Below are 57,671 nucleotides of genomic sequence, written 5' to 3' on the forward strand. Positions count from 1 at the left end.
GCCTTGTCATAGGTTACTTTTGTTTCCTTTCTCTTTCATAAATATCTAAAAAACAAATCTAAAGGAGCTTGTCGAAGACCTATAAAAACTTAGTTTTCAATTTCACTTCGACAAGCTCAGTGTGACAAAGAACACAAACCCTCTTAACTTTATAAAGGCTCTTCGAGGTATTAAAAGACAACCTCTTACTAGTTAATTAATCCTTACTACCCCTTACCAAACTACTTCGAAGGGTTACTGAACTATTTCGAAGGATCAAATTAATCCATAAAAGGAGAATTCTTTGGCCCGATACCCCATTTGGGATGGGATAAAAGGCTTTTTGTATAGCAAAAAAAGGTTGAATCATGGCCTGGAAGCACTTTTGTAAGGGCTCACAACCCTAAAATCACCAGCTCGAAGTATTAATTTGATCCTTAAAAGGAGTGCGCTAAGGGGTATGGGGCATACTCGTATGGGGTGTTGGTAAAAAAACAATATTGTATAAGTGGGGAATTTTTAGTTATATTAGGACGTTTAATGAGCGTAAGTTTACTCCGGTATATGTTATAACTGATATAACTGTACTAGTGTATATATAGCTCCGTTAGTTATAAGCTAAAGAAACACTAATTATAAAATTAAACTACATGAAATTAGAGAAAATTTTGGATAAACTCGGTTCAATAGAAAAGAATTCATTTATTAAAATTATCGATAACATAATATCTAAAAGTCCGAAAAACACAAAACAGATTGACAAGATTTTGAGCTCGTCAGACAAAGGACTAAAATCCGTTGATAATCAAAATATTTCAAAAATTTTTTCTCTTACCTCAGAAGAATTTCAAGAACATATAAAATGTGAGTTTCAAGAAATTACATCACAATTAGATATTCTCATTGATATAATAATTCGGGATGGAAATTGTATTATGAAACAAGATTGGTTCTCACGTTTATACGAGACTGAAATTAAACACATAAAGAACAAAATAAAAACCTTAAATGCTGATTTTGAAAATGACAAATCAGAATTAAGTGCTATTAGAAAGAGAGACTACAGAATTTATAAAGCTTGTTTGAATACTGCTTATCATAATGATATTGAAAATAACAGGGATGCTAAAATAACTTCAGACGAATTATCAATAATTCTTACACTATCAAAACAATTAGGTCTATCCCAAGAAGAAATAAAGTTAATTAACTATTCCATTTTACCTATTAAAAAGCTTGATATTCAAGATGTAATCAAAGCTCTCAAAAATATAGGTGTTATTTTTTACTCAAATAAAGAAAATACAATCTATGTAGCAGATGAAATGGTCAGAATTTTACGCAGAGTAAGGCAAAAAGAAGTCGCAGAAAAATTCTACCGTAGAACTTTAAAACTGTTGAGAGAACCAATTATTAACCAAATTAGTCGTGAACATAATATTGATAGAAAGTTATCTTATTCTCAAAAAATAGAGGAAATCATTAAAGAAGGGGTTTCTTTTACAAATTTACTTTCTGAAAATATTTACAAATCAGGAAGTACATTAACCGAAAAGAAAAAAACATTAAACGAATTGTGTGAAAAGGGTTTGAATATTCAAAACCTAAAAGGCAGTGTACTTGAAGATAAGATTAGTAGTTTGATTGAACATTTTGAAAATGTTGAACGAGACGAAAAAGTTGGAATTTCATTAGATGGATTTGATAAACTTCTTACAGAATTAAACCAATCATTGCCCAAACTAAATAAACAGATCAAAGAACAATTTGAACTACAAGAAGAATTTGTGTTAAAAGCAGATTTTTTACTTGATTACAATATCAAACCAAGAGATATCTTAGACTTAATTGTTAAACAAGACTTGACCAAATTCATAAAGGATAATGGTATCAAACAACGTGGCGATGATATTTTGAATATTCTTGAACATTACAAAGATGTTGAAAACCTTTATCTAGAGAATTACGAGAATGTAGCGTTTAGGAATCTGAACTTACTAAAAGAGAATGGAATAACTGTAAAGGAAAGTGAACTAGGTTTAAAATTTGAAGAATTAACTAAAATCATTTTTACTGGATTAGGCTTTAATGTGGATGATACACTTAAAAACAGACTAAATACTAAAAAAGACATGATGGATATTCTTTTGAACTTAGATAACAACGAAATAATTATCGTTGAGTGCAAGACAAGTAAGGAAAGAGGTTATAATAAATTTAGTTCAGTTTCTAGACAGTTAAAATCCTATCAAAATGTAGCATTGAAAAATGATTTGCGAATTGTAAAAATTTTGCTCGTTGCACCAGAATTTAGTGATGATTTTGTTACTGATTGTGAAATGGATACAGAAATGAATTTATCATTGATTACGGCTTCAACTTTATCAAACATCTCTGAGGCTTTTAAAACATCCAAATATCCCAAATTTCCGCACATTCTGTTCCGTGATATTATAATCAACGAAGAACGAATTATTAAAGCCTTAAGCAAATAATGGAAAAGCAATGGCTAACAATGTATAAAAATAATAGCAGTTTAATCGCTAAAAATAAAGTATTTAAATATAAAAAGGCCTGTGTTTAATCAAAAAATTAGCGTTTCAAAAGTCGCTACTATTCTTATATGAAACCATTGACCTCATATTAAAAAAATAGAACATAAATGAAATTTGAATTACGAGATATTAAAGATGCTTATAAGAGACTAAAAACCTATATTTATTATGATAATACAGATATTATTTTAAGACGAAAATTAGTTGAGTTTGAAACAAATTTGACTAAAGATTTTAATTCATTATTCAGAGGAAGTGAAAAACCTTATCAAATAGGAGATGAACTAGATATTTTTAAAAATGATTTTGGTGTACCTCAATCAATTGATAGTAAACTACAAATCTTCACGGATGAATTGAATAACTTTCATAACTCTTCGGATTTCTTTGATTTTTTTCTCAATAAAATCGATGCAAATATTTATCCTAAAAGATATGAGAAAACTGAAATTGCAGATAATTTCATTACAAATCAAAGAGTTCAGAAAGAATATCCTATACATCGACTTACGGCTTTTATAGATGCACCCATCGAAATACACTTATTATCTGTTATTTGGACTATAAATTATGGAGTTCAAATTGACTCTAAACTTGGAGATAATTGTATTGGAAATCGATTATTACTTACTAAAGACAAAAAAAGTATTGTTCACGGATCTGGTTTATTTAAACCTTATTTCAAACAATACCAAAAATGGAGAGACGATTCTGTAAATATTGCTCAGGAATTAATAAAAACTAAAAGAGATGTTCTTTTTCTCAATATAGATATAAAAGATTATTTCCACTCAGTAAGGATATCAAATGATTTAATTTACAGTGATAATAAAACGCATCATAATCTATCTCACAATAATTTAAATAAGTTATTTTTAAAAATTCATCATATATATACCGAGAAAATTTCGGCACACTATGAACAACCTTATAACTTCTACAATGAAATAGAGCGTAACGAAAAAAATGAACTTCGTGAATTTATTTTGCCTATTGGTCTTTTATCATCTTTTGTTCTTGCTAATGACTATCTAAAGGATTTTGATAAAAGAATAGTAGAGAAATACAAACCTGCTTACTATGGAAGATATGTCGATGATATTTTATTGGTCCTAGCTGACCCAAATCCAAATTCTAATAATGAGGAATTAAATGAAGAATTTAAATTTTCATTTAATGATTACAAGAAAAAGATTAAAGAAAAACATAATAAAAAAAATAATATTCATTATAACATAACCTTCGAAGAAGATAATCTTAATGAAATTGAGAAGTATATTATTTCAAATCTTAGTCCATTAATAAACCTAGTTGATTCTCCATTTTCGAAAGATTCTAGTAATTCTAAAGGAAGAGTTTTTAAAATAAATGGCAAGAAATCATTGTTCTGTCAAAGTGAAAAAACACTTCTTTACTATTTTGATTCTGAAGAATCAGATATGGTAATAAACAAATTAAAAAGAGAGTTAGAAGAAAGGACCAGTGAGTTTAGAGATTTGCCAAGTCATGATAATTCTTTAGGAGAATTTGAATCAAGTGCGTATCATTTAGATTACAATGGAACAGAAGGAAAAATTAAGACCTTACAAGATTATAAAGAAAATAGATATGGTTTAACTTTATTTCTTTCCAACCAGATATTCAGTTCTTTAAATCACGAAAGAAGTATTTCTGATAAAGAAAAAAATCAAGTTCTTAAATTTTTCAAAGGCTCTACCTGTCTAGAATTTTATCGTTTATGGGAAAGAATTTTTACCTATTTTTTAGTCAATAAGGAACCTAAATCATACATTGATTTTTATATTCATTGCGCAGAACAAATTGATAAAATTGGAAAAAAGAATATTAATTTTATTGAAAACACTAAAGTTGAATATAAAATTATTCAAAATTCAATGGCTGAATATTTAGATTGTGCTCATGAATTAACTATTTCATTAAATCCTATGTTCTTAAGTCAAAGTAGAGATGTAGAACGTCACTTTGATTTCAAAACAAAAGAACTATCAAATTCTCTTTTAGTTTATTATTTAAATAATACTGAAATCACAAAATCAAATTCATTTTGGAAAAATAGATTTAGAGAAACTAATATGATTAGACATCAATATGTTTCCACTCCATTGTTAAACTACACTAAAAATTCTAAAAGAGGATATAGTAATTTACTAAAACTTCAATTTGATGTTAAATCTTTTGAATTAGATGAAAAACTTATAGAAAATTCTCCGAGACCAATAAAATTTTGGGAATGCTGTTTTGCTTCAACTTTTACGGAATTATTTAAATTCGACAAGTCAGAATGTAAAGAAAAAAATGGATATCCTTTAATAGATATTCTAGGTCCTAAAATAAAAACTAAAAAAGAATTAGGTACAGAAAAAGAAATTAAAGAGGAAGAATATTATTTAGATTATGCTTTTGATATTTATTTAAAAGGGAACTCAAATCATTTACCTCATTACATCTTAAATGATGAAAGTTTAAAATCAAGCTTTTATGATATAGTAAATAGAAACAATAATATAGAAGCCTTAAATCAAATCAAGGAATTTCGCTTTAATTCTAAAGATAAAATCAAGGAACCTAGTATTTCTTTTACTAATACAGAAGTGATAGAAGCGAACATTGTCAAAGGCGTCAGGAATGAACCTAATCTATCTATTGAAAGATACCAACGTTTAGCTTTAATTTTAAATCAAGCTAGAAAAGAAAATTCGGATATTGTCTTATTCCCTGAGTTTTTTATACCAATAAACTTGCTTCCTAGTTTAGCCCGATATTCACAAAAAAATCAAACTCTTTTGATCTCTGGACTAGAACATATAATTTCAAGTAATACTGCCTTCAATTTCGTTACAACTATAATTCCCATTGAAGTAAATGGTATTAAAGATGCAACTATAGTATTTAGATTAAAAAACCATTATGCACCAGTTGAAGAACACTTAATCTCACAAAATCATTTAACTGTACCTAAACCAGCTATTAGTAGGTATGATATTTTCAATTGGAAAAACATTTATTTCTCAGTATTTTATTGTTTCGAATTAGCAGATTTAGAACATAGGAGTTTACTTAGAAGTAAAATTGACTTATTGGTTGCTTTAGAATGGAATAAAGACACTCCTTATTTTTCAAGCATAATTGAGTCGAGCGCGAGAGATTTGCATTGCTATGTTGCACAAGTCAACACAAGTCAGTTCGGAGATACTAGGTTAACACAACCTGCTGAAACTGCAAGAAGAGATTTACTTCGATTAAAAGGTGGTACGAACGATGCAATTCTTGTTTCAAAATTGAATATTCCAAAAATGAGAGAATTTCAACGTAAAAAGTTCTCTGTTTCAAATAAAAATTTCAAACCACTACCTCCAAATTTTTCAATTGAGGAAGTAATGAAAAGAATTAAAAACAAAAACATTACGTGAAAAATACAACATTGTATAAAACAATAACAGCTTAATTGTCTAAACGAAAGCAAATACATAAAAAAGACTTGTATTTAAATAAAACGTTTGTCCATAAAAACCCACTTTTACTCTTCAGCTAACGAAATTAATGATAAGCTCCAAAATTAATGTAAATAGAATAATTAACTAAAATATTATAAACAATCAATTATGAGACCATCAGTACAATACAATGATAGAATTGGTCACGCTGCTGCCGATATTTACAATATTAACTATAATCAAATAGCAGAGCGATGCAATTTAGGAGAGCGATATTCTATTATAGGAATTTCACTTTACGGAACTGAGGAAGTAAGTATTTCGCTTTTATGTAGGGATAATGTGGAAAGCACAAACGAAAATGAGGTATTAGTAGAGGTATATCCGAATGTTGAGCTCTCAATTAGTGATGTTCTAGAACGCCTTAATGTAACTATTAACATTACTAATAATGCAGTCTATGATGATCCAAATCTTGAAACTAGTAGAGAAGTCAGCATTGAGGACATGGGTTAAGGGCCCGGTATAATTAAATAAGATTCAATGTCAGAAGCTAACAATTTAGATTGGAAAACCTACGAATCAATTACTAGATACATCTATGAAACATTGGGAAAACAAATAGGTGTTAAAGTAATAGATCATGGAAATACCTGCCGTGTGACTGGTAAATCAGGTGTCACTCATCAAATTGATGTATTAACTGAACACTCTGATGGAATTCATTCATACAAGACTGCTATCGAATGTAAATACTGGAATAAAAAAGTAAATAAGGACATTGTGATGAAATTATCGGATACTATTGAGGATACTAACATAAACAAGGGTGTAATTGTTTCCAAGAGCGGATTCACAAAAGATGCGTTAGAATACGCAAAATATAGAAATATTGGATTAGTTGAACTACGTGAAATAGGTACAAAAGACTTGCCGAATACTCCTAAAGAAATGGACATTGCAAACTTCGAGATTAACGCAAAAGTATTTGTATCACGAGCTGTAATATTAAAAATTGACATTGGTAACAATCAAGAAATACCAATTACAAATGAATTTGATTTTTATAAATTCTTGATTATAGGACAAAATGAAAAAAAAGTCCCGCTAATTGATTACATCAATAAGTTTCGCAAGGAGGTAAGTCGACAAAATAAAATGAATGAAAAAATCACAAAACGTTTCGCAAATGCGCAAGGCGTTTTATTCAATCGTCAAACAAAGGAAACAACAAAAATAGACGGAATAACTATTACTGCACAGTTAACTAAAATAGATGCTAGTAAAAAACAGCAATTCACTTTAGTTGATAAAGTTTTGCTTATCATGAAATCTATTTTCGACGAACGAACATTTACATTATCAGAAAATGGTTTTATTGTAGAACACAAAGATTGAAAAAATAATACGGATAACCACGGCTAGCGGATGCTAGTCTGTGACAGGTGCCATTTTAATATAAATGGATTCCAATCTATACCTTCAACAAGATTTTGATAGACACGAGGTGTCCGGAATGACAAAATCAGGAGCTAACGCATACCAACAAAATGGTGGTTATGGATTTTGGTAGAAAACTGTATATTAGTATAATAAAGCTGTTGAATCCATATTGAATAATCTTCAAGAAAGCAGAAAAGAACCGCTGTTATGGATGTTTGAACGAGCTGCTAAAAAACAGTCAAACGTTAGCAAATATCAATTTTGGCAGCATCATAATCAACCTGTAGAGTTATGGAGTCCAGATGTCATAAAGCAAAAGATAGATTATATTCATAATAATCCGGTAGAAAGTGGTTTTGTTACCAATCCAATCGATTGGAAATATAGCAGTGCTAGAAACTTTCAAGATGATCATACTGTGTTGGAAATAGACAACACTGGATTTTTATAAATTATTCGGCGTACGTGGCACCCGAAAGGATTCGGTCGCTAGCGTGCTTTAGTGATAAGTTACAGAAACCTACATGATCTAAATAGATTCCGCATCAAGTACGGAATGACAAAATAGTGGGATTCGGGTACTGGCGATGGGATTTTTATAAGGTATTCAGCATGTGTAGCACCCGAAAGGATTCTGGCGCTGGCGATGGGATAGCGATAGACTTTATGTTTAAAAAAAGTACACTTTAAAAAAATTTATACAATGAATAAAAAAAACATCAACCTACTAACAGCTTTTTTCATGCTTACCGGATGCGTCTCACTAAATAGTTGTCTGAATACGAGTAATAGTGCTACTAAAGAAGAAACCTCTGCTCCAACTCAAAAAATCACATACCCAAATGATGTAATTCCTTTTATGGATAAATTTAAAATACTACTTGGAAATGGAAAGCACGTAAAGGACCTGGATAAGTTTGAGGAAAAAGATTTTTTCTATACTGCTATGGATAGCACAGGGCCTTGGGTTGTTTATAAAACGCCCAACTCTGGAGTCACTTCTAAAAACTCTAGTAATACAAGAACGGAGTTACAGGAAAAAAGAGAATGGACACCCGAAGAAGGCGGTAAACTAACAGGAACGTGTAAAGTTATGCATGTTTCTACTTCTGGCGATGCTAGAGTTGCGGCTTCCTATTCTACGGTGATCGGCCAGATTCATAGTGGTGAAGGACATGAAAATGAACCCTTAAAGATATTTTACAAGAAATTTCCAGGTCATACGAAAGGCTCCGTTTTTTGGAATTATGAAATCAACACCGAAGGTGATGACAACTCAGGAAGATGGGATTATTCTAGTGCCGTTTGGGGATATGATATGTCTGTTGTGGGAACAGCAAAAGATGAGTTTCCTGCAGAACCGGAGGATGGTATAGTATTAGGAGAAAAAATTAGTTATGAAGTAAACGTATATAAAGGCATTATGTATCTTACGTTTAAAAGTGATGGCCATACAACCAAAACATTTACTAAAAACCTTATTACGTCTGAATATACAAAACGCTCAGATTTGCCAGAACAGGTTAAAAACATGTTTGTACCTATAGGGCGAGACGGAATAGAACGGGACACGGCCTATAAAGGAGAGTTGGTTTATTTTAAACAAGGCGTTTATAATCAAACCAATGGTAAAGATCCTGAAAAAAATATGCTTTGGCATACCGGTGCAGCAACTTATGGTGGTGATATCGCTAAGCAATATGAAAATGGCAGCTATACGGAAGTATGGTTTTTAGAAGCTAGTATTGGTTCAGGCACGCCTCCAAAATAGAAGATGATCATACTGTTTTAAGGTAGACAAAATAAACGCTACCCCACAAACATAATTACCCTTTTGGACAACTATGTCCGTTATATTTACCGTTGTGGATAATCACCAAATTTGCCCTTTTTACCAATTTTTGGTATTTTTGAAATAAATAATGCTAAAATGAGTAAAAATACATCAATATCACTTGGAAATTATTTTGATCAGTTTATTCAGAGTAGAATTAAGGAAGGACGGTTTAAAAATGTAAGTGAAGTAATTCGTGCAGGACTAAGACTTTTAGAAGAAGAGGAAAGTAAAGCTGTAGCCCTAAAAAATGCAATTCAAGAAGGAATTGACAGTGGAATTGCTCATGATTTTAACCCCAAAGACCATCTTAAATCTCTAAAAGCAAGAAAACAATCGAATGGCTAAATTCAAACTGACCAATAAAGCGGTTGAGGATTTATCAAAAATTTGGGATTATACTTTAGAGGTTTGGTCAGAACAACAAGCCGACAAATATTATGAAATGTTGATTTCCAATTGCCAAGAAATAGCTTATAATCCAGATTTAGGAAAAAACTACCAGGGAATTACTAAAAATCTCTATGGAGCAAAAGCAAATCAATATATTATTTTCTATCGAACTACGGACGAAAATTATGTAGAAATCACAAGGATTTTGCATGAAAGAATGGATTTAAAAAAACGAATACTTGAATAAAACTACTCACAACAATTTCTATAGTTCATCTGTTCTCACGCTAGCGCTCGTCTGTGACGAGTGTCATACACCATACATTACGCAAATAAATTCCGCATCAAGTGCGGAATGACAAAACTGTGATCTAGCGGATTTGTAATACGTGTAAATTACCTCAATGCACTCACACTAGTGCTAATCAGTTACGAATGACATCGGCCTTACATTCTGTAAATGGATTCCGCATCAAGTGCGGAATGACAAAATTATGATCTAGCGGATTTGTAATCCGTGCGAATACCTTTTGACTTTGAAAACTAACTATGTAAAGATGTATACCAAAAAATGGTTGTTACCAATTTTAATAGAAAACAGTATATTCGTCTAAAGAAACCACATCGATGAATTATATTGATATTATTCTTGGCATTTTACTTCTTTGGGGACTTATCAAAGGGTTTAGCAAAGGGCTGTTTGTTTCCTTAGCCTCCTTAGTAGCGCTAGTGGCTGGTATTTATATTTCTGTACACTTTTCTTATTACGTAGGTGATTATCTAGCACAATATGTGGATTGGAGCGATGGAGCACTTAAATTAACCGCCTTTGCGATCACGTTTATTGGTGTTGTCATTCTGATCTCTTTGGCAGGAAAACTACTGACAAAAATTGCTGATTTTGCTTCCTTAGGGATACTTAATAAGTTGTTGGGCGCTGCTTTTGGCGTATTAAAATTTGCTTTTATCGCCAGTGTGGTCATTATCTTTATCGACGCTGCCAACAGATCTTTAAAAATCATCAAGCAGGAAACCTTAGATGCATCGATTTTGTATGCTCCTGTAAAAAGTTTGGCTCCAGCCATTTTACCGAATATCCTAAAAGACAACAACACTACTTCTGAAGAAAGTACACAGGTTTAGGATAATTTTTTAAACCGTATCCTTCACATTATTCTGAATGTATTCTAAACAAGAATCAAAGTCTTCGAATATATAATTTTCAGGAACCAAATCAGGCACAATATCGATATGCTCCATCATATATCTTGGTTGCTTTGCCAAGCCTACAAATAGTACTTTAATTCCTTTTTGCTGGAGTCCTAGAATGATTTCTTCCATTGTATACAAACCAGACTGATCCATATACTGCATTTTGGCCAATCGTGCGATCACTACTTTAGACGTATCTGGAATCTGCGCAGCTAAATTCTGGAAGTCACTGGTAGATCCAAAGAATAATGGTCCTTTTAGATGTTTAATAAATACCTCTTCTTTCAACTTCTCCGGAAAGTTTTTCTCATCACTCCAAGCTTCTTCTTTAAGCGGTTTTACATCCGATCGTTCTGCTGTAAGATCCCCAATTTTTTTCATAAACATCAAACAAGCTATCACCAATCCAATACCTACAGCATACACCAAATTCCAAAAAGTAGATAAGATCAATACCACAAACATGATCAATACTTCAGAACTTACTTTAATAGGTCCTAATTTAATGTCTTTTGGCATACTTGGTACTGCTTTTAGTCCTTTATAATCCATGACACCTATTCCTACAGTAATTAAGATTCCTGCAAGTACAGCAGCAGGTATTTTAGAAGCTACAGGTGCTAATCCCAGCATTACTACAAATAGTACCAATCCTGCGATCATACCAGATAATTTGGTTTTACCACCTGCATTGATATTTACCACAGTTCGTATCGTCGCTCCTGCTCCAGGAATACCTCCAAATAATGATGCTATGGCGTTACCAATACCTTGTCCTACCAATTCTTTATTAGGTTTGTGTCTGGTTTTGGTCATATTATCTGCAATCACACTGGTTAACAAAGAGTCAATCGCTCCTAATAATGCCAATGTAAATGCTGTAAAAATATAGGGTGTAACACTAGCTAGACTAAATCCTGTAAATATTTCCCATCTTGGAATGGGTAAACCGCTTGGAATCTCCTTTATAGGTCGATAATCTAACCCAAAACCATAGGCAATTCCTGACATCACTACCAATGCGACTAATGTACTAGGTATCGCTTTTGTAATTCGTTTAAAACCATAAATGATAAAAATGGTTCCCAGCGCTAATAGTAACTCTAACCAATTAATATTTTGTAAAGCTCTCGGTAGTGCTTTAATAGCTCCTAAAGCACCGGAGGTTTCTTTTCCTGCTAATGTTTGAGATTCTTTTAAGATATCAGCTTCCGAAATTGTTTCGGCTTTGGTAATGGTTTGTTTAAAATCTTCTAGCACTAAAATACCTTTACCTGCTTCTTCTTGTAAAATGTTCTTTAGGATTACCTCTTCTGCCTCTATTTTGAATTTTGAAACAAACTCAACATCTTCTTTCGGATAATATCCGACAGATGGTAATATTTGGGTTAACAAGATAATCACTCCAATCGCAGTCATAAATCCAGAAACTACTGGATATGGAATATATTTAATGTATTTCCCAATTCCGATGGCTCCTAACAAGATTTGTATCAATCCGCATAATAAAAAGATCGTAAGGATGGCTGGTAATGCTTTTTCTACACTACCATCATTAGCTGCAATAATTCCTGCAATCACCACCATACTTACCGCAGTCATTGGTGCTGTAGGACCAGAGATTTGCGTATTGGTTCCTCCGAATAAGGCAGCGAAGAAACTGATAAAAATAGCTCCGTATAATCCCGCTGTTGGTCCTAATCCAGATGATACTCCAAATGCTAAAGCCAGTGGCAATGCTACGATACCAGAAGTTAATCCCCCAAAAGCATCTCCTTTAAAATTGCTAAAAAATCCTTTCATTACACGTATATTATTTCCTAGAAGTTTAAATGTCTAATGTAAAACTATTAAAATAAAACAAAAAACCGGCATTTATTTACGAATGCCGGTTCTATTAGAAGATCTATATCTTATTTAATTTTCGAAAAATGTTACACTTCCATTGCTAATGTCATACATTCCTCCAATAATCATAATCTCACCATTTTCTTCCATTTCCTTAAGCACTTCACTTTGATTTTTTATGTTTTGGATCGTCATATTCACATTTTGCTCTGCAACTTCATTCACAAAATCAATATTTTTAGAAGTTCTTTCTGCTGGATCTGCAGGTTCTGTTACCGCTGCTACCGCTGGTTTAATCTTACTTAACAACGCAGTAAGATTTCCTAGTTTTGCATCATCACAAGCTCCTTTTACCGCTCCGCATGCTGTATGACCAAGTACCAAAACTAATTTAGTACCTGCCAATTTACAAGCAAATTCCATACTTCCTAAAATATCTTCATTTACGAAATTACCTGCTACTCTAGCGCTAAAAATGTCTCCTATTCCCTGATCAAAAATCAACTCAGAAGACACTCTAGAATCTATACAACTAAGAATAGTAGCAAAAGGAAACTGACCTGATTTGGTATCATTTACCTGATCCAAAAGATCTCTATCTGCCATATGCTTTTCCTGAAATCTTTGGTTTCCCTCTTTAAGCAATTGTAATGCTATCTGTGGCGTTATTGCCGCTTGTGTATCTTTAGTATGTGCTTTCATATGTTCTTTTTTTAATATTTTTTATGTTTAAAAGAAATTTCCCTAAAAATAACAATGATCTTATCATTCATCAATAAGGTTATTTCCTACTTTTTTAGTTTATTAATTCAATTTTGGTCTCAACTTAAAAAAGTCAATATAACTTTCTGGATTTTCCTCTATACCTCTTTGGGATATTAACTTTACTGTGATATTTCTGTTTTTTGCTTTTTCTTTAAAATCATCCAATATTTCGATCACATCATGATCTAAATAGGTTGTTTTCGTCACATCTAATTCTAAATGAGAATTTTTTGGTAAAGCATCAAGCTCTTTTAATATCGTTGCTTTATTGAAAAAAGTAACCTCTTCTGCCAAGGTCATTTTAATTTTAGAGGTACCTTCGCTTTCCTCTTTATGAAGGAAGTGAGAGTTTTGGTAACTCTTTATAAGTGTAATTACAATTCCTACCGCAAGTCCAATTCCTATTCCCCATAAAAGGTCTTTAAATACGATAAATACTACTGTAACGATAAAAGGAACAAATTGCTTCCATCCAGCAGTCCACATGTTTTTAAACGTAGAAGGTTTTGCTAATTTATACCCTACTAAAAGTAGAATTGCTGCTAATACAGAAAGTGGAATTTTATTAAGCAAGGTTGGAATCAACATTACTGAAATCAATAAGAAAAACCCATGAATAATGGCAGACATTTTGGATTTACCACCAGACTGAATATTTGCAGAACTACGAACGATTACCTGTGTAATTGGAAGTCCTCCAATTAATCCAGATATTACATTACCTGCTCCTTGCGCAATTAACTCTCTATTAGTTGGTGTTACTCTTTTCTGTGGATCTAACTTATCTGTTGCTTCTACACAAAGCAAGGTTTCTAAACTTGCAACCAGTGCAATAGTAAACGCAGTAACATAAATTTCAGTTTTTGTAATTACTTCCCAATTTGGCATGGTAAACTGTGCTAAAAAAGAATCTGCATCTGCAGGAACTGGAACATTTACTAGGTTTTCTGTACTAATTGCTAAACTTCCTGAATCTCCAAAGACTACATAAAATATGATTCCTAAAACTACAGCTACTAAAGGTCCTTGTACCAATTGAAAGATCTTACCTTTTTTAGATAGTACATTTTGCCATAATAATAAAATACCTAAACCTATTACTGCAATCAGTGTATCACCCATACTGATATTTAGTAATGAGTTGTATATAGGTGCGAATAATCCCTCCCCTTTTTGTGGAATATAGCCGAAGAAATATGGAATCTCTTTAAGAAAAATGATAATACCGATACCTGTTAACATCCCTTTGATCACCGAAGAAGGAAAAAAGTACCCGATAACACCAGCTTTTAAAACTCCGAATAAAATTTGAATAACTCCCGCTAATACAACAGCTACTAAAAAATCTTCGAATCCAAGAGAAACAATAGCTGCAAAAACGATTGCCGCAAGACCAGCCGCTGGTCCACTTACTCCGATTTGAGAACCACTAATAGCTCCTACTACGATACCTCCTACAATTCCGGCAATTAACCCCGAAAATAAAGGAGCACCACTAGCCAAGGCAATACCCAAACATAAGGGTAGCGCCACAAAAAACACGACAATACTAGCTGGTATGTCTGATTTTAAACTTTGAAATAATTTTGAATTACTCATAACATAATAAGTAACGAAGTTAACAATCGTTACATTTTTTTAAAAAATTGAAAAATTGATTTTCTCAGTCAAATAATACGTTTTATTCGACCTAAGTGTGTGGTTTACATTACCCCAATTCTGGTGGTGGAGTTGTATATTCTAGATATACTGATAAATTTTCATATATCAGATCTGGGTAGTATTTTATACTATAATAGGATATACCTGTATGCTTACTATCTGCATACTGAGAAATCTTATCTTTTTCTTTCAGATCTTCTTTCTCAGATCCGTCTTTCTCATTGGATTCAGATTTTTCTTCGGTATCATCAATTGCATAGCTGATAGCAGCGCTATCTCCTCCATAAAAGTCAAACAAATTGCCAACATAATTACAGGTATTCAAAAGAAAACCTGAAATAATCAAAAATTTAGCAATTTTTATTTTTATGAATAGCATAAATAATTTTTATGGATTATAAAAATAATAGTATTACTTTCAAAATCTGTTAAATCCATTGTAAAATTAATTAACAATTTACCTTTAGAGCACAAATTCTCACCAATAAATCCTTGATAATTAATACATTTTAACTTTCTCTACATTGTATAAAAAGTAACAATAGGCTAACTTTATTCCTATTGGAAAATAAGACTTCAAATAGAATAATAGTAATCGATGCTTTACGAGGTTTTGCATTGGCTGGTGTCTGCTTAGTTCATATGAATGAGCAATATATAGCTTCCGCTCCTTCAGAAAGCCTTATGGAAGTAACTAACTCTGTTTTTGATCAAGTTCTAGGAGGAATCATAGGTTTTTTTATTGTTGGAAAATTCTTTGCGTTGTTTTCGATCCTTTTTGGGCTTAGCTTCTTTATCCAGATGAACTCTGCATCGAAGCGCAATGAAAATTTTGGGTTACGCTTTTTATGGAGAGCTTTTTTATTGCTGATCATAGGCTATATCCATCAATTATTTTACAAAGGTGATATTCTAACGATATATGCTTTATTAGCTCCTTTTTTAATTCCATTTTATCGCGTATCCAATAAATGGATTCTACTGGTATCTGGATTGTTTTTAATTAGTATTCCAAGATTTATTGCTTTTGCCATCTTAGGAAATGAAAGCGCCTTCGGATTTCCTTCTATTATGGATGGGAACAGTCCAACTAATTTAGCATATATCGCTACATTGAAAGAAGGAAGTATTACCGAGGTTTTTATAGCTAACGGTACGCAAGGAATGCTTCAAAAAATGGATTTTCAGATCAGTTTATTTGCAAGATTTTATATGACATTTGGTTATTTCCTCATAGGGTTATGGTTGGGTAAAATTGCACTATTTCAGACTATGACAGAGAAAAGACCCTTACTTAGAAAATGGCTGAAACGAGCCTCGATATTTTTCTTTATTGCTCTTGCGCTTACAGCAGGTATATTTGCCATTTCTCCGCAACCCGTAGATTTCAAAAGTTGGCTACACGTCATTGGCATAAATATCTTTGATTGGTCTAATATTGCACTAACCGCTATTATTCTTTGTAGTTTTCTTTTACTCTACCCAAACAAAAAATGGAATCGATTTTTCTCTTTTTTCGAATCTTATGGCAGAATGGCACTTACCAATTATGTGTTACAATCCATAATCGGTACTTTTTTACTTTTTGGATGGGGATTAGGTCTTATCGGTAAGTTACAAACCGTATACCTGGTCATCATAGCTGTAGCTCTTATCATCATACAATCCGTAATCAGCAAATTCTGGTTACAAAAATTCTACTTTGGCCCTTTAGAATGGGCATGGAGAAGCGCAACAAAAGGTAAAATTCAACGATTCCAAAAGTAGTTTTAAAGCTCTTTTAAATCTGTAGCTGGAATCCATCCTATTTTACCATCAGCAAGTTTGATTTTCTTCCAATCATTTACTGTTTCGGTAACTTTTACTTTGGTTCCCTCATGAAGTTCAAAAACCTCTTCACTTCTTAAGTTGGGTTCGCTTTTTACTGTACTTTCTTGTGCAAAAATAATGGCATATTGGTTATTCGTGATGTAGCCATACTGTTTAAAAGCAAAAACCACAGCAAAAACTGCTATGAGTAATGACACCCACGAACCTAAGAAGAAAAGTCTTTTTTTGGAAGATATACGTGCTGTGTAATACAATAAAAACAATACTACAAAAATGACTACGCAAAGAACTGCAATCCAAGCCCAAGAATCAAAACTAAACATATTAGTAAAACCGTTTATAGTTCTCGAAATAACTCCTTCTGGAATTACATCGATTGCATCTATGGTAGCATTGTTGGCAAAAGCCAAGTTATTCTTTATGTCTTCATCATTCGGTTTCAGTTCTAATGCCTTCTCATAATAATAAATGCTTTGCCCTATATTACTCAGTTTATAATTAGCATTCGCTAGATTGTAATATAGTGAAGCTGATTCCTGGCCACTTTCTAAAATGGCAGAATAAGCATCTATAGCCTCCTGATATTTTTCTTGATTATAAAAGGAATTTCCTTTTTCAAATAATTGATCGTTTTGTGCTAAGCCCAAAACACTCACTAGAAAAACAACTATTATAATTAAATTCTTCACTACTATCAATATTTTATAATTGTTTATCAATTGCCGCAATCACTCTAGATGCTTTATCATAATCCTGTTGCATTGCTGAAGTAGAAGATGGTGTATATCTTGCAAATTCACAACTTTCTAATAAAGCAATAAACTCTATTGAGGTAGCGTCCTCTACATCTCTTTCTTTTAATAATCGTTGGATACGATCTTTACTCATCTCGCTAGTTTGTATATTCAGCTTTGCTTTTAGATAGTTATGCAGAGCTCGTTCCATTGCGATATAAAAATCCTTTTGATTTCCTAGGTTCTTTTTCGCTTCAGAAAGATATTTTCTTGCCAATTTATCAGCTTTTCGAACTCTGTTTCCACTAACATCACTCAATCTTTCTTCTCTCTTTTTACCAAAGAACATAAACAATGGAATTGCTAATAAAGGTGCTGTTAGTATTACCCAAAATCCAGTAGACTTAAAGAAATATTCTTTTTGAATTGGTTCCAGATCAGCATCCAACTTTAAAAATCTAAATTGGCTACCTGTTTGCGTTACCAATTTTTTAGTAGTTCCTGAAGATTCAGAGTTGGTTACAATGCTTCCACTATCAGGACCATTTTTTACATTAATTACGATCTCTGGAGAAGTAATTCGCTTATAGGTTTCTGTTTTTAAATCAAAATATGAAAAAGAAACAGGTGGAATTGGATAGGTTCCTTTGAACTGTGGTACTAATGTATATGAGTCTGATATACTACCGGACATTCCTGTAATATTCGTTCTTACTCTCTCATTATGTTCTGGTTCATATTGTTCTAAACCATTAGGTACACTTAACTTCGGTAAATCGAATAATTTAAGATTCCCATTACCAGACACCTGAATTTTGGTTTCCAAAGATTCAGTTGCATCTAATTCTGTTCTATTAGGTGTTATCTTAAAATCAAACGAACCTACAGCTCCAGAAAAATCATCTGGTTTTCCTTCTATCGGAAGTGGCTTTACATTAATAGTTCTGGTTCCTGCAGCCACTGTTTTGTTAACCGTAGAGTATAATTTACCTCCAAAAATATCTCTTCGGTTTGTAGGAACATCAACAGCAATTGATAAGGTAAGAGGTTCTATCTCTAGTTTTCCTGTTTTTTGCGGGTACAACACTGTTTTTCCGCATACTACAAAATTATAGGGCTCTCCTTTATACTCTCCTCGTTCGACTCTTAATTGTCCTATTTTTATAGCCTGACTCCAAAAATCACTATACTTTGGATTATCAATTTCTCTTAAATTACTTATTTGAATTCTTGGACTCACATAAAGCTTATACACTACAGTAATCGCTTCATTTAGATATGGATTTGTTTTAGAAACCTCAGCTACCAGATGTAAATTTTCACTTGCTACGTAATCGGCATTATTACCGTCTTTTGGTTTTTCTACGGCTGCAGTTACCTGAACCTTTACCGGTAGCGTTTTATAAATTTGACCATCTATTTCTATGGTTGCTTGTCCTATGGTAAAGTTTCCTCTTTTAGTTGGTGATAAAAAATAGCTAAATGTCTTTGCATATGATCTCTTCCCATTAATCCAAGAGTTACTGATAGACTGATTTGGTCCTCCTACAACGGTAAACCCCTTGAAACTAGGCTGAGTAAAATTATCTCCATCCTGATTCATTTCGAAATCTACGCGCAATCTCTCATTTATACCCAACTTTTTCTTGCTCACTTTGGCCTCGAACTTCACCTGAGCCACACCTAGCTGGGAAACTGCTAAAAATAATGCTACAAAAATTAATCTTATATTCATCAGTTTACCAATCTTTTTCTGTTTTTGTTTTTGCTCCTTTCGCCTTTTTGGCATTTATCTTATCCTGCACTTTTCTTTCTTCATTATTCATCGCCTCCAAAAGGCTTTTTACCTGCTGAGGAGATAATTGTCCTTGTACTTGCTGAGGTTGTTGCTTCTTTTCTTCAGGTTTTCCTTCGCCTTCTTTATTATCTTTTTTCTTCTCTTTTCCCTCTTCATTAGGATCATCCTGCTTATCTTCTTCATCCTTTCCTTTCTCATCTTTTTTATCTTCTCCTTCATCTCCTTTTTGATCTTTCTCGTCGCCTCCTTCTTTCTTATCTTCTTTATTCTCTCCGTCTTTTTTATCCTTGTTTTCCTGGTCCTTATTCTCGTCTTTATTCTGATCTTTATTATCCTTATCTCCGTCTCCTCCTTTATCCTCGTTCTGCTGCTTTTCTAACATCTTCTTTGCTAATGCAAGGTTATATCGAGTTTCATCATCTTTAGGATTGTTTCTCAATGCATTTTTATAAGCTTCCACAGCTTCCTTATATTTCTTTTGCTCCATAAAGGTATTTCCCTGGTTATGAAACGCCTTATGTTTCTCTTCTTTGGTAGTTGCAGTTTTTGCAGCCTCTACATAACGATTATTTGCTTCATCATATTTTTCGGTATTATAGTAAGCATTAGCCAAATTATATTTGGCAACCGGATCTACAGGATTCTTAGAAATTGCCTTTCTATATTCTCCTTCTGCCTTTGGAAAATTACCATCTTTTTGTAATACTTCATTTCCATTTGCAACATATCTATCCGCCTCAGCGATAATCTCTGCTCTATCTTCTTCCTGAGAAAAAGTAATTCCTATTTGAAAACATAATAATATGATAAGTAAATTTCTCATAGTATTCTAATTTTTTAACTACTCCTCATTAAAAAGGTTTAATCTTTTAACCCATGATGTTTTTCTTTCTAACAAGAAAACATCTAAAAATAATAACAATAATCCAGCTCCCAAAAACCACTGAAATTGATCCTTGAAGTCTGCAAATTGCTTTGCCTCGAACTCCTTCTTATCCATTCCCTGTAACAACTCCGTTACATTTTCTATCACCTCATTGGTATTCGTACCATCGATGTATACTCCGTTTGCCTCTTCCGCAATTTCTTGTAGAATTGTGGTATTCAATTTAGTAATAACGGTTTCTCCTTGGTTATTTTTCTTGTAGGTCTGAACGATTCCATTACGTTTTATCGGAATCGGACCTCCTTTTGTTGTTCCAACACCAATAGTAAATATTTTAATTCCTTCTTTAGCTGCATCTTCGGCGATAGAACCGACATCTCCTTCATGATCTTCTCCATCACTAATGATAAATAAAACCCGATTCGTTTGTTCTTCGTCGTTATAATATGTCTTTGCTAATTCGATAGCTTCATTAATTGCGGTACCCTGAGAAGATAACATATCTGTATTCATAGACTGCAAAAACATCTTTGCAGAACCATAATCGGTTGTAATTGGCAACTGCGGAAACGCACTTGCAGCATATGCAATGATACCTACTCGATCACTTGCTAAATTATTAATGATTTGAGTGACTAATTGCTTTGATTTTTCTATTCGATTTGGAGCAATATCCTCGGCAAGCATACTTTTAGAAACATCTATGGCAAAGACCACATCCACACCTTCTCGTTTTACTGTTTCGAGCTTCGTTCCGATTTTCGGATTTACCAAGGCTACCACAAAACAAGCAAAAGCCAAACTGATTACAACTATTTTCAATATAGACTTAAAAACAGATTGATTTGGACTCAATTTTTTTAATAGTTCCTTATCTGCAAATCGCTTTTGTGTTGTTTTCTTCCATATCAAAACACCGATAAATATTACAATTAGTATCGGGATCACCAATAACAACCAGAAATATATTTTCTCTTCTAATAAGTACATCTTAAATAGTTCTTAGTTTATGGTTTTTGGTTGATTGATTTCTATATCTACAATAATAAAATTACATTTCACTTCTCTTCAACCTGCTTTTATTAACCTTTAATTTTTAATGCAAATGCATTTATTTTTTCTTTTACCTCCGAAGAAAGCTCGTTATTCTTTATCCAAGCATGCACATCTCCTACATATTCCATTCCTAAATAAGCAGCACTTCTCGAAAACGGCATACTAAATTCTTCGACTCGATCATCATCATTACTACAACTAATCATAGCCATTTCTTTTCCTCTAAGCATACGCCCAAAATCTTTCTCTTTATAAAGGTAATCCGAAATTCGATCTAAGAAAACCTTCATAACGCCACTCATCGTGTACCAATATACCGGTGTTGCCAATACAATCGTTTGATAATTCTGAACCATATTTTTAAATATAATTTCAAAATCGTCTTTATTCTGAAACTCATAATCAAAATAGTTGATATCTCTTTGATTAAGGTCTATTACATCAAATCCAGTTACATTCTCCAAATAAGAAACAACAGTATGTGTATCTCCATTACTTCTAGAACTTCCCTGAATTATAATCCCTTTTTTCAAACTTCTAAATTTTATACAAAACTTCTAAATACAGTGAATCTCAAAAGAAATTCGAACAGTAATAAGATTCCCGCTAATAGTACTAAGGGTCTAAACTTTTCTTCGTAATTATAAAACTTAAACTCTTCTACATCTGTCTTTTCTAACTTATCAATCTCTTCATATATCTGCTCCAGTTTCTTATTATCTGTCGCCCTGAAGTATTTTCCTTTTGTAACCTTAGCTATTTCTTTAAGAAGCTCTTCATCTATTTCTACTTTTACGTTTCCGTATTGAAAAGTTCCATTAGGTCTAATCGCTACAGGGGCTAATGCCATACCGTTTGTTCCTAAACCAATCGTATATGTTTTTATCCCATATTCTACCGCTAATTCTGAAGCAATTTTAGGGTCAATAAAACCTGCATTATTAGATCCATCGGTTAGCAGTATGATTACTTTACTCTTCGCTTTGCTATCTTTTAATCGATTGACGGATGTTGCCAATCCCATTCCAATAGCGGTACCATTTTCCAACAAATTGTTGTATTCGATTTCTTTCATCGCACTAAGTACAATAGACTTATCACTAGTAATAGGCGTTTTTGTAAAGCTCTCTGCGGCATACATTACCAATCCAATTCTATCATTAGGTCTTCCCTGAATAAATTCGGCTGCTACATCTTTTAGTGCTTCTAAACGATTAGGTCTTAAATCCCTGGCCAACATACTCGCAGAAACATCAATTGCCATTACAATATCGATTCCTCTCGTAGTTTTTGTTTTGGTCGATACATCAACCGTTCGAGGTCTTGCCAATGCTATGATAATTAATGTCATTGCTATCAATCTTAACAACAACAATAACGGTCTCAATTTTGCAAGTAAGCTACCAGATGCCTTAAATCCTTTTATACTGGATATTTTTAACTCGGCTTGCTGCTTATTCCTTTTCCATATATACCAAGTAATTGCTAGTGGTAGTATTAAAAACAACCAAAAAAACTGTGGATTTTCAAATGTAAAATTTTCAAACATTTTTATTTGGCATTTCTAAGTTCTACTGAGTTTATAATACGTTGAGCCACATCTTTGGCATAACGATCTTCTTTATTAAAAACGACCATTATTTGTTGAAAGCCTCCATTTTCTGCAAAATTGAGCATTAAATAATCGCTTTTTTGCTCTTTTTTAGTCAAGGAATTCAATACCTCCAAACTACCGTATACTTTTATTCCTTTGGCTCCTGCTAGGGTTTCATATTCTTCGTCCTTTACCGTAATATTTTTTGCCCCTTGAGACTCAAAATTGCCTACGACTCCTTCTACCACCTTATTAAGATCCACCTCGGTTTTCTGATTATATTGTATCGTTGAAACAGAAATAAAGAAGTTTCCTATTAAACTTCCGTATACGAAGGTTTCATTTCCTTTTAAAATCTGTTTTTGCTCTTCTGTTAGTTGGAAATTATTTCTGATCAACACTTTTGGCGTAGAAATGGTAACTGGAGGAGCGCCATATGCACTGCTGATCCATTCGGTTTCTGCCAATTCTTTTGTAGGATGACCAAGTAATGAATCCTTTACGACATCATACCCTTTTACGAAGATAAATATCATTAAAGTGATTACAATAACACCAAAACCAGCAATACTTCCGAATATGATTCTCTTTCTTAATCTTTTCTCGGCAGTAGCTTTTCGGTACTCTTCATCGGCTAATAATTCTTCTTCTGTAGGTTCCGGAATCGCATCTTTAGTTTCATTAATAACTCTTTCTATCACATTTCTATCTGCCTTTGCCGTACCGATATCAGGTTTGGATTTAGCAAACTTAGCCATATCTGCCGTTTTAAGAACGGTCTTAAGCTCTTTGATAGTTTGTTTATCTAGATTTAACGACCCTTTTTTGATTTCTTCATCCAGACGAGCAATTAACTCATCGGTAGTACTTTCCATCGCATGATCATAAACTTCTTCGTCTATATATTTACGAGCAGTATCACTTAATTGCGAATAATACTCCTTATGAGAGTCTTGTTCTAAAAGATGGGATTCATCTATTCTTCGTAATGCAAGAATTGCTCTTTCATAAGGTGGTAATTCATCTTCTTGTGCCTCTTTTTTCTTTTTTCTTCGTAGTACAAAAAAGACGACTAAACCTGCTATAATTAATGGGATTAAAATCCACCATATGTATTTTTTCCAATTAAAAAAAGAAGCATCTACCTCTACCAAAGGTTTGATTTCATACATCTTCTGTTTGGTCGTATCTACCAATACATCGCGAACTTGTACTTTTAGGGAATCCGTAAAAAATACCCGATCTCCTATCATTACTTTTTGCCTTGGAATGGTATAAAATCCAGAATCGAATTGGGTTAATGCATATTCTTTAATCAGATTAAACTTTTTGCCATTTTTGGTCGTATCCGTTTTATAAGATTCTATTACTTCTAGCGGAGAGAAGGTCTGCCCTTCTGGAAAAATTACAATTTCCGAAGAATCAGATTCAACCTGCATTTTATATCTTATCTCTTCTCCAATTAAAATAGACGTAGAATCAATGCTAGTAACTACTTGGGCATTGATTTGAAATCCTCCCAAGACCATAAAAAACAGTAGCAATAACGTTTTGGTAGTTTTTCCAAAAAATGGAAAACTGATATTGTTATCTATAATTAGTAATTTATAATTCTTCATTCTTAATTATCGCCTATCCTCTTCGTTTAAAATATCCTAATAATTTTTTTACGTAGCTTTCGTCTACTCTACTACTCAATGATCCAGCACCACTTCTGGTAAAACTGTCTTTAAAATAATCTACACGATCACGATAGTAGTTGGCGTAGTTCATTCGTACTTTTTTAGAACCTGTGTTTACCATCAGTAATTCTCCAGTTTCTTCATCCTCCATTTGAACCATTCCCAGGTTTGGAATTTCTTCTTCTCGTTGATCATATACCCTAATTCCTGTTACATCATGTTTGCCACCAACTATTTTTAACGTTTGCTGGTAACCGTCTGTTATAAAATCGGAGAGTACAAATACTATTGCTTTCTTTTTCATCACATTCGACAAAAACTTTAATGCTTCAGTGATATCCGTTTTTGTACTCTTTGGTTCGTATTCTAATAGCTCTCTAATAATTCGCAGTACATGAGATCTACCTTTCTTTGGTGGAATAAAAAGTTCTATTTCATCGGTAAAAAGAATCAATCCAATTTTATCATTATTCTGAGTAGCAGAAAAGGCTAAGGTAGCCGCTATTTCGGTAATAATTTCTTTTTTGAATTGCTGTTTTGTACCAAATAATTGAGACCCAGAAACATCTACCATCAACATCATGGTCAACTCTCGTTCTTCTTCGAAGACTTTGATGTAAGGCTCATTATATCTTGCAGTTACATTCCAATCAATATTTCGAACGTCATCTCCAAATTGATACTGACGCACTTCGCTAAAAGTCATACCTCGCCCCTTGAAGGTAGAATGGTATTCTCCTCCAAAAATGTGATCGCTCAAGCGTCTTGTCTTGATCTCAATTTTCCGAACTTTTTTTAGTAACTCTTTAGTATCCATTTTTTATTTTGTCATTCCGCACCAAATGCGGAATCTATCAAATCATACTTCTTATCTAATAATTATGAGATTCCTGCCTTCGCAGGAATGACAATCCTATGGTACTTCGATCTCGTTTACAATTTTATTGATAATATCTTCCGAAGTAACATTTTCTGCTTCTGCTTCGTAAGTTATTCCAATACGATGACGTAATACATCGTGTACTACCGCTCTAACATCTTCAGGAATTACATATCCTCTTCTTTTTATAAAAGCGAAACATTTTGCAGCCGTTGCTAAATTGATACTTCCCCTTGGAGAAGCTCCAAAGTTGATAAGAGGCTTTAGATCTTCTAAACCATATTTTTCAGGATAACGAGTAGCAAAAATAATATCGAGTATATATTTTTCTATTTTTTCATCCATATAAACTTCTCTTACTGCTTTCTGCGCACTAAGAATTTGATCTATGGACACCACAGGATTTACTTTTTCGAAACTACCTTTTAGATTGGCCCTAACTATTAATTGCTCTTCTTCTAACTTAGGATAATCAATAACTGTTTTTAGCATAAAACGGTCTACCTGTGCTTCTGGTAATGGATAAGTACCCTCTTGTTCTACAGGGTTTTGTGTTGCCATTACTAAAAATGGTTTATCCAGTACAAAGGTTTCATCTCCGATTGTAACCTGTTTCTCCTGCATCGCTTCTAGCAGCGCACTTTGAACTTTTGCTGGAGCACGGTTGATCTCATCTGCCAAAACAAAATTTGCAAAAATAGGTCCTTTCTTTATAGAGAAATCATTCTCTTTCATATTATAAATAAGGGTTCCTACCACATCTGCGGGTAATAAGTCTGGAGTAAACTGTATACGACTAAAGCTTCCTTGTACCGCTTTAGACAAGGTATTAATAGCTAGTGTTTTTGCTAATCCGGGAACCCCTTCTAACAAAATATGTCCTTGTCCTAGTAATCCTATAAGTAATCGTTCCACCATATGTTTTTGACCTACAATTACTTTATTCATTTCTAAAGTAAGTAGATCGACAAAGGCAGATTCTCTTTGTATCTTCTCATTGATTGAAGCAATATCAATAGAACTATTTTCTTCCATCTATTCTTTTTTTTAAAGGCGTGAATTTAACATTCATGTTTCAGCAATGCAAATTGTTAAAATATTTTTCTTGTTCTTGTTAATTATAGGTTAAATGTATCCTCCTAAAATACGCTTACGCCCAAATTTTACAGTATATTTAGATCTTTTACTGAAAAACGGACGTAACAGTTTTCATCGGCTTTCGCGATGATGTTCTAAAAAGACGAAGGAGGAAGATGGATGTTGCAAAAAAAGAAATTAAACAAAATAATTCGATATATGAAAACGGCATTGATAACAGGAGCAACTAGTGGTATAGGAAGATCAACCGCTTTTGAACTTGCTAAACATCAAATAAATTTAATATTATGCGGAAGAAGACAAGAGCGTTTGGATCAGTTAAAAAGTGAATTAGAAACTGTAGTAAAGGTACATACGCTGTGTTTCGATGTAAGAGAAAAAGAAAACGTATTTAAAAACATTTCAGAACTTCCCAAAGAATTTGAATCTATTGATATTTTAATCAATAATGCTGGAAATGCTCATGGACTAGACCCTGTACAAACGGGAGATATAGAAGATTGGGATGCTATGCTAGACATTAATGTAAAAGGATTATTGTATGTTTCTAAAGCAATAATCCCAAAAATGATTGCTAAAAAGTCTGGTCATATCATTAACATTGGATCCATTGCTGGTAAAGAAGTATACCCTAACGGAAATGTATATTGCGCAAGTAAACACGCTGTTGATGCTATCAACAAAGGAATGCTAATCGATCTCAATGTTCACGGAATTAGAGTTGGCGCAATACATCCTGGATTAGTAGAAACAGAATTTAGCAATGTTAGATTTAAAGGAGATGATACCAGAGCAGATGGAGTATATAAAGGTTTTGATCCTCTAAGACCAGAGGATATTGCCGATATTATTGCCTTTGTGGTAACTAGACCTTATCATGTGAATATTTCGGATCTCGTTGTACTCCCAACAGCACAAGCTAATAGTGTTATTGTGAACAAAAATTGATAATTTGTTTATTATCATCCTATTGCAGACCCAATAAAAATAACTAAGTTTAACAGGGAAACGTGTGGACTGTTATTTGTGAATGGAATGATTAATAAACGCCTTCTTATCAAAAACCTACTTGCTCATAATGACGAAAACAGTTTTTATGACAAAAAACGCAAACTTAATATTGGTGAAAAAGAAGGCAAAGCAAAGTTTTTAAAACATATTTGCGCTTTATCCAATTCCAATCCTAAAAACAATTCTTATATCGTTATTGGTGTAGAAGATGAGGATAATGAAATTGAAGGTGTAGATTTCTTTGATGATAGTAAAATCCAAAATTTGGTTAATGCATATTTACAGAACCCTCCCATAGTGTCCTATGAGAATATTCCTTTTCCTCATTTACCATCTGACAAAGTCGTAGGTTTGGTAACCATAAGACCGCAAGGAGGAAAATTATGTGCGCTTCGAAAAAACATATGGAAATACTATGGTGGTAGCGTCTTTTTTAGAGATGGAAGCATTAGTATGCCCAAAGTTTTTGATATCGAAATCAAAGATGTAAACTCTGAAATTGTTAGTGCTATTGAAAGTCATGCTCAAAATAATATCGAACTGACTCTCGACGGTGTTTTTGATTTTATGAACTCCCGTAAAGACTATAGCCCTGCTTATAAAGTTTTTAAAGAGTATTTTGTGGTATGCTGGGCAGCGAAAGAAAAGCGTAAAAATGGTAAAACCTACTATTCTCGAGTAGATATAGAGCTTATTAATGAACATGTAAAACTATTTTATTCAGAATTGGATGAAGTATCTATTACTTTATCAGAAGATCAGTTTAAAATTGTGGAGTATGTATATATGGGACTACAAGATACTTATGAATATTATCCTCTGGAAGAAGTAGTCATTACCTTTAAAGCGAATGGAAGTTACGATATTGATAATAAACTACTCTTTAAACCTCCTCAATTTGACAAAAAAACACTTTATCATCTGTACAACAGTAATAATGCCTTGATTGAAAAATTAAGAAATAAAATACCTCTTAACAAGAATGATAAAGCGGATATGATAAATCTTCCTGCTACCTATCTTATTTGTTATTTAAATAAATTCTCTGAAGCCAAAGACAAATTGGAAGAAGCAAAACCATATCTTAAAGCATACAATTCTGATGTATATTCTATGTACAAAGAAAGTATGCGGATTTTGAGAAAAGTAAGATATAATTAAAACAATGCAATCACCAAGCTGTATTCTTTCGATTTTCGTAAAAACATTCTTATATAAACCTGTTCTTACCTCTCAAAAAAATGTAAAACAGTATCTTGGCTTTTTAAATATTAAACATGAGTAGGACTATTGTTATTGGAGATATTCATGGAGCTTTAAAAGCGCTTCAACAACTAATTGAAAAAGCTAACATCACCAAGGATGACACCATAATTTTTCTAGGAGATTATGTAGATGGATGGAGCGACAGCGCTCAATTAATATCTTTTCTTATGGATTTACAGGAAACTCATAATTGCATTTTTATTAAAGGCAATCATGATGAACTCTGCTATACTTGGTTAACTAAGAACACCCATAATCCAAAATGGATGCAACATGGAGGTCAGGCGACTATTGATTCCTATAGCCAATTACCTAAAGAAGAGAAAACAGCACACCTTAGATTTTATGAAAGACTATTAAATTATCATATTGATAATCACAATCGATTATTTTTGCATGCAGGATTTACAAATTTGCATGGTCCTCATCATGAATATTTTAACAAATTATTTTATTGGGATCGAACGCTTTGGGAAACTGCTCTTGCCATAGATCCTAAACTAAAAAAAACAGATTTAAATTACCCAAAAAGACTGCTGCTTTTTGATGAGATCTATATTGGTCACACACCCGTGACAAGAATAAACAAAACCGTACCTGTAAACGCTACTTGTATTTGGAATATTGATACTGGAGCAGCTTTTAAAGGTCCCTTAACTGCAATGGATATTGATACTAAAGAATATTGGCAAAGCGATCCTGTGTATACATTATACCCTGATGAAAATGGGAGAAATTAATACCTCTTTATAGTAATCTAATACGTAATCATCGCTCTAAGGAGCGATTTTTTTTGCAATATGTTTACCAAATCCTATTACAGCATACTAATGATAAATAAAAGATTAACAAATATATTCCCTACATATGAAAACTTTATCATTCATCATTGCTTTTTTGGCTTTAACAAACTGTATCGCTCAAAACAATTGTAGTCCTTACTATCCTTCAAAAAAAGGAACAGAAATTACTTTGCATCATTTTAATCACAAAGACAAGCTAACTTCTAAAACAAATTATAAAATAGTAGATATAAATTCTACAAGTTCAGGATCAACCATTAGCATTCAAATGTCTATGATCGATGCAAAAAAGAAAAAAACAATAACCGATACTCAATTTTCTATTGAATGTAAAGATGGTGTTACTTCTATTGATCCTGAAACTATTATTTCCCCTCAGCTATACAAACAATATCAGAATATGGATTATACGATTGAAGGAAAAGGTATTGATATTCCTAATTCATTAACTGTTGGTCAACAGCTAGAAGATGGATATGTATCTATGTCGATCGATGCAGGTGTTATGAGTATTGACATGAAAGTGAACTTACTAAATAGAGAAGTGCAATCAAAAGAAATCATTACAACCTCAGCAGGATCCTTTGAATGTTATCTGATTAGCTATACCAACGAAGTTACTATGAGCATGGGAATGAAACAGACATTTATAGTAAAACAATGGATTTCCAAAAATGTTGGTTTGGTGCAACAAGAAACCTCCAAACCTAATGGGAAATTGGTAAGCAAATCTGTTTTAGCAGCCTTAAATTAATGCTGGTATTCTCCAAAAAATATTACATTAAACAGATATAATTTCGCTATCTTGGAGAAGTTCTTCTTGTCGAAGTCGAAGTAATATCTGAGCTACCGCCACAGTATCTTTTTCACAATAAATTAGTATACGATCGATATCATTTTCTTCGTAATACACATTTCTTACCTGACTGCCATCGATATCATCTTTTGGAGAAGGAATACCTAATATATTTGTTAGCAACTTAAGAGAAGTATAATGTTTATAATCACCAAATTTCCATAAATCCATGGTGTCTAAATGAGGAACTTCCCATGGTTTTTTACCAAATAAATTAAGCTTATAAGGCAAACTTATATTATGGATAATCATCCTTCTGGCAATGTATGGAAAATCGAATTCTTTTCCATTATGAGCACATAGTAAATGATGTGGAGTATTAAAGTGAGATTCTATCAAGTTTTTAAAATCAACTAGTAGCTGTTTTTCTTCCCCGTAAAAAGAAGTTGTTCTAAAGGATCTTGTTTCACCTTTAAACTTAAAATACCCGACAGAAATACAAACAATTTTTCCAAACTCTGCCCAAATACCTGCTCGTTCGTAAAACTCTTCTGGAGAGAATTCTTCTTTTCGTTGATATTTTGTTTTATCAGCCCACAGATACTTCATTTCATCTGTCAACTGATCAAAGTTTTTTTGCTCGGGAACTGTTTCTATATCCAGAAACAATATATGTTCTAAATTAATCTTATGAAGCATTTTCTAACATTTGATAAGCTTCTTCTATGTAGATAAAAAAATCTTCACTAAAAGAACCTTCTGGTAATCCACGATGATGACCTAATCTTACAATAATAACATCATCCTCTGGAATAGTAATTACATATTGACCTAAAATACCACGCATTACAAAAATCTCTTTATCTAAATGATCTGACAACCAAAATCCATAACCGTACATATCATCATTTTCAAACCGCTTTTGAGTAGCCAACTTCACAAATTCTTTAGGTAATATTTCCTTACCATCAAAGTTTCCATCATTCTTAAAAAGAACCCCAAAACGCGCAAAATCTCTTGCATTACTTGCAATACAACAATATGATTTTTCCATTCCACTCTCTTCACTATCTACTTGCCAAAGTGCATCTTCTTCCATACCCATAGGTTTCCAAAAACTTTCACTCAGATAATCGGACAGCGTTTTTTGTGTAGCCTTTTCAATGACCATCCCCAATAATTGAGTATTACCGCTTAAATACACAAACTCTTTTCCGGGTTCATCAATAATTTCTAGGCCATTCATAACTTCTCTTAGTTCTGGATCATAATACGCTCTGGCTGTAATTGAGAAAGGACTCGTATAATGCTCTGTCCAATTTAATCCAGAAGACATAGAAGAAAGATCACCAACGGTTACGTTAGCTGCTAATCCTTCTGAAAAAGCAGGCAAAAAATCGCCTATGGGTTGATCTATACTTTTAATATATCCATCCATAATAGCCTTTCCTAAGAGAGCTGTTGTAATACTCTTGGCCATCGAAAATGAATTGGTCTTAGAGGTTGTACCATAACCATCCGCATAGTTTTCGTACCATATTTCATCATTCTTGATGATCATAAAAGCTACGGTCCCCATTTCTTTATTTACTCTATTTAATGTTTCTGTTGGAGTAGCTTTGTTATAATCGGGATGTAATTTCCAGGGAATAGGTGTATCAGATTTTTTTATAACATGGTTATCAAAATAGGTGTAGTCGTCGATATAAGCAGTTGTGTGTCCTGTCATGTACACAACTCTAACTCCTTTAAGAATATAATCATAATCAAATATGTAAAGTAGTATGACGCACAGTAAAATAATTGCAACTAAACCTTTGAATAATATTTTAATAATTTTCATGCAGATCGTTATTTGAATGTCTAAGGTATGAAATAAGCCATTATCAACGTATTGATACTAATTAAAAAGATTCTACAGCTATTTTATTAGGCCCATAAAAACAATAAATATAATCAGATGAAAATAAAGTAGGTATAAAAAAATGCCTGAAAGATATCCAGGCATTTATTTCAACGTTAGTTTAATTCGATTAAGCTATATTGCTGTTACACTTAACTTTGTTAGATACCAGCGTTGAGTTTGTGCAATATATGTAAGCAAAAAGAAACATCAGTTTAATATTTCTATTTATAACAATCTTAAGTTGTAACTTTACTACAAACCGAAAATTGGGGTTTCGGCAGACGTAACCATAGTGTGTTTACAATATTATTCTCATCAAAGCTATATACCGACGTTGTTCTTATCAAAGTTAGAAGATAATTCTCTAATAAAAATCGATACTTTTTTTTTGGTAGTTCTGAGTGTATAAAGTGTATGTTTGAATGTATAAGTTGCACATGGACTACCAAAAATATTATGCATTCATAACATTTATTGTGGGAAAAAAGCTATAATTCTACTTATCAAATTAAGGAAAAAGAGATTGTCTAACACTAAATTAAATCACATTTAGCCTTTGATAAAGTTCTTTTTTGGAGTCTCTTGCTATAGGTAATGATTTTTCATCCGACATTACTACATATCCGCCCTGATCCTTAACCAAAGTATTAACCTGATCTAAATTGATCAAATAGGATCTATGAATTCTAAAAAAACCAAAAGGTTCTAGCTTGGATTCTATGTATTTTAAATTTTTAGAAATAACAATTTCTTTTTCGTTCTTTCGGATCAAGGTTGTATAGTTCCCGTTACTTATACAGTATAAAACGCTGGGAATCTTAATTACATGCGTTCCTCTCGAATCGGTAATAGAGATTTTTGGAACTTCATGAATTTTAGAATATAATTCTTTAAAATTGGCAATTACTTCTTCCTTACTCTCTACTTTTTCCTGTAACTGAATTGTCTTATTAATGTTTTCTACTAAAAGTCTTGGTTCTATAGGTTTTAGCAAATATCCTATAGCATTATACTTATACCCTTCTACGGCGTATTGATTATAGGCAGACACAAAAATAATTTTGAAATCAATAGTTTCCAGCTCTTCCAAAATATCAAAAATGGTAATCGACCCTAATTGCACATCGAGGAATACCAAATCTGGATTTTCATTCGATAGTCCTTCAATAATAGAAATTTTATCCCAAGCTTCGCCTATTATTTCTACTTGTGGACAATAGTTTTTTAGTAGTAGACTTATATTTTCTCTATCCTTTTTTTCATCATCAATTATAAAACATTTCAAAACATTTTCCATCTGCTAACTTTCTTTAATAATTGGCAACGTAATAATCACTTCGGTTCCTGCTGGCAACCCTTCATCATTTTTCAGATCATTTATGATTATATTCGCTTTGGCAGCTACTATTTCGTTTAAGATTTCAAGCCTCTCATAAGTATTCTCGGTAGCAATTGACAAATGAGACGTTTCATTTTTTTTATTTTTCAGCTTTTCTGAGGCTTCTCTACCAATACCATTATCTCTAACGTTACATACTACCGTATTGTTTTCCTTTTTAAGTTTTATATTTAATTTCCCTTTAAAAGGAGAATGAGAAAACCCATGAATAATTGCATTTTCTATATATGGCTGGATCACCATTGAAGGAATTTTAGGATCCTGATCTTCTAAAATAGGATCCACATCAAATACTGCATCAAAACCTTCTTGAAATCGACCTCGTTGCAAACTAACATATGACCTAATTACCTCAACTTCTTTATTAAAATTAATATAGACACTATCTGAGCTGTTTAGTACATTTCTAATCAATCCAGAAAGCTCCGTCATATATTCATTCGCCTTTAGATTGTCTTTTTTCAAAATATAATTTTGTAGTGTACTAAAGGTATTAAACAAGAAATGCGGATTCATAGAAGATCTCAACGAAGTAAGTCTTGTTAATGCTAATTTTTCATTGATCTGATAATACTTTATTTTACTTCGGTATGCCCTAAACATAAAGACCAAAACAGTGATGCATAACAATATTCCTAATAAATAACTCAACCATTTTGATTTACTTACTTCTTTTTCAATCTCAGAGTTTTTCTCCTCTAAACCTGAAATAACCTCTTCTTTTTCGAGAAGTAAATTCTTGCTTTCATTTTTTGCTACCTCTTTACTCACTTTAACCTTTAGCTGGAGAGATTCTAAATCTCTAATCTCTCGCAATGTCTTAAGACTAGCTTTAATATTTCCTCTTTTTTCATATAGCTTGGAAAGATCTTCTTTTACTGTAATAAGATCCGAAACATCCTTTTTTCTTTCAAAATATTTTTGAGAAATTAGAAAGTACTCCAAAGCCTTTTCATAATTTCCTAGGCCTGTTTGTATAGCTCCCATCGTGTGCATTAATCCAGGATATAAATCATCTCCATCTTTATAAGTAAGATTATCATTATCCCATGATATATTGGTTCTAATTACTTCTAAAGCTTCTTTGGGCATGTTCTTCAAATAATACGACCAAGCGATATTATTATACACCATGATACAATGTCGTGAGTTTACTTTTTCCTTTTCACAACCTAATGATGCCATTCTAGAATAATATAAAATTGAATCTACCTGATGATCCGGATATGAAGCTGATAAATTTAGATAGGTAGTGGGTTTTCTTTTCTTCGTATCTGCCGAATCAACATAGGATAATGCTTTTTTAAAATCCATTTTAGCCTGCTCCTGATCTCCGATATCCAAAAATAGCACTCCTCTATTTAAAGAAAGCTCCCACAAGAATCTCGTATTATTTTCCTTATGCGAAAGTTCCAAACCTTCTCCAAAATACTCTAAAGCCTTTATGTATTCACCTATCCGATTATGAATAGTCCCTAACCTACTTTTTATATAAATCAGGCAATCTACATCATTGGTTTCTTTGCAATTCTTCTCTAAAAAATCCAGAACTTGTAATGACCTTATATATTCTCTGGTCTTGGTGGTAAAAAAGTATTCAACTCGTTTAATGGACAGTTGTAAACTATCTACTTCATAACTATTCTGAATCAAAGTAAAAGCTCTGTCGTAGGAATCTTTAGACGCTTGGATTTGTTCAGCGTTAAAGAGACTATCTCCTTCTTTTATTAACTTTTCTATAGATTTCTTCTCTAGATCGTATGTTTTTTTTAATTCCTTGTCTAAACCATCTTGGCCTACCATTTGGAAACTTACTCCTAATAAGAAAAAGAAAAAATAGTATTTGAAGCTTAACATTAAAAAAGAGTTTGTTGTTTTATGGGACTTTCATGATCTAACAACCATTTTTTACGCCATAATCCACCAGCATAACCTGTAAGAGAGCCATCACTGCCAATTACACGGTGACAAGGAATCACTATCCAAAGTGGGTTTTTTCCATTTGCAGAAGCAGCAGCTCTAATGCATTTTGGATCTCCTAAATTTTTGGCGATATCTAAATAAGTAACCGTTTTACCAAACGGAATTTTGGTTAGCTCTTTCCATACTTTTTTCTGAAAATCAGTTCCTGATGGATTAAGTTTTATATCAAAGTGATCTCTTTTCCCTTCAAAATAATCCTGCAGCTGTGTCACAGCTTCCTTAAGTGTTTCTGGAATAGTATTAGAATGTTCTTCTTCGGTATTATTTGTAATTGAAATTTCAGAAACCCCCTTTTCATCGCCTGTAATAGAAGCAATGCCTAACGGAGTTTCTATGAAGGCAGTGGCAATCACTCTCCTTGTTTTTCAGTTAAAATACCCAATTTTCTTGCTCTGATTTCCCAGTTTTTACGTGCTAAAATCTGCATATCAGTCTCATTATCACTTTCATCTACAATCTCTAGACCTAATAGTGTTTCGATAACATCTTCCATGGTTACCAATCCACTCACAGAACCATACTCATCTACTACCAAAGCAATATGATTTTTGGTTTGAATCAATTCGTTAAACAAATCAGGAATAGGTAGATTTCTGGTTGTAAAGATTATAGGTCTTTTTATCTCTCCTAAAAGCTTATGACCATTTTGATTAGCCATTTCTTTGAAAATTTCGTCTTTAAGTACCTGACCTGTTATATTATCAGCTTTATCCTTATATACAGGAATTCTAGAAAATCGTAGATTTTGATTTTCATTAAAAAATTGTTCCACCGTTGTGTTTTCTGAAGCAGTTTTAATAACCGTTCTAGGCGTCATTACATCTTTGGTCAATACTTCTTTAAACGTTAGCAAGTTTTTAATGACTCTAGATTCAGACTCTTCAAAAACACCTTCTTCTTCTGCAATATCAGCCATTGCTGTAAAATCTTCTCTACTTAATACAGAACCATGATGTCCTTTACCACCTATTAATTTTGTGGTTAATTGTAAAATCCACAGAATACCCGTCCATTTTAATGGCCAAATTAGTATGTTTAAGGCTTTCGCAGTAAAATTAGCAAGTTGTTTCCAATAGGTAGCTCCAATAGTCTTTGGAATAATCTCCGAAGCCACTAAAATTAATATGGTCATGATCGATGATACCACTCCTACCATAAGATCTTCGGTCATTTCCATGCCCAAAATTGTTGTGGTCTTTGATCCATAAATTTCTGCATATGCTACTTTTGCCTGAACACCTACTAGAATTGCACCAACCGTATGCGCAATGGTATTAAGTGTTAAAATAGCGATCAACGGTCGATCAACGTCTTTTTTTAATTTTTCTAAAGCGGTTGCATATGCTTTACCTTCCTTTTTCTTAACGTTTATAAAGGTTGGAGTAATACTTAATAATACTGCCTCTAAAATAGAACACAAGAAAGAAAAGAAAATAGATACAACTCCGTATACGATTAGTAATGCCATAATTATTTATTAGTTGGTTTTGCTAAAGTACGGATTTGGTATTCATTTGTAAAAATAAAAAGTAAGAATACTTATTGCTACCAACCCACATATTTAGGAGGTTTGATTTCATTTAGATTAAGATATACGATAAGCTGCCCTCTATGATGGGTAACATGATCCTGTAACAAATTTAATATTTGAAGCTTTGATTTAGGCCCTGCAAAAAAATCAACTTTATCTGCTAAAGTCTCCTCTGATGTCTGTTCTATCCGCGCATGTGCCTTATCGAAAGAATCTTTTACAAACTGTATCAATTCATTTTTGGTATCAGGTGCACTTTCGCTAAATTTTTGTCTATCAAATTCCTCTTCAGAAAAATAGGTTGTGCTTAACCATGTCATATTACCACAGATATGTAGTAACTGAGATTTAAAGTCCATTTCTCTCTCTGAAGGTCTAAAGGCATACTTATCATCAGGCATTGATTCTGCCATTGCTACTAGATATGCTTTAGAGTTCTCCCATTTTTCTAAAAATGCAGATTTAGGAGTAAGCTGTTGTGCCATAACAGGAAATGTTATGAAAACTAAAACAAAAAATACATGCTTCATTACTTAGAACTCACTTCATTCATATACAAAGCAATTGCTTCTAATTCTTCATCGGTAAACTTTTCCAGTCTTGTGAAATTGGTTTTCATTACAGCATAATTCTCAGGATCTACAATAGGATCTTTCTTTTGTCTCAAAAACCCAACTACATCTCCGTTCTGTTCTTTATAAATCTTCATAATAGCAGTTACACTTGGACCAACAGATTTTTTATCCATTCTATGGCAGGAGTAACAATTTCCCTTTCCTTTGAATAATTTCTCACCTAATTCAAACTCAGGAGACGTTGTTTCTTTCTTCCCTCCGATTACAATTTTTTCTTTTTCCTGCTTTTTTTCTGACTGACAACTTGTAGCGATACATACAACGCTTAAGAGTGCAATAACAATGTTTTTCATTTGTGTGATCTTAGGTGTTAAATAAATTATCTATATCTTTTTTAAATCTCTCTAAAAGGTCTTTAGAGAAATTAGTGATTACTTTTTGTTCGTTAGCTTCAATTCCATCTTTAGCTTCAGCAATTCTAGTTAAGGCATAGATCATAAAATCGTACTCTTCATCCGGACCGTTATCCGAAAAAACTTCAATTATTTTTTTATATAAGGTTTCGATATCACTATCATTCCTGTTTTCATAATCAAAAGACCATTTTATATCTTGTCCTTTTGGATGCGCTTTTAAAATTTCTTCTAATACATTGACTTCTTCTTTTTGAATGACACCATCGCTCATTGCAATTACATACAAAAGTTCTCCAAAAGTCTGATACAATCGATCTCTGCTTACCATAAAATTTTTCTTTAAAACTATCCTAAAAGTCGAACTACATCTTTTGCAAAATAACTAGCAATGATATTAGCTCCTGCTCTTTTAAATGCTATTAATTGTTCCATCATAATAGCATCGTGATCCAACCATCCTTTTTCTGCTGCGGCTTTTAGCATGGCATACTCTCCGCTAACTTGATACACGGCTACTGGCACATCCACAGCATCACTTACATCTCGCAAAATATCCAGGTAAGCTAATCCAGGTTTTACCATCACAATATCGGCACCTTCATCGATATCCATCAATGTTTCTTTTATTGCCTCATCTCGATTAGCAAAATCCATTTGGTATGTTTTTTTATCTCCAAAACCTGGTGCCGAATCTAATGCGTCTCTAAATGGACCGTAAAAAGCTGAGGCATATTTAGCACTATAACTCATGATGCCTGTATTTTTATAACCTTCGGATTCTAGCAATTCTCGGATAGCTAGTATTCTTCCATCCATCATATCACTGGGTGCCACAAAATCCGCACCTGCTTGTGCATGAGATAAAGACATTTTGGCTAAGACTTCGCAAGTAGGGTCATTTACAATATACCCATCTTCTACAATACCATCGTGTCCGTAAGAAGAGTACGGATCCAAAGCTACATCGGTCATTACCAACATTTCGGGAGCTACTTCTTTTACTGTTTTTATAGCACGCTGCATAAGACCATCTGCATTGATTGCTTCGGTTCCTTGATTATCTTTTAAATTATCGGGTACTTTTACAAAGAGTAAAACCGCTTTTAGTCCCATTGCCCATAACTCTTTGACTTCATTCTTTAATAAATCCAAGCTATATCGATAATATCCAGGCATCGAAAGTATCTCTTGCTTTACATTCGTTCCTTCGACCACAAAAAGTGGCACTAAAAAATCATTGGGTGTTATAGTATGTTCTCGAACTAAAGATCTAATAGCTTCTATAGTTCGTAATCTTCTATTTCTGCGTAGTTGATGCATTACAATGTGCTAGTAATTAATAAGAATGGTAAATATACCAACTTATCCCTTAATTCCTCACTCAAGATTTTCATAAAATTGAACCTAATTTGTAACAATCTATTCACATTCCCTACTAATTTCATTGAAGTCCATTTTAAAAAAAGAAAAATGATAAAGAAAATCATAATTGTTGTAGGAATTATCATTGGTATTGTCATATTACTTGGTGCAGCGGGTATATACTATACTCAACCGAATGAACATTTCGTTTTGGACTTTATAAAGAAAAATCCCGATAAAGCTGCAATAAAACTTATACGTAATGATTCTATAATCGCTGAAAAAAATGTTGATAAGGAGATGCCTTTGGCAAGTACTGTTAAAATAATTCTAGCTATCGAATATGCCATCCAATCCGCAAGTGGAACATTAAATCCGGACGAAGCTATTGCAATCGAAGAACTAGATAAGTTTTACATCCCTAATACCGATGGTGGTGCACACCCACAATGGTTAACATCCGTGAAATCAAAAATTACTGATAACGGTATATCCATTAGAGAAATTGCGAAAGGAATGATTCGATATAGCTCGAATGCTAATACCGAATGGTTAAGTAGAAAGTTAGGCTTGGAAAAAATCAACCAAAGAGTAGATAGCTTAGGTATTTCTGATCATACAGACATATACTATCTTGTATCTTCCTTATTTGTTGGGAAAGAAAAGTTTCCTAATAGCAAGGGAAAAGATTTAGAAAACAAACTTAGAGACCTAAGCATCGAAGAGTACAGAGAAATTACCAATACGATCCATTCAAAATTAGTAAAGGACACTATGTATAAAGCCGACATTGGAGATCTAGGAATGAATATTCAAAGAATCTGGTCTGATAATTTACCTGCATCCACAGTAAATGAATACGCTCAATTAATGCAAAAGTTAAATTCTAAGTCATATTTTGATTCAAAAACCTATGAGTATTTGGATGAAGTGATGGAAGGGCTAATGGAAAGTGCAGGAAATCAAAAATGGTTTACCCATGCTGGTATGAAAGGAGGATCTACAGCATTTGTTCTTACCAAAGCGCTATACGCTACTGACAAAAAAGGCAATACTACAGAGTTAGCGTATTTTCTAAATGATTTAGGAATTATGGAAAGTACAAAGCTTCAAGCTAGTATGAATCAATTCGAACTAAAGATTTTAACGGATAAAGAATTCCGTGACAAAATTGTCACAACATTAAAAAACGAATAATTACAAACAATAACTTATATAATAGTACAGTACAGAAAAGTTGTACGACTTACTAAACTTAATAAACGATAATTACTTATGCTCACAATAAAAAATTTAAGCAAAACATATCCAAATGGAACCAAAGCTCTTAATGATGTAAATCTTACCTTAGAAAAAGGAATGTTTGGCTTATTAGGGCCTAACGGTGCTGGTAAATCAACATTAATGAGAACCATTGCTACCCTGCAATTAGCAGATACTGGATCTATTAATTTCGACGGAATTGATGTATTTAAACAGCCAGAAGAATTAAGAAAGATATTAGGATATTTACCACAGGATTTTGGTGTATATCCAAAGGTTTCTGCAGAAATGATGCTTAATCATATAGCAAAAGTAAAAGGAATTACCAACAGTGCTGAACGAAAAGGATATGTTGCTGATCTATTAAACAAAGTAAATCTATATAAGTTTAGAGATCGTAATCTTGGCGATTTCTCTGGTGGAATGCGACAACGTTTTGGTATTGCACAGGCATTACTGGGAAATCCAAAACTTATCATCGTTGATGAACCGACGGCGGGTTTAGATCCTCTAGAACGTAATCGTTTTCATAATTTATTAAGTGAACTAGGAGAAAATGCGGTTGTAATTCTGTCCACTCATATTGTAGACGATGTGACCAATCTATGTAAGCATATGGCAGTGTTTAATGAAGGAACGATTCTTGCTCAAGGAAACCCTCAAGAATTGTCTGCTACTCTTAACGGTAAAATATTTAAAAAACAAATTGAAAAATCTCAATTAGAGCATTACCAAAACAACTATACTGTACTCTCGAATTACCTAAGAGGTGGTCAGTTTTTTATCAATATTTATAGTGAAACAACTCCTGAAGAAGGTTTTGAGCAAATGGAAAATGGCTTAGAAGAATTTTACTTCTTTAGTATCAATAAAAATCAAAAGCAACCTGTATAATTATGAAAGAAATATTTTTATTCGAATTACAATATCGCTTTCGTAGACCAGCTACCTGGATTTATGCTGGTTTAGGTTTAGCTATGGCACTTTTAGTAGCGGTATTTCAGAAATCAATTACTGCTCAGTTTGTTAATAGTCCTAATAATATTATCGATGTTATTGCTCCTATTTCTGTTATTTCCATTTTCTTTTATGCGGCAATTATGGGAGTTCCTATTTTTAGAGATCAGGATCATAAAACTGCACAAACGTATTTTACCTTTCCGATTACACAAAAATCGTACGTTTTAGGAAGGTTTTTTGGAAGTTTTGCCATAGTAACTTTCCTAAACTTATTTATTGTTATTGGAGCCATTATCGGCTTTACAACAGGAATGTATTTGGATCGACCAGATTATGGTAGCTATGACTCTTTTAACTTGGCGTCCTACATACTACCATTTATATTTATTTTAGAAATAAATGCATTTTTAATTGGATCTCTATTCTTCTGTTTGATGGCTTTTTTCAAAAAAATGCCAATCATTTATCTAGGAGGTATCTTTTTATTCTTGCTTTATAGTATCTCTGGAAATTTATTATCCAATTTAGATAATCAGTGGTTAACGGTTTATTTAGACCCTTTTGGTGGTAGAGTATTTTCTTATGTGAAAAAATATTGGTCTATCAATGAACTAAATACAAACCAATTACCAATCTATGGTAAGTTTCTACTTAATAGGATGATGTGGCTTGGTCTCGGATTGTTATTTTTCCTGTTGACCTTATTCAAATTCGACTATAAAAAGTTCTTAATTTCTGGTAAGAAAGAAAAGAAAAGTAAAAATGATCAGGAAGCACCATCTTTTGTCGGTGGTATTTCTCAGATATTTGATAAAAAAACAGAACGAGGAAATCTTTTATCACTTAGTAAAATTGAGTTTTTATCGATCGTAAGAGACCCCGTTTTTATCATATTAATCATTATTGGTATTATCATATCCTTGATTACCATTTTTAATGCCAATGAAACCTACGGTACACCCAACTCTCCGTTAACGAGATTTATAGTGACCTTTATCTCTGGAGGAATCTCTCTTTTATCTGTAGTAATTTTAATTATCTATTCCGGTGAAGCTGTTCATAGAACTAGAAAAAACAAAACCTTTGTATTTTATGATGCGCTGCCAATAAACAATACCAGTTTATACTTTTCTAAAGTGCTATCTTTAGTGGGAATAGCTTTAGTATTGGCGTTGGTAAATATTATCATTGGTATTTTATTCCAAACTTTTAATGGTTATTTTGGGTATGAATTAGGAATGGCTGCCTTGTACAATTTTGCATTAATCCTTCCGAATTTTATTGCTACCATTTTCTTGTGCTTTTTTGTGCATGTTTTGGTAAACAATAAGTTTTTAGGTCATTTTATCATTATTCTAATATATATCGGACTTCCTCTTTTAGTGGCATTAGCGTTTAAAAGTAGTAATCCTTTACTTATATTTTCGGGAACCACACCCTTCTTCTTAAGTGACCTTAATGGATTTGGTCATTATATGCATGGTGCTTTTACACTTAGCATGTACTGGATTTTAATGATGGGTATTCTATTAGTAGTAGGAACCTTATTCTGGAATCGAGGGTTTTTCTCTTCGGCAAAAGAGCGATTTATACTCGCTAAAAGAAGGCTTAACTTTAAACTGGTAGGTGCTTTCCTTTTAGTAATAATTTCATTCTCATCGGTGGCGGGTTACAGCTACTATAACCTGAAGGTACTGAATCGTATCGAAGATGGTGATTATTTTAATGAAATTGCTGCCAATGCGGAGAAAAAATATGGTCGATTGATCAATCAGGCACATCCACAGGTAACAAATCTAAAAGCTTATATAGATGTATATCCTAATGAAAGAGGATTAAAAGCAATCGGAGAGTTTAGCTTAATCAACAACTATAGCACTCCTATTGACACCCTGTTATTAAATGTACAATATCCTGCATTACATACACAACTTGAGGAAATCACCTATAATGGCGAAAACATCAAGCCTGTTATTTCTGATACTGTTAATAGAATGTATTTCTATAAATTACCTAATACACTGCAACCCAAAGGAACAGCAGAGTTATCTATTGCTATGTCTGCAGAAACCAAGGGATTCTCTAATAGTATGGAAACGCAGGTGCTAAACAATGGTACATTTTTAAACAATTCTATTTTTCCTAGTTTTCATTATGATCGAACGCTTTCGGATAATGGAGTTCGTAAAAAATATGACTTAGAAAAATTAGATTACTTATTTCCACCGAGAACTGATTCTACAGCGCTTAAGAAGAATTTATTTAACGAGGATGCGAATTATATCAATTTTGAAGCTGTCGTAAGCACTTCTTCTGATCAGATTGCCATTGCACCTGGTAAGTTGGTAAAAGAATGGAAAGAAGGCGAAAGGGCTTACTTTCATTATAAATTAGAATCCCAAACAGATCTTTTCTTTAATGTAGTCTCTGCAAGATACGATGTAGAAAAATCTACGTGGACGTCTCCTAGCGGCAAAAAGGTGGATATAGAGATTTATCATTCTCCAAAACACAAAAAGAATCTACAACATTTTATAGATGGAACCAAAGTAGCTTTAGAATATTGTTCTAGAAACTTTTATGAATATCCGAATTCTGTAATCAGAATTGTAGAGTTTCCAGCACATTCTACGTTTGCACAATCATTTGTAACTACGATTCCATATTCTGAAGATTTTGGATTTGTAGCAGATTTCGAAAAAGCAGAAGATTTTAACTATGCATTTCGTGTTACAGCCCATGAGGTTGCACATCAATGGTGGGGACATATTGTTACTCCTAGTAAAACTTCTGGAGCTAATATTATTTCAGAAACCTTAGCAGAATATTCTTCTTTAATGACCATGAAAAAGGAATATGGAGAAAACGGTATAAAAAACTTTCTTAAGTACTCTTTGGATACGTACTTACGAAGTCGTGCCTTTAGTTTTAAACCTGAAAGATCTTTAATCAATGTGGAAACGGGAGGTTATATCTGGTATCGAAAAGGATCAATGATCATGTATGAATTACAGGATATCATTGGCGAAGAAAAAATCAATACCGCCTTAAAAGGGTTCTTAAATGAATATAAAAATTATGAAAAAGGAGTTTATCCTACCTCAGAAAATTTATATGATGTGATCTATAAAGTAGCACCAGATTCTCTTAAATATTCTGTAGAAGATGGTTTTAAAAAGATTGTGTTGTATGAAAACCGTGTTAAAAAAGCGCAGACAAAAAAACTAGATAACGGAAAATACGAAACTACCTTTACTGTAGATTCTAAAAAAATCTACTACGATGATGAAGGAAAAGAAGAACGTACCGATGATAAAACCAATTATATCGAAATTGGTCTGTTTGGAGAGGATATTATCGATGAACAAGACGTTCCTCTTAAAAACCCATACTATCTAGAAAGAAAGTGGTTAAAACCTGGCGAAAATACCTTTACGATTACCACGGATCAAAAACCAGAAAAAGCAGGAATTGATCCATATAATAAATTAATAGATCGAAATTCTAATGATAATCTATTAGGAGTAGAAGAATAGATCTTATAAGATTTTAGTTAGTTAAATGCTGAAAATCACGATATGAAACATCTGTTTCTATTGTGATTTTCTTTTTATATCGCATTCTGTAACAATTAATTCTACCATTCGTCTTCTTCATATAGTAATAAACCAAGCAACCCTTATAGACATTTCTGCGTCTATACATATAGATCAAAAAACGAAATCATCAAATCATGAATATCAAAAAACTTACAGTATTTTCTATTTCCTTATTATCAGGTCTTATGCTATCGGCACAAACCATAAGTTCTACCGTAGTTGATAAAAAGACTAATGAGCCCATTCCATACGCTACTATAGAATTAGCAAAAAATAGAGGCGTCATTACAAACGAAGAAGGAAAATTCAGCATCACGTTAGATGAAAAACTTGCTCAAATAGATTCTATCTATATCTCTTCTATGGGATATCAAAAAGTTGGAATTGCATTAAATGCAATTTCTGATAGTATTATCTATATAGAACCTAAAGCTATTGAACTTAGCGGTGTTTTTATCTCTAATAAAAACCTAACTATCGATGAGATTATCGATAATGTAAAAGATAATCTAGCACAAAACTACAGCACTGATTTATCTCATAAAAAACTATTCTACCGACAATCCGATTTTAGTGATTTACATAAAATCAATGTGAAATTTAAAAAATCTACGATTAAAGAATTTAATAAGAAATTTATCGATAGCGTTATCTCTATCATTCCTAGAAAATCTGCGTATTATACGGAAGCATTATGTGACTTATATGGTGATTATGATAAACAAAAACTGAATATCATTAAAGGAGCAGAGTTATATGACAAGAGTAATGATGGTTCTATGGAAGCGCTCTCGGATAAACTCGAAGATATCCTGAAAAAGAATGTAAAGCCTAATTCCTACCTAAAGATTAAATCAGGTTGGATTCTGGGTACAAAAGTACAGATGGATTCTATTTTTGATGCTAACGAAGAAGCTGCAGAAGTTAAAGAAGAGATCGAAAAACCTAATAAAAATGAAGAAAATTACTTCTTAAACTACAGAAAATCTTCCTTAAAAAGTTTATTATCTAGCATGTTCTTTCAGGAAGACTCTCAGCTGAATTTTATTGATAAATCCGGAAGATATCGATTCGAGTTAATCGATTATACTACCATGGATGACAGCAGCGTATATATTATCAATTTTGAACCAAAACGAGGAGCTGATTTTAAAGGCACCATGTACGTAAACACCGAAGATTTTGCGATCATGAGAGTGGATTATGAAAATGTAAAAAACTTAAGAAATTTTGGGTTATTGGGAATCAGTTTTCACGATACTATGTATAAAGGAAAAACAATTTTTGCAAAAGGTGAAGATGGTAAATATGGTGTGCGTTATATAGAAAAAACGAGAGGAAATGTATTCGGAATCGATCGACCACTAAAGATCATCGAAAAAAATAAGTTTGTAAAAGGAAGACGCAAACAAAACGAACTATCCTTAGGTTTAGATATTGGTGCTGGTGAGATCAGCAAATACGAAGTAGTTGTTTTCGACACCAAACCTATTACAGAAGCTGAATATCAAAATAGCAAAGAGAATAAAAGCATTAAACCACAATATATGTCTAAGTATGATCCAGAATTTTGGAAAGGTTATAATATCATAGAACCCAATACAGCGATCAAACAATTTACGGCTATCGAAGGAGAGTCCTAGAAGTAGATCAACTTTAGTTGGTTTCTATACTATCCAGACCTTTGAACCAATAAGATATTCGTCTTATTTTAAGAATAAATTACCATATTGGTATAGTTTTTAGTTGTAACTATGTAATAGATACAATAGAAGTTAGACTTTTATCCTGTAATTTTACGAATCTACTGATTTATGAAAAAGAATAAGATTACATTATTACTTATTGGTTTAGGGTTCATTTTTTCTACCGCAACTGGGCAAACGATACGCTCTAAAGTAGTGGATAAAAAAACTAATCAACCAATCCCTTATGCAACCATACAGATTGGAGAAAATGAAGGTGTGGTTACCAATGAAGAAGGAAGCTTCAATATTACGCTGGATGATATTCAATCTAAAAAAATAGACTCTATTTACATTTCTTCCATGGGATATGCAACTGTAGGTGTATCTGTGCAAAGCATCACTGATAGCATCATTTATATAGAACCAAAAGCTATAGAGCTTAAAAGTGTATTTATATCCAACAAAAATCTGGATATTGATGATATCATTGATAATGTAGACGATAATATGGAAGACAATTATCGCTCTGACTTATCTAAAAAACGACTCTTCTTTAGAGAAACCAATACCAACTTCATCAAAAAAATGGACCTTGAGTTCAAAAAATCTACGATTGAAGAGATTGATGAAAAGTTGATAGATAGCATCTCTAAAGTGATTCCTAAGAATTCTGTTTTTTATGCAGAAGCCTTATGTGATTTTTATGGAAATGAAGACAAACAAAAACTAAGAGTAATTAAAGGAGCTCGCTTGTATGACAAAAATAATAATGGTTCTATAGAGGGGATTTTCAAAAAGATGGAGAAAATTTTTAAAGACAATGTAAAACCCAATTCATATATCAAAATTAGATCTGGATTGTTCAGCCAAAAGGTTCAGGTAGATTCTATTTTAAAAAACAATCAAGACGCAAAGGATATTGCTGATGGCATTGATAATCCAAAGGAAAATTTGTTTTTCAAATCTAGAAAAATGAACCTTAAAAACCTTTTTAATCAGACTTTTTATCAATCTGACACCAAGCTAAATGTGATTAAAAATTCGGGGCGATACGAGTTCGAACGCGTGGATTATACCATCTTGGATGATGTTGGAGTATATGTTATTAAGTTTACACCCAAAAGAAGAGGCGATTTTAAAGGTACTTTATATGTAAATACCGAAGATTTTGCAATAATTCGAATTGATTATCAAAACGTAAAACGATTAAGAAGCTTTAACCTACTTGGACTTAGTTTTCAGGAAAATGGATACAGTGGTACCACCATCTTTAAAAAAGGAAGTGATGGCAAGTATGATGTAAAGTTTATCGAAAAAGTAACAGAAAACAAATTTGGAGTTGACAGACCTTTAAGTATTATCGAAAAAAATAAGTATGTAAAAGGGAGAAACAAGCAAAATCAGGTATCGTTAGATCTAGATGTAATTAGCTACGCGAAAAACAAATATGAAGTTATTGTATTTGATGCTAAAACAATTACCGAAAGCGAATATAAAAGCAGTAAAGAAAATAAAAACGTACAATCTACCTATTTATCCAAATACAATCCTGATTTCTGGAAAGGATACAACATTATCGAACCTAATACAGCTATAAAGCAGTTTAAGGCTATCGATGATGAAATCGAAGAATAATACTCCAATTCATAAAATCTTATCCTAATATGAAGTCTGAAATACTTTTCAGAAAAGCTAAAAAAGAAGATGCATTACAACTTTCTATTCTTTTTAAGCAAGTATATATGAAAACCTATGCTGTAGAAGGAATCACCCACGAGTTTGCCAATTTTGTATCACAAAAATTCTCTGTGGAAGCAATTAAAAATACTATTGAAAAAGAGAACTCAATGATCGTTGCTACTTATAAAGATAATCCAGTGGGAGTAGCAGAAATTGTATATGATAGTACATGCCCAATAAGAAATATCGTTTCTCCAGAATTAGGGAAGTTATATGTTCTAGATTGGTTCTTCGGAAAAGGAATAGGCAACGGATTGATTGCGTCTGTTGAAACAGAACTGAAGAACAAAGGCCACAATGAGTACTGGCTTTGGGTGTATATAAAAAATAATAGAGCTATTTCCTTTTACGAAAAACAACAGTTCGTTGTCATTGGTAATGCATTCTTTGATATGGAAATGCATAGCTATGAAAACAAAGTAATGCAGAAAGTTATTACTTAACTAGTTTTAGTGTTTTTAATAGTGCTTCGAAATATAAATCCTCCTGTTTAGGAAAAATGGTAGTGGTATAAGCAGTATTTTTAACTACGTAGAATGAAGATGCTTCGTCTACATCATTTTGGTGCAGATTTACAATATTCTGTATAAAATCATTTATTAGTAGTACCTCATCATAGGTAATCTCTCTCCTAAATGTGGGTGCATTACTTTTATAAACCAGATAGTCATTTCTAAAACTAATAGATTTTTTGGACTCACCAGATTGATGGAACTCAAATGTAAAATCCTGCGAAGCAAATATTTTATTGATATTATCAGGAGTTGGTTCTACTTCTTTAGCACAACTCATAAAACCAATACATATCATTAATAAAATAAATCTTTTCACATGTTTGAATTTTAGTAATTCTCTAATAATTAAAAAAGGTACTGATAAAAATCAATACCTTTTTTATAAGTTGTATTAAAACCCAATTAAATTCTTCTTCTTCTTATTTTGAAGCAAGTCGTTTAATAGAACTTTCAAAATCTACGTTTTCTAGGTTACTAATAAGTAATCCAATTCCTCCTGATCTGGAAGCAACAATATATTCTGCTTGATATTTCTTTTCCATTTTATATCCTTTCAGATACTTTAACTTCACGATTTTTGAAGTTGGGGTAAAGAAAAATCTTCCGTGTATTCTTTTGTAGCGTACGTCTTGACTTTGAGCCTCATCTTTTAGTTGTCTGCTTAAAGCTTCTACTACTGTAGCCGCTCTGTGCTCATCTAATTGATAATAATCGCAAGCGTAGATAAAAACGTAATTTTCTACATTTCTTTCATCAACGAATAATTGGAAATCAACATTCTTATCTTCGATTTTCTTTAATTCTTCTAAAGCAATCTTTTTAAACTTAGGACTATCTTGTAGTGAATCTAGTCTTACTTTAAATTCCTCAGGAGTTGTTTTCTCGTACCCTTTCGTAAGCATAATAGTATTCTTACGAAACGTTATGGTATTTTTTGAAAATTTAGCAAATTTGGGTTTCGAACTACCACCGCCGGAAAAATATTCACATCCCGTAATACAGATGACAGTTAATAACAATAGTAGAATTTTTTTCATACAAATTTGGGTATTAATCGGTTAATAATTATACATTAAGCCACATTAGTTGACGCAAGGTAATAAAAAAATCCTTATAATCAACACTTTATCCTAATTTTTAAGCACTTTAACGAGTGAATTTTTAATAATTACCGTTTTTCACCTTCTTTTTCGTAAGATTACACCCACTCAATAGGATTTTTTAACACTTCCAGTAAACGCGCCTCCTCGCTTCCTTTAGCAGGATGGTGATCATATTTCCACTGTACCTGAGGTGGTAAGCTCATTAATATACTTTCTATTCTTCCATTTGTTTTTAATCCAAATAATGTTCCCTTATCATGCACCAAATTAAACTCTACGTATCTTCCTCTGCGAATCTCTTGCCAATCTTTTTGGTCAGTTGTGTAGGATATTTCCTTTCTTTTCTCTACAATAGGTACATAAGCCTCTAGAAAACTGTTTCCAACCTCAGTTACAAACTCATACCACTGAGACATATTTCTATTATCCGTTTTTTTGCAATAATCAAAAAACAAGCCTCCTACTCCTCTTCCTTCTCCTCTGTGCGCGTTGTAGAAGTATTCATCGCACTTCTTTTTATATAATGGGTAAAAATCTAAATCATGTTTGTCACATGCTGATTTACAAACCTGATGAAAATGTTTGGCATCTTCATCAAACAAATAATACGGAGTAAGATCTTGTCCCCCACCAAACCAACTATCTACTATGGTACCTTCTTCATCATACATTTCAAAATATCTCCAATTTGCATGAACTGTAGGTACCATTGGGCTATTTGGATGTAAAACCAGTGATAAACCACAAGCAAAAAAATCGACATCTCCTACATTAAAGTAACTTTGCATTGCTTTTGGCAGTTTACCATGAACTCCCGAAATATTTACTCCTCCTTTTGCAAAGACCGCTCCATTCTCAATCACTCGAGTTCTTCCACCACCACCTTCTTCTCTTTTCCAGATATCCTCTTTAAAAGTTGCCTCTCCATCTATTTTCTCAAGTGTTGTAGTAATAGTATCTTGTAAATCCTGGATATACTGATAAAATTTTTCTTTCATGTATTTTTATATTATTCTAAAAGCCAAATGAAACTCATCATTACTAATTCTGATGTATATCAAATCTGTTATAACTTGTTTCATTTATTTTTTTATGCTTCAATTTTTGAAACTTCTTCAAAAGATTCCTTAAGAATCAAACCTTTTTTATCTAATATTGTCACTGTTTCTGTAGAAGCAGCCACTACAGATATAGGTAATGTGATGATAAATCCTACTATTGGGATGAACAACATTAACATAAATACAATTCCATTTCCAATAGCAGTGCCTCTGTTTTTACGAACAAATTCAATACTATCTTTGTATTTAAAATGACGCTCCATTGTGTAATCCATATTGCCAAAACCAATATAATAAGCCTGAACTGCAAATATTAAAATCGTTGCTATTATTCCTACCACTGGAATTAAACTAAGAATAAGCAGTGGAATAATAAACAATAGTTCTCTAAATAAATTTCTAACATTAATACGTATACCTCGTATCAACTGTTCTCTAAACGAAGTATTACGGTGCGCATGATGTTTATGCTGATCTCCTAAAATATGTGCTTCCACCTTTTCAGAAACAGGACTCATAAAAGGTGCTGATAATGCCATTACAATATGTTTGTATAAGACCAGTCCTAAAGCTAATATCAACAAAATACCAAAATATTTACTAATAACTGCAAAAGTTTCAGAACCCCAATCCCATACCCATGCTTTTGCAATAAATCCTCCTAGCGGATCAGACAAAAACCACGAAAGCGCAAAAAACAAGATTCCTGTTAGAAAACTGATCAAAATCGGGATCGCAAAATACTTCCATAAGCCTAATTTAGAAATCAATCCAAAACTGCCGAAATACGCTTTAATACCGTTTATTATATTTTTAATCATGATACTACAAATTGGTTAACTCCTTATAAGTAGTGTTTTAAACAAATTTGTTTCAAAATTTACACAGCAATATCTTCCTCTGGCACCTGATCTTCTCCATTTACAACACTTTTAGACCATATTGCTAATCCAAAAGTAAGAACTCCCAATCGACCTATAAACATTAAAATTATAATGATCAATTTCCCTATTTCACTTAGTTCTGAGGTAATCCCAGTACTTAATCCGACTGTTCCAAGCGCTGATGCAACTTCAAACAATATTTGTTCAAAACTAAAAGATTCTGTAAAAGATAAAATAAATGTTCCGAGAAATATTAAGGTTGTATAAAAAATAAAGGATGAAGTTGCTATGTACAATCTTTCAAAAGGAATTGTTCGTCCTAAAAAGGTGATCCTTTTTCTTCCTTTCAGTCTACTTTTCATTATTGAAAAAACCGCTGTTAATGTAGTTATTTTCATTCCTCCGGCTGTTCCTGAAGGAGAAGCTCCAATATACATCAATATCGTAGTAACCAACAACATTGGTAAGACAAAAGCCCCAAAATCAACTGTATTAAAACCAACTGTAGTCATAGCACTCATAACTTGAAAGAAAGATGCTAATACTCTCTCTTTTATTGGAAGTCCATATATCTCTGGCTCAAAAAAATAGAAAAACACAAAACCAAAACTTAATAAGATAATGAAACCTATCAATACTATTTTAGTAGTAAAACTAATTCTATGTGACTTTTTTTTTAGTCTAAGAGTAAAATCTGTGGCCACAATAAAACCCAAAGATCCCGAAATAGCTAAAAAAGCAATAATAGCATTCATAAAAGTATTATCAACATATTCCGTAAATCCAGTATTAAACAGACTAAACCCAGCTGTACAAAAAGCACTTACACTATGAAAAACTGCATTCCACAATGCTATTCCTGTAGACATTCCTTCTATTTTAAAAGCAATAAAAAACAGAATACTTCCCAAAATCTCCATAAAAAAAGTAAAGAAAATAACAGATTTTAAGAAGTCTTTTACCCTTATTGTTTGAGGTAAGGTAAACTCGGAAGTTAATAGTGTTTTATGCCAATGCGTTATCTTTCTGGTAGTTGAAAGAATCATAAATGTTGTAAAAGTTAAATAACCAATACCTCCTAATTGAAAAAGAATCAATATAATGAATTGACCAAAAAAATTATAACTATCAGCAATACCAACTGTAATTAAACCTGTTGTAGAAACTGCAGATGTAGCCATGAAAAGGTTATCAAGAACAGGTATAGATACTTTTTGAAATAACGGAAAACAAAGCAAACAAAAACCAACCAGAACATAAGTAAAAAAGCCGTATAGTAAATTTTGTTGTGGAGACCAGCTTTTCTTGAGACTCAAGTAGTTCTTGTAAAAAAGTTTAAGTTTATTCTTCATCATCTGTAGACTACTATACTTTCATAATAATACCTTAATCCTCCTCAATATAAACCAAATCGTTCGAATAGTTATGCAATTTAGATACCTCTAACACTTTTTTGGCATTTTTAATTTTTAATTCTAAAAAACTAATAATTTCTCCTTCTGTAGCATCCTTTAATTTTTTGAAATATATCCTGCCAAGCTCGTTGTTATGTAAATCCATAGCTTGCTCCAAAGGTTCATTTGGAGCTAACTTTTCATGCAAATCAGTTATTCTTTTTGCCCAATATTCAGATTTAGTAGCATCTCCCGAAACTTTCAACACTCTTTGGCATATAAGTACATTCCATAAGCAATGCCTAAACGCATTTGCTTTTCCATGAAAATGATGTTCACCTTCGTATAAAGAATCACAGATAGCTAAGGTTCTTTTTGTAGCAATAAATGTCGGAATAATATACAACGGTTTTTGTAAACCCAAGCCTATTACCTTAAACAATTGCCTAATATTAAGACGTTTGATTAGGCTTACTATTGTCATTATTACCCTTTGTACTCTTTTACTGCGTCTACAAATGCCTTCGCATTATCCACTGGAATATTTGGTAAAATTCCATGTCCTAGATTCACAACATATTTATCTTTACCAAACTCATCGATCATTTGTTTGACCATCTTCTTAATATCCGACGGCGGTGATAACAGTCTAGAAGGGTCAAAATTACCTTGTAATGTTATATTTCCTCCTGTAAGATATCTTGCATTTCTTGCAGAACAAGTCCAATCTACACCCAATGCTGATGCACCTGATTTTGCCATCTCACCCAAAGCAAACCAACAACCTTTTCCAAAAACGATTACTTCCGTTTCATCTTTTAAAGCGTCTACTATCTGCTGAATATATTTCCAGGAAAACTCCTGATAATCTACAGGTGAAAGCATACCTCCCCAACTATCAAAAACTTGCACTGCATTGACCCCAGTAGCCACTTTTTTCTTCAAATAAGCAATCGTAGTATCTGTAATTTTCTGCAGTAACTGATGAGCAGCTTCGGGTTGTGTAAAACAAAATCCTTTCGCCTTGTCAAAATTCTTAGAACCTTGTCCTTGCACTGCATAACATAGTATCGTCCAAGGAGAACCTGCAAAACCAATAAGAGGCACTCTATTATCTAATTTCTCTTTCGTAAGCGTAATAGCGTCCATTACATATCCTAACTCTTCATCGACATCTGGAACTACCACTTGATCAACATCCGCCTGAGTTCGAATTGGATTTGGTAACCAAGGACCAATTCCATCTTTCATCTGTACTTCGATATTCATAGCTTGTGGAATCACCAAGATATCACTAAATAGTATTGCTGCATCAGGACCAATAATATCAATAGGCTGTACAGTAATTTCAGAAGCCAATTCTGGTGTTCTACATCGTGTAAAGAAGTCATATTTTTTCTTCAAAGCCATAAACTCTGGTAAATATCTTCCTGCCTGACGCATCATCCAAACAGGTGGACGTTCCACAGTTTCTCCTTTTAAAGCTTTAAGAAATAAATCATTTTTAATCATATCCTTTTATCAAAGTATTTGACCGCCTGAACAATCACGTTCTCTACGGTTGGTTTATTGGCAATAATAATATTATCTGTATGCGCTTTTGCCTCAGAGGCGGTTGTACTTCCGATACAAAAAACCATACTCTCTTTAATCTCATTCGTAGAAGTATAACTTTCTACTCCCGAAGGGCTAAAGAACAGTATTCCATCAAAAACTCTATCAATTTTTGTAGACTTCTTTAGTGTTTTATAGGCTACTATTTCTTCTAAACTTATTTTATTCTGAGAAAGAATAGATGGTAGTTCATCCCTTCTAAGGTTTCCGCAAAAAAAGTGAAATTTCTCTTGCTGATAATTCCTAACAATAATTTCGGCAAGATCTTTCGCGTTCTGGGCTGTTTCAATCACCTCGATACCTCCTTGCTGCAATAGCTTTTTCGTATTATCTCCAACACAAAAGCATCGTTGGATCGTAACTCCAGAATTTAGCATTACTTTTACCGCGTTCTTGCTGGTAAATATTGCATTTTGTATGAGTTGATCAATGGTTACGTTCAAAAATTCAATCTCGATCGCATCATATTCTACAAATCCGATTCCCGAGTTTAACAACAATTCTTTTTGCGAATAGGATAATTTTTTTGTGGATAATATGGTAGGCTCTGCTTTCAATTATTGTAACACTGCTTTAATTTTATGCATTAACTCCTTACCTCCATTATCCAATACCTTTTTGGCACAGCGGATTCCAAATTCATTTACATCCTCTAATTTAATAGTCTCTGCAACTTCAATTTTCTCTTTTCCATCTAAACTAAATAATGCTCCAGTAAAATGAAGTTCATCTTCTTCTATAGTTGCCAAAGCTCCAATTGGTGCTGTACAACCACCTTCTAATTTTCTTAGAAATTCTCTTTCTACATGAACACATATTTTAGAATGCTCATGATCTAGCTTTTCGAGTGCTTCTAGACAATAAGTATCATCTTCTTTGGCTACTACCAGCATAGCTCCTTGGGCAGGAGCTGGAATCATCCAATCTAGATCGATATATTCCTTAGGTTTTAAGTTGATTCTTTCTAGTCCTGCGGCTGCAAAAATAGCTCCGTTCCAATCACTATCTTGTAACTTTTGCATTCTGGTATTTACATTTCCTCTAAGATCTACAACAGAATGTTTAGGATATTTATGTAACCATTGTGCTTTTCTACGCAAACTTCCTGTAGCAATTGTTCCATTGGTATTTAAAAAATCAACGCCTTTATGTACTAAAATATCATTTGAATTTGCACGTTCCAAAATCGCAGCCTCTACAATACCTTTGGGTAAGGCCGTGGGAACATCTTTCATAGAATGTACGGCAATATCAATATCGTTATTAATCATAGCGACATCCAATGTTTTGGTAAAAATGCCAGTGATCCCTAATTCATATAAAGGTTTATCCAAAATAACATCTCCAGTAGACTTCACAGGAATCAAGATCGTCTCGTGTCCAAGCTTTTCTAATTTATTCTGAACTGTTTTTGCTTGCCAAAGTGCTAATTCACTGTCTCTTGTTCCAATGCGGATTTTCTTATGTGTCACTATTTATTTTGTATTTGGAATACTTTCTGAATCAATTCAATACTTTCCTCAGAAGCAGTGTTTTCATCTTTGAGATGACTAGCAAAATGATTCGTTATTTTTTGTATAATGCGATCACTAATAATCGTAGCTTGCTCTTCGTTAAAATCTACCATTTTTTTACGCTGTAAATTGATTTCAGCATCCTTAAATGAGGCTAGTTTATTTCTTAAGGCTTTAATGGTAGGAGCAAATTTTCTAGTTTCTAACCAACTATCAAATTCAGACTTTACTTCTTCTATAATAACCTCTGCTTTCGGTATATGAACTCTTCTTCGCTGTAAGGTATCATCTGTGATTTTCGATAAATCATCCATATGCACTAAAGTAACATTTGGGAATTCTGACACATTAGAATGAACATTTTTTGGAACTGATAAGTCTAAAATCAATAAAGACTTATTGGTATTAATAATTTCCTTCGTAATCGTTGGTTGCTGAGCTCCAGTAGCCACAATTAGAACATCCGCTTTGTTCACCTCATCTTTGAGTGTTTCATAATCTTTTACAATAAGATTAAATTTTCCTGCTACTCTTTCGGCTTTGTCCCTTGTTCTATTTATCAATACAATGTGATCATTTTTAGT

At 32.8% G+C, this 57,671-nt stretch carries 52 protein-coding genes and 1 pseudogene (1 of these 53 running past the window's edge); 20 read left to right on the forward strand and 33 right to left on the reverse strand.

Features of this window, described 5'->3' with window-relative positions:
- Positions 1-629: 629 nt before the first annotated feature.
- The 9 genes and pseudogenes from Q1A73_RS18905 to Q1A73_RS18945 all read left to right on the forward strand — a co-directional run bounded on the left by Q1A73_RS18905 (position 630) and on the right by Q1A73_RS18945 (position 10,802).
- Positions 630-2,474, forward strand: a complete 1,845-nt coding sequence (locus Q1A73_RS18905; protein WP_299608717.1) for a hypothetical protein — start codon at positions 630-632, stop codon at positions 2,472-2,474.
- Positions 2,475-2,641: 167 nt separating this feature from the next.
- The gene (locus tag Q1A73_RS18910; RefSeq protein WP_299608720.1) at positions 2,642-5,965 is read left to right on the forward strand and encodes a reverse transcriptase domain-containing protein; all 3,324 of its coding nucleotides are present in this window, start codon (positions 2,642-2,644) and stop codon (positions 5,963-5,965) included.
- 192 nt (positions 5,966-6,157) lie between these two features.
- Positions 6,158-6,505 (forward strand): hypothetical protein, encoded by a 348-nt coding sequence (locus tag Q1A73_RS18915; protein WP_299608723.1) that lies wholly within the window; start codon positions 6,158-6,160, stop codon positions 6,503-6,505.
- Between the two features lie 27 nt (positions 6,506-6,532).
- On the forward strand, positions 6,533-7,387 hold the full coding sequence (locus tag Q1A73_RS18920) for a restriction endonuclease (protein WP_299608726.1): 855 nt from the start codon (positions 6,533-6,535) through the stop codon (positions 7,385-7,387).
- 196 nt (positions 7,388-7,583) lie between these two features.
- Positions 7,584-7,883: pseudogene (locus Q1A73_RS18925) on the forward strand (transposase); the annotation flags it as partial.
- Between the two features lie 252 nt (positions 7,884-8,135).
- On the forward strand, positions 8,136-9,203 hold the full coding sequence (locus Q1A73_RS18930; protein ID WP_299608729.1) for a polysaccharide lyase family 7 protein: 1,068 nt from the start codon (positions 8,136-8,138) through the stop codon (positions 9,201-9,203).
- A gap of 159 nt (positions 9,204-9,362) precedes the next feature.
- The gene (locus Q1A73_RS18935; RefSeq protein WP_299608732.1) at positions 9,363-9,614 is read left to right on the forward strand and encodes a type II toxin-antitoxin system ParD family antitoxin; all 252 of its coding nucleotides are present in this window, start codon (positions 9,363-9,365) and stop codon (positions 9,612-9,614) included.
- On the forward strand, positions 9,607-9,906 hold the full coding sequence (locus Q1A73_RS18940) for a type II toxin-antitoxin system RelE/ParE family toxin (RefSeq protein ID WP_299608735.1): 300 nt from the start codon (positions 9,607-9,609) through the stop codon (positions 9,904-9,906). The genes Q1A73_RS18935 and Q1A73_RS18940 overlap by 8 nt, the downstream gene beginning before the upstream one ends.
- Before the next feature lie 380 nt (positions 9,907-10,286).
- A complete protein-coding gene (locus Q1A73_RS18945) occupies positions 10,287-10,802 on the forward strand; it encodes a CvpA family protein (RefSeq protein ID WP_299608738.1) in 516 nt (171 codons plus the stop codon).
- A gap of 9 nt (positions 10,803-10,811) precedes the next feature.
- Here the strand turns inward: Q1A73_RS18945 and Q1A73_RS18950 are convergent, their stop codons facing one another.
- The 4 genes from Q1A73_RS18950 to Q1A73_RS18965 all read right to left on the reverse strand — a co-directional run bounded on the left by Q1A73_RS18950 (position 10,812) and on the right by Q1A73_RS18965 (position 15,525).
- Positions 10,812-12,674, reverse strand: coding sequence for a SulP family inorganic anion transporter (locus Q1A73_RS18950; protein ID WP_299608741.1), 1,863 nt, complete (start codon positions 12,672-12,674; stop codon positions 10,812-10,814).
- Between the two features lie 114 nt (positions 12,675-12,788).
- Entirely contained in the window at positions 12,789-13,421 is a 633-nt protein-coding gene (locus Q1A73_RS18955) for a carbonic anhydrase family protein (RefSeq protein WP_299608744.1), read from the reverse strand.
- Positions 13,422-13,523: 102 nt separating this feature from the next.
- Positions 13,524-15,083 carry a SulP family inorganic anion transporter gene (locus tag Q1A73_RS18960; RefSeq protein WP_299608747.1) on the reverse strand — a complete coding sequence of 520 codons (1,560 nt, stop codon included), beginning with the start codon at positions 15,081-15,083 and terminating at the stop codon, positions 13,524-13,526.
- 109 nt (positions 15,084-15,192) lie between these two features.
- Positions 15,193-15,525 (reverse strand): hypothetical protein, encoded by a 333-nt coding sequence (locus tag Q1A73_RS18965; RefSeq protein WP_299608750.1) that lies wholly within the window; start codon positions 15,523-15,525, stop codon positions 15,193-15,195.
- Between the two features lie 182 nt (positions 15,526-15,707).
- Between Q1A73_RS18965 and Q1A73_RS18970 the strand changes: the two genes are divergently transcribed.
- The gene (locus tag Q1A73_RS18970; protein ID WP_299608753.1) at positions 15,708-16,913 is read left to right on the forward strand and encodes a DUF418 domain-containing protein; all 1,206 of its coding nucleotides are present in this window, start codon (positions 15,708-15,710) and stop codon (positions 16,911-16,913) included.
- Positions 16,914-16,915: 2 nt separating this feature from the next.
- Here Q1A73_RS18970 and Q1A73_RS18975 read toward each other — a convergent pair whose 3' ends face one another.
- The 9 genes from Q1A73_RS18975 to Q1A73_RS19015 form a co-directional block, all read right to left on the reverse strand.
- A complete protein-coding gene (locus Q1A73_RS18975; RefSeq protein WP_299608756.1) occupies positions 16,916-17,665 on the reverse strand; it encodes a tetratricopeptide repeat protein in 750 nt (249 codons plus the stop codon).
- A gap of 13 nt (positions 17,666-17,678) precedes the next feature.
- On the reverse strand, positions 17,679-19,445 hold the full coding sequence (locus tag Q1A73_RS18980) for a BatD family protein (protein ID WP_299608759.1): 1,767 nt from the start codon (positions 19,443-19,445) through the stop codon (positions 17,679-17,681).
- Positions 19,446-19,449: 4 nt separating this feature from the next.
- Positions 19,450-20,331: a tetratricopeptide repeat protein gene (locus tag Q1A73_RS18985; protein ID WP_299608761.1), complete on the reverse strand. Its 882-nt coding sequence runs from the start codon at positions 20,329-20,331 to the stop codon at positions 19,450-19,452.
- An 18-nt stretch (positions 20,332-20,349) separates the two neighbouring features.
- Positions 20,350-21,384, reverse strand: a complete 1,035-nt coding sequence (locus Q1A73_RS18990) for a VWA domain-containing protein (RefSeq protein ID WP_299608763.1) — start codon at positions 21,382-21,384, stop codon at positions 20,350-20,352.
- A gap of 92 nt (positions 21,385-21,476) precedes the next feature.
- Positions 21,477-21,983 carry an NAD(P)H-dependent oxidoreductase gene (locus Q1A73_RS18995; RefSeq protein WP_299608766.1) on the reverse strand — a complete coding sequence of 169 codons (507 nt, stop codon included), beginning with the start codon at positions 21,981-21,983 and terminating at the stop codon, positions 21,477-21,479.
- 11 nt (positions 21,984-21,994) lie between these two features.
- Positions 21,995-22,999, reverse strand: coding sequence for a VWA domain-containing protein (locus Q1A73_RS19000; RefSeq protein WP_299608769.1), 1,005 nt, complete (start codon positions 22,997-22,999; stop codon positions 21,995-21,997).
- A gap of 2 nt (positions 23,000-23,001) precedes the next feature.
- Positions 23,002-24,663, reverse strand: a complete 1,662-nt coding sequence (locus Q1A73_RS19005) for a DUF4381 domain-containing protein (RefSeq protein WP_299608771.1) — start codon at positions 24,661-24,663, stop codon at positions 23,002-23,004.
- Positions 24,664-24,676: 13 nt separating this feature from the next.
- Positions 24,677-25,543, reverse strand: a complete 867-nt coding sequence (locus tag Q1A73_RS19010; protein WP_299608774.1) for a DUF58 domain-containing protein — start codon at positions 25,541-25,543, stop codon at positions 24,677-24,679.
- Positions 25,544-25,639: 96 nt separating this feature from the next.
- Positions 25,640-26,641, reverse strand: coding sequence for a MoxR family ATPase (locus tag Q1A73_RS19015; RefSeq protein WP_299608777.1), 1,002 nt, complete (start codon positions 26,639-26,641; stop codon positions 25,640-25,642).
- 261 nt (positions 26,642-26,902) lie between these two features.
- Here Q1A73_RS19015 and Q1A73_RS19020 point away from each other — a divergent pair, with 261 nt between their 5' ends.
- From Q1A73_RS19020 to Q1A73_RS19035, 4 genes are all read left to right on the forward strand, one after another.
- Complete coding sequence (locus tag Q1A73_RS19020; protein ID WP_299608780.1) at positions 26,903-27,652, forward strand: SDR family NAD(P)-dependent oxidoreductase; 750 nt, start codon at positions 26,903-26,905, stop codon at positions 27,650-27,652.
- Positions 27,653-27,739: 87 nt separating this feature from the next.
- Positions 27,740-28,876: an ATP-binding protein gene (locus Q1A73_RS19025; RefSeq protein ID WP_299608783.1), complete on the forward strand. Its 1,137-nt coding sequence runs from the start codon at positions 27,740-27,742 to the stop codon at positions 28,874-28,876.
- 116 nt (positions 28,877-28,992) lie between these two features.
- Positions 28,993-29,721 (forward strand): metallophosphoesterase, encoded by a 729-nt coding sequence (locus tag Q1A73_RS19030; protein ID WP_299608786.1) that lies wholly within the window; start codon positions 28,993-28,995, stop codon positions 29,719-29,721.
- 127 nt (positions 29,722-29,848) lie between these two features.
- On the forward strand, positions 29,849-30,538 hold the full coding sequence (locus Q1A73_RS19035; protein ID WP_299608789.1) for a hypothetical protein: 690 nt from the start codon (positions 29,849-29,851) through the stop codon (positions 30,536-30,538).
- A gap of 27 nt (positions 30,539-30,565) precedes the next feature.
- Here the strand turns inward: Q1A73_RS19035 and Q1A73_RS19040 are convergent, their stop codons facing one another.
- The 10 genes from Q1A73_RS19040 to hemB form a co-directional block, all read right to left on the reverse strand.
- On the reverse strand, positions 30,566-31,279 hold the full coding sequence (locus Q1A73_RS19040) for a 3'-5' exonuclease (RefSeq protein WP_299608792.1): 714 nt from the start codon (positions 31,277-31,279) through the stop codon (positions 30,566-30,568).
- A complete protein-coding gene (locus tag Q1A73_RS19045; RefSeq protein WP_299608795.1) occupies positions 31,269-32,423 on the reverse strand; it encodes a serine hydrolase in 1,155 nt (384 codons plus the stop codon). The genes Q1A73_RS19040 and Q1A73_RS19045 overlap by 11 nt, the downstream gene beginning before the upstream one ends.
- Before the next feature lie 601 nt (positions 32,424-33,024).
- The gene (locus Q1A73_RS19050; protein ID WP_299608798.1) at positions 33,025-33,783 is read right to left on the reverse strand and encodes a LytTR family DNA-binding domain-containing protein; all 759 of its coding nucleotides are present in this window, start codon (positions 33,781-33,783) and stop codon (positions 33,025-33,027) included.
- Positions 33,784-33,786: 3 nt separating this feature from the next.
- On the reverse strand, positions 33,787-35,742 hold the full coding sequence (locus Q1A73_RS19055) for a histidine kinase (protein WP_299608802.1): 1,956 nt from the start codon (positions 35,740-35,742) through the stop codon (positions 33,787-33,789).
- Positions 35,742-36,218 carry a methylated-DNA--[protein]-cysteine S-methyltransferase gene (locus tag Q1A73_RS19060; protein WP_299609186.1) on the reverse strand — a complete coding sequence of 159 codons (477 nt, stop codon included), beginning with the start codon at positions 36,216-36,218 and terminating at the stop codon, positions 35,742-35,744. The genes Q1A73_RS19055 and Q1A73_RS19060 overlap by 1 nt, the downstream gene beginning before the upstream one ends.
- A complete protein-coding gene (locus Q1A73_RS19065; protein WP_299608804.1) occupies positions 36,218-37,336 on the reverse strand; it encodes a hemolysin family protein in 1,119 nt (372 codons plus the stop codon). The genes Q1A73_RS19060 and Q1A73_RS19065 overlap by 1 nt, the downstream gene beginning before the upstream one ends.
- 77 nt (positions 37,337-37,413) lie before the next feature.
- Complete coding sequence (locus Q1A73_RS19070; RefSeq protein WP_299608806.1) at positions 37,414-37,884, reverse strand: DinB family protein; 471 nt, start codon at positions 37,882-37,884, stop codon at positions 37,414-37,416.
- A 44-nt stretch (positions 37,885-37,928) separates the two neighbouring features.
- Positions 37,929-38,327, reverse strand: a complete 399-nt coding sequence (locus Q1A73_RS19075; RefSeq protein WP_299608808.1) for a c-type cytochrome — start codon at positions 38,325-38,327, stop codon at positions 37,929-37,931.
- A gap of 10 nt (positions 38,328-38,337) precedes the next feature.
- Positions 38,338-38,718, reverse strand: coding sequence for a TerB family tellurite resistance protein (locus tag Q1A73_RS19080; RefSeq protein WP_299608811.1), 381 nt, complete (start codon positions 38,716-38,718; stop codon positions 38,338-38,340).
- A 17-nt stretch (positions 38,719-38,735) separates the two neighbouring features.
- Positions 38,736-39,710: a porphobilinogen synthase gene (hemB, locus tag Q1A73_RS19085; protein ID WP_299608814.1), complete on the reverse strand. Its 975-nt coding sequence runs from the start codon at positions 39,708-39,710 to the stop codon at positions 38,736-38,738.
- 150 nt (positions 39,711-39,860) lie between these two features.
- Here hemB and Q1A73_RS19090 point away from each other — a divergent pair, with 150 nt between their 5' ends.
- The 6 genes from Q1A73_RS19090 (at position 39,861) to Q1A73_RS19115 (ending at position 49,445) form a co-directional block, all read left to right on the forward strand.
- The gene (locus Q1A73_RS19090) at positions 39,861-40,949 is read left to right on the forward strand and encodes a serine hydrolase (protein ID WP_299608817.1); all 1,089 of its coding nucleotides are present in this window, start codon (positions 39,861-39,863) and stop codon (positions 40,947-40,949) included.
- Between the two features lie 78 nt (positions 40,950-41,027).
- Positions 41,028-41,909 (forward strand): ABC transporter ATP-binding protein, encoded by an 882-nt coding sequence (locus tag Q1A73_RS19095; RefSeq protein WP_299608820.1) that lies wholly within the window; start codon positions 41,028-41,030, stop codon positions 41,907-41,909.
- Between the two features lie 2 nt (positions 41,910-41,911).
- Positions 41,912-45,511: a M1 family aminopeptidase gene (locus Q1A73_RS19100; protein WP_299608822.1), complete on the forward strand. Its 3,600-nt coding sequence runs from the start codon at positions 41,912-41,914 to the stop codon at positions 45,509-45,511.
- Between the two features lie 197 nt (positions 45,512-45,708).
- Positions 45,709-47,217 (forward strand): carboxypeptidase-like regulatory domain-containing protein, encoded by a 1,509-nt coding sequence (locus Q1A73_RS19105; RefSeq protein ID WP_299608825.1) that lies wholly within the window; start codon positions 45,709-45,711, stop codon positions 47,215-47,217.
- 171 nt (positions 47,218-47,388) lie between these two features.
- A complete protein-coding gene (locus tag Q1A73_RS19110; RefSeq protein ID WP_299608828.1) occupies positions 47,389-48,897 on the forward strand; it encodes a carboxypeptidase-like regulatory domain-containing protein in 1,509 nt (502 codons plus the stop codon).
- A 29-nt stretch (positions 48,898-48,926) separates the two neighbouring features.
- Positions 48,927-49,445: a GNAT family N-acetyltransferase gene (locus Q1A73_RS19115; protein ID WP_299608830.1), complete on the forward strand. Its 519-nt coding sequence runs from the start codon at positions 48,927-48,929 to the stop codon at positions 49,443-49,445.
- Here Q1A73_RS19115 and Q1A73_RS19120 read toward each other — a convergent pair.
- The 10 genes from Q1A73_RS19120 to hemA all read right to left on the reverse strand — a co-directional run.
- Positions 49,438-49,833 (reverse strand): hypothetical protein, encoded by a 396-nt coding sequence (locus Q1A73_RS19120; RefSeq protein ID WP_299608832.1) that lies wholly within the window; start codon positions 49,831-49,833, stop codon positions 49,438-49,440. The two genes, Q1A73_RS19115 and Q1A73_RS19120, sit on opposite strands and share 8 nt — an antisense overlap.
- Before the next feature lie 103 nt (positions 49,834-49,936).
- On the reverse strand, positions 49,937-50,554 hold the full coding sequence (locus tag Q1A73_RS19125; RefSeq protein WP_299608834.1) for a hypothetical protein: 618 nt from the start codon (positions 50,552-50,554) through the stop codon (positions 49,937-49,939).
- A gap of 161 nt (positions 50,555-50,715) precedes the next feature.
- Entirely contained in the window at positions 50,716-51,618 is a 903-nt protein-coding gene (gene hemF, locus Q1A73_RS19130) for an oxygen-dependent coproporphyrinogen oxidase (protein WP_299608838.1), read from the reverse strand.
- A 92-nt stretch (positions 51,619-51,710) separates the two neighbouring features.
- Complete coding sequence (locus Q1A73_RS19135) at positions 51,711-52,502, reverse strand: EI24 domain-containing protein (RefSeq protein WP_299608841.1); 792 nt, start codon at positions 52,500-52,502, stop codon at positions 51,711-51,713.
- Between the two features lie 59 nt (positions 52,503-52,561).
- Entirely contained in the window at positions 52,562-53,920 is a 1,359-nt protein-coding gene (locus tag Q1A73_RS19140) for a potassium transporter TrkG (RefSeq protein ID WP_366141475.1), read from the reverse strand.
- 31 nt (positions 53,921-53,951) lie between these two features.
- Positions 53,952-54,443, reverse strand: a complete 492-nt coding sequence (locus Q1A73_RS19145) for a hypothetical protein (RefSeq protein WP_299608844.1) — start codon at positions 54,441-54,443, stop codon at positions 53,952-53,954.
- A 2-nt stretch (positions 54,444-54,445) separates the two neighbouring features.
- Positions 54,446-55,471 carry a uroporphyrinogen decarboxylase gene (gene hemE / locus Q1A73_RS19150; RefSeq protein WP_299608846.1) on the reverse strand — a complete coding sequence of 342 codons (1,026 nt, stop codon included), beginning with the start codon at positions 55,469-55,471 and terminating at the stop codon, positions 54,446-54,448.
- Entirely contained in the window at positions 55,468-56,130 is a 663-nt protein-coding gene (locus Q1A73_RS19155) for a uroporphyrinogen-III synthase (RefSeq protein WP_299608848.1), read from the reverse strand. The genes hemE and Q1A73_RS19155 overlap by 4 nt, the downstream gene beginning before the upstream one ends.
- A complete protein-coding gene (gene hemC / locus Q1A73_RS19160; protein ID WP_299608850.1) occupies positions 56,131-57,045 on the reverse strand; it encodes a hydroxymethylbilane synthase in 915 nt (304 codons plus the stop codon).
- Positions 57,045-57,671, reverse strand: the 3' portion of a protein-coding gene (gene hemA / locus Q1A73_RS19165; RefSeq protein ID WP_299608852.1) for a glutamyl-tRNA reductase. 624 nt of this gene lie beyond the right edge of the window; 627 of the gene's 1,251 nt are visible here — the last part of the coding sequence; its start codon lies off the right edge, out of view; the stop codon is at positions 57,045-57,047. The genes hemC and hemA overlap by 1 nt, the downstream gene beginning before the upstream one ends.

The sequence above is a fragment of the uncultured Aquimarina sp. genome (genome assembly GCF_947492115.1).
Classification (GTDB): domain Bacteria; phylum Bacteroidota; class Bacteroidia; order Flavobacteriales; family Flavobacteriaceae; genus Aquimarina.

Bases quoted from the DNA above. Each gene is read 5' to 3' on its own strand.
- Q1A73_RS18905 (WP_299608717.1), top strand. From the start codon at position 630: ATGAAATTAGAGAAAATTTTGGATAAACTCGGTTCAATAGAAAAGAAT.
- Q1A73_RS18910 (WP_299608720.1), top strand. From the start codon at position 2,642: ATGAAATTTGAATTACGAGATATTAAAGATGCTTATAAGAGACTAAAA.
- Q1A73_RS18915 (WP_299608723.1), top strand. From the start codon at position 6,158: ATGAGACCATCAGTACAATACAATGATAGAATTGGTCACGCTGCTGCC.
- Q1A73_RS18920 (WP_299608726.1), top strand. From the start codon at position 6,533: ATGTCAGAAGCTAACAATTTAGATTGGAAAACCTACGAATCAATTACT.
- Q1A73_RS18930 (WP_299608729.1), top strand. From the start codon at position 8,136: ATGAATAAAAAAAACATCAACCTACTAACAGCTTTTTTCATGCTTACC.
- Q1A73_RS18935 (WP_299608732.1), top strand. From the start codon at position 9,363: ATGAGTAAAAATACATCAATATCACTTGGAAATTATTTTGATCAGTTT.
- Q1A73_RS18940 (WP_299608735.1), top strand. From the start codon at position 9,607: ATGGCTAAATTCAAACTGACCAATAAAGCGGTTGAGGATTTATCAAAA.
- Q1A73_RS18945 (WP_299608738.1), top strand. From the start codon at position 10,287: ATGAATTATATTGATATTATTCTTGGCATTTTACTTCTTTGGGGACTT.
- Q1A73_RS18950 (WP_299608741.1), bottom strand. From the start codon at position 12,674: ATGAAAGGATTTTTTAGCAATTTTAAAGGAGATGCTTTTGGGGGATTA.
- Q1A73_RS18955 (WP_299608744.1), bottom strand. From the start codon at position 13,421: ATGAAAGCACATACTAAAGATACACAAGCGGCAATAACGCCACAGATA.
- Q1A73_RS18960 (WP_299608747.1), bottom strand. From the start codon at position 15,083: ATGAGTAATTCAAAATTATTTCAAAGTTTAAAATCAGACATACCAGCT.
- Q1A73_RS18965 (WP_299608750.1), bottom strand. From the start codon at position 15,525: ATGCTATTCATAAAAATAAAAATTGCTAAATTTTTGATTATTTCAGGT.
- Q1A73_RS18980 (WP_299608759.1), bottom strand. From the start codon at position 19,445: ATGAATATAAGATTAATTTTTGTAGCATTATTTTTAGCAGTTTCCCAG.
- Q1A73_RS18985 (WP_299608761.1), bottom strand. From the start codon at position 20,331: ATGAGAAATTTACTTATCATATTATTATGTTTTCAAATAGGAATTACT.
- Q1A73_RS18990 (WP_299608763.1), bottom strand. From the start codon at position 21,384: ATGTACTTATTAGAAGAGAAAATATATTTCTGGTTGTTATTGGTGATC.
- Q1A73_RS19000 (WP_299608769.1), bottom strand. From the start codon at position 22,999: ATGTTTGAAAATTTTACATTTGAAAATCCACAGTTTTTTTGGTTGTTT.
- Q1A73_RS19005 (WP_299608771.1), bottom strand. From the start codon at position 24,663: ATGAAGAATTATAAATTACTAATTATAGATAACAATATCAGTTTTCCA.
- Q1A73_RS19010 (WP_299608774.1), bottom strand. From the start codon at position 25,543: ATGGATACTAAAGAGTTACTAAAAAAAGTTCGGAAAATTGAGATCAAG.
- Q1A73_RS19015 (WP_299608777.1), bottom strand. From the start codon at position 26,641: ATGGAAGAAAATAGTTCTATTGATATTGCTTCAATCAATGAGAAGATA.
- Q1A73_RS19020 (WP_299608780.1), top strand. From the start codon at position 26,903: ATGAAAACGGCATTGATAACAGGAGCAACTAGTGGTATAGGAAGATCA.
- Q1A73_RS19025 (WP_299608783.1), top strand. From the start codon at position 27,740: ATGATTAATAAACGCCTTCTTATCAAAAACCTACTTGCTCATAATGAC.
- Q1A73_RS19030 (WP_299608786.1), top strand. From the start codon at position 28,993: ATGAGTAGGACTATTGTTATTGGAGATATTCATGGAGCTTTAAAAGCG.
- Q1A73_RS19035 (WP_299608789.1), top strand. From the start codon at position 29,849: ATGAAAACTTTATCATTCATCATTGCTTTTTTGGCTTTAACAAACTGT.
- Q1A73_RS19040 (WP_299608792.1), bottom strand. From the start codon at position 31,279: ATGCTTCATAAGATTAATTTAGAACATATATTGTTTCTGGATATAGAA.
- Q1A73_RS19045 (WP_299608795.1), bottom strand. From the start codon at position 32,423: ATGAAAATTATTAAAATATTATTCAAAGGTTTAGTTGCAATTATTTTA.
- Q1A73_RS19050 (WP_299608798.1), bottom strand. From the start codon at position 33,783: ATGGAAAATGTTTTGAAATGTTTTATAATTGATGATGAAAAAAAGGAT.
- Q1A73_RS19055 (WP_299608802.1), bottom strand. From the start codon at position 35,742: ATGTTAAGCTTCAAATACTATTTTTTCTTTTTCTTATTAGGAGTAAGT.
- Q1A73_RS19065 (WP_299608804.1), bottom strand. From the start codon at position 37,336: ATGGCATTACTAATCGTATACGGAGTTGTATCTATTTTCTTTTCTTTC.
- Q1A73_RS19070 (WP_299608806.1), bottom strand. From the start codon at position 37,884: ATGGCACAACAGCTTACTCCTAAATCTGCATTTTTAGAAAAATGGGAG.
- Q1A73_RS19075 (WP_299608808.1), bottom strand. From the start codon at position 38,327: ATGAAAAACATTGTTATTGCACTCTTAAGCGTTGTATGTATCGCTACA.
- Q1A73_RS19080 (WP_299608811.1), bottom strand. From the start codon at position 38,718: ATGGTAAGCAGAGATCGATTGTATCAGACTTTTGGAGAACTTTTGTAT.
- hemB (WP_299608814.1), bottom strand. From the start codon at position 39,710: ATGCATCAACTACGCAGAAATAGAAGATTACGAACTATAGAAGCTATT.
- Q1A73_RS19090 (WP_299608817.1), top strand. From the start codon at position 39,861: ATGATAAAGAAAATCATAATTGTTGTAGGAATTATCATTGGTATTGTC.
- Q1A73_RS19095 (WP_299608820.1), top strand. From the start codon at position 41,028: ATGCTCACAATAAAAAATTTAAGCAAAACATATCCAAATGGAACCAAA.
- Q1A73_RS19100 (WP_299608822.1), top strand. From the start codon at position 41,912: ATGAAAGAAATATTTTTATTCGAATTACAATATCGCTTTCGTAGACCA.
- Q1A73_RS19105 (WP_299608825.1), top strand. From the start codon at position 45,709: ATGAATATCAAAAAACTTACAGTATTTTCTATTTCCTTATTATCAGGT.
- Q1A73_RS19110 (WP_299608828.1), top strand. From the start codon at position 47,389: ATGAAAAAGAATAAGATTACATTATTACTTATTGGTTTAGGGTTCATT.
- Q1A73_RS19115 (WP_299608830.1), top strand. From the start codon at position 48,927: ATGAAGTCTGAAATACTTTTCAGAAAAGCTAAAAAAGAAGATGCATTA.
- Q1A73_RS19125 (WP_299608834.1), bottom strand. From the start codon at position 50,554: ATGAAAAAAATTCTACTATTGTTATTAACTGTCATCTGTATTACGGGA.
- hemF (WP_299608838.1), bottom strand. From the start codon at position 51,618: ATGAAAGAAAAATTTTATCAGTATATCCAGGATTTACAAGATACTATT.
- Q1A73_RS19135 (WP_299608841.1), bottom strand. From the start codon at position 52,502: ATGATTAAAAATATAATAAACGGTATTAAAGCGTATTTCGGCAGTTTT.
- Q1A73_RS19140 (WP_366141475.1), bottom strand. From the start codon at position 53,920: ATGATGAAGAATAAACTTAAACTTTTTTACAAGAACTACTTGAGTCTC.
- Q1A73_RS19145 (WP_299608844.1), bottom strand. From the start codon at position 54,443: ATGACAATAGTAAGCCTAATCAAACGTCTTAATATTAGGCAATTGTTT.
- hemE (WP_299608846.1), bottom strand. From the start codon at position 55,471: ATGATTAAAAATGATTTATTTCTTAAAGCTTTAAAAGGAGAAACTGTG.